The following is a 56,856-nucleotide window of genomic DNA, read 5'->3' as shown; positions in this document are numbered from 1 at the left end:
CGCTTGCTGATGGGGGAATCATCGGTTCTGGTATTGGGCGGACAACGTGCGCTGCCAAAAAGGCTGGAAGAAGCGGGGTTCGCTTTTCGCTGGTACGATTTAGACGAAGCGCTGGCGGATGTTGTTCGCTGATACGCTTTGCCGCGAACATCCGCCAGGTAGCCTCGGGGTTTACTGGATCAGTGACTTTGCGCCAGAAGCTCATCTGGCGAAAGTCGGGTTACCATCAGAACTAACTCTCTGTCTAAACCTCTCTCCAGCATCTCCTGAGCAATACGCAGAGCTTCTTCATGTTTGCCCTGCATTGCGCCCTCTTCACGTAATCTGTCAGCAATAGTCATCAGTTTCTCCTTTTCTTGTGGTGCTCGTTCCGCTATCTCACCAATAAATGCACGGAAACGCTGGGCATCCCCCGTTTGTAAAACGTAATTAAACAGTGCTTGTAGCTGCCTGTCATTAGTGTTCCCTGTAACTAAAAGAGAAACTATTTGCTCCACTAACCCCAATAAGTCGCGCTGGCGAATATGTTTCTGAATTAACTCCAGCAATGCCATTTTACGGTGTTGCATAATCTCGTCATCCGGCACTACAGTAATATCTACCAACGGAAAAGCCGATGAGTAAATTTTGCGGGCAATCGCAGGTTCTGCAAATTCATCAAGCCAGCAGAGAGAATAAGGATAAGGACTTCTGCAACAATGATAAAACAGCATTGGGATCACCAAAGGAAGCTCTTTATAGCCCGCATCCAGATGGTTTTGCATCGCCGCGATGGAATAACGCATCATGCGAAAAGCCATTAATTCTTCCGCCTTACTTTGGTGTTCAATGACGACATAAATATACCCCATCCCCTCCTGTGTTTTCACTGACCACAAGACGTCGGAGTAATATTGTCGCAGGTTTTCATCAATAAAACTGTTTGGTTCCAGTTTTAACGTTGTTAAATCACACAGATTGCGCAGCGGTGCTGGAAGATGAATATCAATAAAATCTCGTGCTGTATCTGGATGGCGTAAAAAGGATTTAAATACCGCATCATGCGGCGTGGAAGTGGTCGATATTGTCATGGCGTTCCGTCACCCATCAAATTTAAGAGGACGAGACAATAACTACCCTTTATAACCAATGCAGTAGGCAGTTTTTATATTTGGACAACGAATTCAGAAGTATTTTAAGTGGGCTGAAATATATACATTTCAATGGAAGCTAACTCGCAAATTAGCCTTGAAAATACTCCGGCAGCATTAGCCGCCGGAGAGGCAATTATTTCAGTGATCCTTTAAGGAACTGTTGCAGACGCGGGCTTTGCGGGTTGCCAAATAACTGTTCCGGCGTCCCCTCTTCTTCTATTTTCCCCTGATGGAGAAAAATGACGTGGGTAGAGACATGGCGAGCAAAGCCCATTTCATGAGTCACCACCACCATGGTTTTCCCCTCTTCCGCCAGTTGCTGCATAATGCGCAGAACTTCGCCTACCAGCTCTGGATCGAGCGCTGAGGTAGGTTCATCAAACAGCAAAACTTCCGGTTCCATTGCCAGCGCCCGTGCAATGGAAACACGCTGTTGCTGACCACCGGAAAGATGCACCGGGTATTTCCCCTGCGCACGTTCGTCTATGCCAACTTTCGCCAGATATTTCACCGCCCGCTCGCGTGCTTCCTGCTTGCTCAGCCCCAACACCTGAAGCGGCGCTTCCATGACGTTTTCCAGCACCGTCATATGGCTCCAGAGATTGAAGTGCTGAAACACCATCGTCAGGCGCGTGCGCAGTAAACGTAGCTGATTTTTATCGGCAACTTTGAGTTGGCCGTCTTTATCGCGCACCAGATTGATGTTCTGCCCGTTAACCACGATCGCGCCTTCGCTCGGTTTTTCGAGGAAGTTAATACAGCGCAGAAAGGTACTTTTCCCCGATCCCGACGATCCGATGATACTGATCACATCCCCGGCGTTCGCTTGCAGTGAAACGCCTTTCAGCACTTCGTGTTCGCCGTAGCGTTTGTGCAAATCGATAACGTTTAATTTATTCTCGGACATCGTATTCTCAGTGCGTTGAAGAAGGTTTCACATGCTGCAACCAGCGTTTTTCCGCTTTGCGAAAGAGACTGATCAGGACATAAGAGATGATTAAATAGAGCACCGCGGCAATGCCAAAGGCAGTAAAAGGTTGATACGTGGCGGCGTTGATATCGCGGGCAATTTTCAGCAGATCCGGCACCGTGGCAGTAAACGCCAGCGCAGTAGAGTGCAGCATCAGAATCACTTCGTTGCTGTAGGCCGGTAATGCAATACGCAGTGCCGACGGCAAAATAATGCAGCGATACATTTTAAAGGTTGAGAAACCATAGGCTCTGGCAGCTTCAATTTCCCCATGCGGCACCGACCGGATCGCCCCGGCAAAAATCTCAGTGGTGTAAGCACAGGTGTTGAGCGTCAATGCCAGCACGGTACAGTTCAGGCCACTGCGGAAAAAGGCGTTAAGGAACTCGGTGCCTTTAACAATCTCCAGCGTGTACATGCCGGAATAGAACACCAGCAACTGAACATACAGCGGCGTACCGCGAAAAATATAAGTAAATAACCAGATGGGAAACTGAATGTATTTATTACTTGAGACGCGCCCAATCGCCAGAAACAGCGCCAGAATCCCCCCCATCACCACCGACAGAATCAGCAACCAGAGAGTGATCGCCACACCGGTAAAGCGATAACCGTCAGTCCACAGCAGCGGTTTCCAGTATTCATGTAAGATTTCGATCACAGGTCAGCCCTCTTCACACCCACGGAGTAGCGGCGCTCAAGGAACAGCAGCACACCATTGGAAACGGTGGTAAAAACCAGATAAATCACGCCACAGACGATGGCGAAATAGAATGGTTCCCAGGTACTTTTGCCTGCCAGTTGAGTGGCTTTCACCACATCTTCCAGTCCGAGTAACGAAACGAGAGCCGTTGATTTAAGAATGACCTGCCAGTTGTTGCCAATCCCCGGTAGGGCGTAACGCATCATCGCCGGGAACATAATCCTCCGAAACACTTGCCCACGGGTAAAGCCGAATGCTGTTGCCGCCTCAATATGCCCTTTCGGCACCGCCATAAACGCGCCGCGGAACGTTTCGGTGAAGTAAGCGCCGTAGATAAACCCCAGGGTTATAATACCGGCGACCATCGGGTCGATATCAACCTGTCCGACGCCCATCGCCTCCGTCACCGTGTTTAGCGCGATCTGCAAACCGTAGAATATCAGCAGCATTAACACTAAATCCGGCACACCGCGTATCAGCGTGGTATAGCCTTCAAAAATCAGTCCCGATAACCGATTTTGCGAAAGCTTACCGCCAGCGCCAATAAGACCGATAATTACAGCGAGCACTACAGAGCTGATAGCCAGCTCCAGCGTGACGAGCGCCCCCTGTAAAATTACACCTGAAAACCCATACAACATGCTGCCTGTCCTGTTGTGTGTGGTGAATTTACCGCCTCTTATCTCCCTCCGGTGCCTCGAAGGGAGCGGGCTTTCTTTCACCGATGGCGATTAGCCACCATAAACATCAAAATCGAAGTACTTTTTCGCTAATTTCTCGTAAGTACCGTCAGCGCGCATTTCAGCAAAGGCTTTGTTCAGTGCCTCGCGCAGTTCGTTATCTTCTTTACGCAGCCCCATGCCGGTGCCTACGCCAAACAGTTTTTCATCTTTAACAGACGGACCACCGAATTTGTAATCTTTACCGACTGGCTGTTTGAGGAAACCTTCACTGGCGGCAACTTCATCCTGGAACGCGGCATCAATACGTCCGGCAGTCAGGTCTGAGTAAATATTGTCCTGCCCCTGATAAGAGACGATTTCAATGCCTTTGGGAGCCCAGTGTTCGTTACCAAATGTCTCCTGGGTGGTGCCCTGCAATACCCCTACCCGCTTGCCTTTCAGCGATTCTACTGTCGGCTGGATGTCAGAATTTTTCGCCACCACCAGACGAGAATCGGCAGCATACAGTTTGTCGGTGAAGGCAATTTCCTGCTGACGTTTTTCCGTGATGGAAAGTGATGACATGATGGCGTCAATCTTCTTCGCTTTTAATGACGGAATTAACGCATCCAGCGGATTCTCAACAAAGGTACATTGCGTATTGATGCGTTTGCACAACTCCTTCGCCAGATCAATATCAAAGCCAACCAGTTCGCCTTGTGAATTTTTTGATTCAAATGGTGCATAGGTTGGATCGGTGCCGATACGGATATTTTGCGGAATAGCAGCAAACGCAGCGGTTGCGCTGGAGAAGGCCAGAACCAGAGAGAGCGATAGCACCAGTTTTTTCATAATGTCCTCAACTGACAGTCTTTTTATAGGGAATATTTACAGGTTTGTTACAGTTATCGTGCCATAAAATTGACCAACAAGGCAAAATATCCAGGCCAGTTAGTCGTATTATTTTTCATTAAAATTGCTTAAGTATGCATTTTAATGCACCACGATAGTGCAACAAACCTGGAATGCACCATGATGATTCCCCATCAGGCGCTACTTCCCTGCGACGTATCAGCCACCATAGACATTAAAGTCGAAATACTTTTTTGCCATCTTGTCGTAAGTGCCATCCTGACGCAGTTCGCCAAGCGCCTTATCAAAGGCGGCTTTCAGTTCGGCATCATCTTTACGTAGCCCTACACCTGTACCATCACCGAAGTATTTTTTGTCTTTCACTGATGAACCAGCAAAGGCGAACTCTTTACCGGCGGGTTGCTTGAGGAAACCTTCGCTGGCAGCGACTTCATCCTGCAGAGCGGCATCCAGACGACCTGCATCCAGATCGGAATAGACCAAATCCTGGTTAGCATAGGCCACCACATCGACGCCTTTACTGCGCCAGTTGTCATTGGCGTACGCTTCCTGGGTGGAGCCTTGCAGCACACCAACATGTTTACCTTTCAGCGAATCCAGCGTTGGTTGGATCGGTGAACCTTTAGCTGCAATCAAACGAGAATCCGCGGCATACAGCTTGTCGGAGAAGGCAATCTCCTGCTGACGTTTATCAGTAATAGAGAGCGATGAAATAATGGCATCGATTTTTTTCGCTTTCAGTGACGGGATCAGCGCATCAAAGTCACTGGCAACCCAGGTACATTTAACCTGCATGCGTTTGCACATCTCGTTACCCAGATCGATATCAAAGCCAACAAAGTCACCTTTGGCATCTTTCGATGAGAACGGCGCATAGGTGGTATCCGTTCCGATACGTACCGTCTCCGGCAGTGCCGCAGAGCTGGAAGCTGCTGCGGACAGACCGACTAACAAAGACAGAGCAAGAATCGACTTCTTCATACATAACCCTCAAGTGAAATGGCTTTTTTATGTTGTGTATTGTGTTGTGTGTTTGCAGGCTCGTTCATGCAGGTCTTATGCCATCTTGACAACAGCTCAAACATCTAACGTTAAATATGTTAATAAGACGTTGCATTATTGTCCTAAAGTTGAAGATAGCAGGTATGCCGGTTGAATCGCAGCGTTTCGATTCAATGGCAGGAACAAAATGTCGAGGATTTGATCACGGTTGCAAAATTGCCCCGAAACAGGGCAACAGCAAAGTTATGCGCCCTGCCAGCGGGCAAAGAGATCTTCGGGAAGGGTTATCGTAAACTGATCAAGTACACGGTTAACCGTTTGATTTATCACATCATCAAGCGATTGCGGACGATGATAAAACGCCGGAACGGGAGGCATAATTACCGCACCAATTTCCGCAGCCTGAGTCATTAAACGCAAGTGTCCTAAGTGCAGCGGCGTTTCACGCACGCAGAGCACCAGTGGGCGACGCTCTTTCAGTACCACATCTGCTGCTCTGGTCAGTAAACCATCGGTATAGCTATGGGCAATGCCGGAAAGGGTTTTGATTGAACAGGGTAAAATCACCATCCCCAACGTCTGGAAAGACCCGGAAGAGATGCTGGCGGCAATATCGCGCGCATCATGGGTGACATCGGCTAATGCCTGAACTTCGCGCAGGGAAAAATCCGTTTCGAGGGATAAAGTCTGGCGCGCTGCCTGGCTCATCACCAGATGCGTTTCAACATCTGCGACATCACGCAGAACCTGTAATAAACGTACGCCATAAATCGCGCCGCTGGCACCGCTGATGCCTACAATGAGTCGTTTCATAGATAATTGCCCTGTCAGACTTGCAGGCAGACTTTGCAGGATTTCGGCGGGAGTTGCAAGTCAGGGTGCCAGACCGGCACCCTGAACGAAGGTATTATCCTTCGTTATGCATTTCCAGGTTTTCAACTTCGTTCTGACGTTGCACTGCTTTAGCGTCGTCATTACGTAAAGTATCGAGGAAATCGAGGTAGCCTTGATCAACGTCTTTGGTGACATAGACGCCATTAAACACCGAGCATTCGAACTGCTGAATATCCGGATTTTCAGCGCGAACGGCTTCGATCAGATCGTTTAGATCCTGGAAGATAAGCCCATCAGCACCGATGATCTGGCGGATTTCATCCACTTCACGACCGTGTGCGATCAGTTCCGTGGCGCTCGGCATATCAATACCATAAACGTTCGGGAAACGAATTTCCGGCGCGGCAGAGGCGAGATACACTTTCTTCGCTCCGGCTTCACGCGCCATCTCGATAATCTGCTCAGAGGTGGTGCCGCGGACGATGGAGTCATCGACCAGCAGAACGTTTTTATCGCGGAACTCAGCGCGGTTGGCGTTCAGTTTACGACGAACAGACTTACGGCGCAGTTGCTGGCCCGGCATGATAAAGGTACGGCCAACGTAGCGGTTTTTCACGAAGCCCTGGCGGTACGGTTTACCCAGAATGCGAGCGATTTCCAGTGCGATATCGCAGGAGGTTTCCGGAATCGGGATCACCACGTCAATATCCAGATCTTCCCATTCACGGGCAATTTTTTCGCCAAGCTTGGTGCCCATATTAACGCGGGCGCTATAAACGGAAATTTTGTCGATGAACGAATCCGGGCGGGCAAAGTAAACATACTCGAACAGGCACGGATTGCTGACCGGATTGTCGGCACACTGACGGGTAAACAACTGCCCTTCTTCAGTGATGTAAATCGCTTCGCCCGGTGCGACGTCACGCAGGAACTCAAAGCCCAGGGTATCGAGCGCAACGCTTTCAGAGGCAACCATATATTCTGTGCGATTGTCATCAACATCGCGTTTTCCCAACACCAGCGGACGAATGCCGTTAGGATCGCGGAAAGCAACCATACCGTGGCCGATAATCATCGCCACACAGGCATATGCGCCACGGATCAGACGGTTAGTGGCGGCAATGGCGGCGAAAATGTTATCGGCTTCCAGCGGATAGTGGCGGAAGTTATCCAGTTCGCTGGCGAAGATATTAAGCAAAATTTCCGAGTCAGAAGTGGTGTTGATGTGGCGGCGTTTTTCTTCAAACAACTTTTTACGCAACTCGTGAGCGTTAGTCAGATTGCCATTATGGGCAAGCGTGATGCCATATGGAGAGTTAACGTAAAATGGCTGCGCTTCAGAAGCGCTGGAGCTGCCAGCCGTAGGGTAACGCACATGACCAATGCCCATATTGCCCTGCAAACGCTGCATGTGGCGAGCTTCAAATATATCGCTCACCAGACCGTTCGCTTTACGCAAACGAAAGCAGTTATTGGCATCAATGGTGATGATGCCTGCGGCATCCTGACCGCGATGCTGAAGCACCGTTAAGGCATCATAAATCGACTGGTTAACCGGCATAACACCGGCGATACCGACAATACCGCACATACGTCTTTTTCCTCGTTAAGCCACATCTCAGAGCACTTACGCTCTGGGCAAGAAACTTGACGAGCTTTGCAGATAATCAAAAAACCATCTGATGATAAAACTGAACTGTGGGATCAGCTGTGATTTGCTCCAGTCTTCGCTTTTCGACACTCCGGTAAAGGAGTCGAGAAAGAAAAGAATAGCGGCAACAATCAATACGCCGCGCAACGCACCGAAACAGACGCCCAGCACCCGATCGGTGCCTGACAACCCCGTTTTCTCCACCAACTGACCTATCACGAAGTTCACGATAGCGCCAACGATAAGCGTAGCGATAAACAGTACCGCGATGGCAATCCCATTTCGAACCAGTTCGTCTTCAAAGCCCGTAAACCAGGCTGACAGGTAAGTGTAGTAATGACTGGCGACAAAGAACGCACAACCCCATGTCACCAGCGATAATGCTTCACGAACAAAGCCGCGGATCAGGCTAACCAGAGAAGAAAAAGCAATCACCGCGATTATGGCGTAATCAATCCAGACCATATGTGTCCCACGATTTTACGCCCTGTCATCCTGTTCGGGGCGCATTCTAACAGAAAAAGAAAACGTTTGCGTAGGGATTTCCTTCCCGCGCATCAATAAAAATGGCGCTGAAAAAATATTCAACGCCATCGACTTTTTGTGCCTTTGCGGCACCGGCTATACGTGTCGGATGCGGCGTGAACGCCTTATCCGACCTGGGGTTATGCTCCCGCGTAGACCTGATAAGACGCGTTAGCGTCGCATCAGGCAAACCGTATTAATTCGGCGTATAGCCCATCACCACGCCGCTCAAGCCAGAAAGCTGCCTCAACTCACCCAGCGAACCTTTCAGCTTCTCTTTAGAAGCATCCGGCCCAACCAGAATGCGGGTGATTTTACCCTGCACTGGCGTCGACGGCGACGTATAAACGCGATATCCCGCGCCACGCAGCTTAGCAACAATCTCATTCACTTTATCGGCATTTTTCAGCGCGCCCAGTTGCACTACATACGCTTTACCCGTCGGTGCCGCTTTTTCTTCGACGGCAGGTTTTGGTTCTGGCTTCGGCGCTGGTGGCGTTTCCACCTTCGGCTTCGGCGGTTCCACAGGTTTCGGCTTCGGTGGAGCAACCGGTGCAGGTTCCGGTTCAAACTCAGTATTATTGGCTGCAATGATTGCCGGATCGAGTGACGGTGCCGCTGCATCTCCCGCACGCACCTCCTCTGCAGCCCCTTCAGGCGGCTGTGTCGGCAATGCCTGGGTGGCGGCAGGCATCATATCAGGCTCATCGCGATCGCCTGGTTTTGGCACCAGAGGGATCGCTGCAAACTCATCCTGATAATGTTTTTTCTGCCCATCGAGCAGCCCTGGAAGCACAATCACCCCCAGCGCCACCAGCACTATTGTGCCAACTAACCGATTCTGAAACTTACTCGCCACCGCTTCTCCTCGCGTCAATCACTTCCATGACATGTGCGACCGTATGGAATGAACCACACACCAGCACGGTATCTTCCGGTTTAGCGTCCGCCATCGCGGCATCCCATGCCTGCGCAACGCTGTCAAATGGTTTGCCATTACCCAGATGTTCCAGCAGTTGCTCTGCTGTAGCACCGCGCGGCCCTTCCAGTGGCGCACAATACCAGTCATCAACTACGCTTTTCAACCAGGCCAGAGTTCCGGCAATATCTTTATCATGTAGCATACCGATAACCGCCAGCACGCGCCCGCTTTTCGGTAACGCTTGCATACGTCCGGTGAGATATTCTGCCGCATGTGGATTATGGGCGACATCAAAAATGACGCGTGGCAACTCACTCACAATCTGGAAACGCCCCGGTAAAATTGCACTGGCAATGCCCTCGCGAATTGCCTGTTCACTGACCTCCAGGCCGCTGGCGCGAAGTGCTGCCAGCGCCGTTGCGGCATTTGGTTGTGGGACAAGCGGCAACGGCAGGTTTTCTAGCGTACCGTGAGCATCGGTAAACGACCAGTCATGGTCTGTGACAGAATAATTCCACTCAACACCGCGACGTTGCAGCAATGCACCTTTTTCCTGCGCCACATCGGCAATGGTGTACGGCATTTCCGGTTCACCGACAATCGCCGGTTTTTCACTGCGGAAGATCCCCGCTTTCTCGCGACCAATGCTTTCGCGATCTGGCCCCAGCCAGTCGGTATGATCAAGCGCAATGCTGGTCACTACCGCGACATCAGCATCAACAATATTGGTGGCATCCAGACGACCGCCCAGCCCGACTTCCAGAATCACCACGTCAAGTTGTGCCTGTTTGAACAGCCACAACGCCGACAGCGTACCGTATTCGAAATAGGTCAGAGAAATATCACCGCGTGCCGATTCAATCTCAGCAAAAGAGGCAGTATGGGCCGATTCCGGTAATTCCTGACCCTGCACACGAACGCGCTCGGTATAACGCACCAGATGCGGCGAACTGTAGACCCCCACTTTGTACCCTGCCGCCATCAGAATCGACTCCAGCGTGCGACAGGTTGTGCCTTTTCCATTAGTACCCGCGACAGTAAACACAAACGGTGCTGGTTTCAGAACGCCGAGACGCGCTGCCACCTGGCTTATGCGCTCAAGGCCGAGATCGATAGTCTTACTGTGCAGGTTTTCCAGATAAGAAAGCCACGAAGCCAAAGGCGACGCGGCTTGAGGTGTGCGTTTGATAATCATGGTATCCGCTGATTCATTACGGGGATAATAGCAAAAGGGCAGAGCCAGCGGCCCTGCCCTTATCAGTTATCAGGCCTCTGGTTCCTGATCCGGTGCTGGTGGCACCACTTCGCCTTCGCGTGGCGCTTCAGGATTTGGCGCTGGCAGATTCATCAGCTTCGCCAGGATGCTCGCCAGTTTCAGGCGCATTTCCGGGCGGCGGACAATCATGTCGATCGCGCCTTTCTCGATCAGGAACTCACTGCGCTGGAATCCCGGCGGCAGTTTTTCGCGAACGGTCTGTTCAATAACACGCGGACCGGCAAAACCGATTAACGCTTTCGGTTCAGCAATGTTGAGATCGCCCAGCATCGCGAAACTCGCAGAAACACCGCCCATGGTTGGGTCAGTCAGCACGGAGATGTACGGCAGACCGCGCTCCTGCATTTTCGCCAGCGCCGCAGAGGTTTTCGCCATCTGCATCAGCGACATTAGCGCTTCCTGCATACGTGCGCCACCGGAAGCGGAGAAGCAGATCAGCGGGCAGTTGTCTTCCAGCGCCTGCTCAACGGCACGCACGAAACGCGCACCCACCACAGATCCCATTGAACCGCCCATAAAGGCAAATTCGAATGCCGCAGCAACGACCGGCATTCCATACAAGGTGCCTTTCATTACTACCAGCGCGTCTTTTTCGCCGGTTTCTTTCTGTGCAGATGCCAGACGGTCTTTATACTTTTTGGAGTCACGGAACTTCAGCACATCTTTTGGCTCAAGCTCGCTACCCAGCTCCACAAGGCTTCCTTCATCCAACAGGCTATGCAGGCGATTACGCGCCGTCATACGCATGTGATGGTCACACTTCGGACAGACCTCAAGATTACGTTCCAGCTCAGCACGGTATAAAACCTGACCGCAGCTATCACACTTAGTCCACACGCCTTCAGGAATGCTCGCCTTGCGGGTGGGAGTAATGTTGCTTTTAATTCGTTCAATCCAGCTCATTAGGGACCTTTCTGTCTGAACCTGGTTCGATGCCAGCTTTATCTTTGGGGACGCATAATGCCATTTTTGCCCCCAACAGACCATGAATGTTGCACATTAAAACATAACAGCCCGAAACTTTGGATAAAAAAGTGGTCGAACCGCGGAGTTACTTTTTATTTTGCGGCGCGTGCCGCAGCGCGTTTGTGACGGATAATTTCGATGACGCCCGGCAGAATGGAAACCACAATAATCCCGACGATCAGCAGCTTAAGGTTATCCTGAACCATTGGGATTGTACCGAAGAAATAGCCTGCGTAGGTAAAAAGTAGAACCCACAACAGCGCGCCGATCACGTTATAAGCGGCGAAATGACGGTATGACATGTGGCCCATCCCCGCAACGAACGGGGCGAACGTTCTGACAATTGGCACAAAACGGGCGAGAATAATGGTTTTGCCGCCATGTTTCTCATAAAACTGATGGGTTTTGTCGAGATAACTGCGACGGAAAATTTTCGAGTTCGGATTGCTGAATAATTTCTCACCGAACAACCGCCCAATAGTGTAGTTAACGGCATCGCCAACAATCGCGGCAACCAGCATCAGTACTACCATCATATGGACATTGAGATCGTTAGTTCCCAGCGAGGCCAGCGCCCCGGCAACAAACAGCAGCGAATCTCCCGGCAGAAACGGTGTCACTACCAAACCAGTTTCACAGAACAAAATCACAAACAAAATGGCATAAACCCAGACGCCATACTGCGCGACCAGTTCCGCCAAATGCACGTCAATGTGCAGGATAAAATCGATGAGGAAATAAATCAGGTCCATATTTGCCTATGCCTTGTACGACTAAAATTAGTCCGCCAGAAAGAGCGGGCCCATTGGCGGCTTTGGAAGATCGAATCTGTCCGGGTAATCCACCGCGACCAGATACAACCCTTCCGCTTTCGCCGTTGCTGCCGCCTGCGTCCTGTCCTTAGCCGCCAACAGCTCTGCTATCCAGCTCTCCGGCTGGTTGTGGGCACCCACTTCCATCAGGCTGCCGACAATATTCCTCACCATATGATGTACAAAGGCATTCGCTTTGATATCTACCACCACATAGGGACCGTGACGCGTGACGTTGATATGCATAACGTTACGCCACGGCGTTCGGGACTGACACTGCACCGCGCGGAACGAGGTGAAATCATTCTCGCCCAACAGGCATTGTGCCGCCCGATGCATCCGTTCGGCATCCAGCGGTTCGTAAAAGTGGGTAACACCTTTACTCAGTACCGCCGGACGCAGTCGATGATTGTAGATGATGTAGCGATAACGGCGAGCCGTAGCGCTAAATCGGGCGTGAAAATCATCGGGTACAGCTTTAACCCAACGCACGGCGATGTCACCAGGTAAATTCGCATTTACGCCTAACGTCCACGCAGCGTCTTTGCGTAACGCGGTGGTTTCAAAATGCACTACCTGCCCGGTGCCGTGTACCCCTGCGTCGGTTCGCCCGGCACAGAACACGGTGATGGGTTCGTTCGCTACCTGCGAGAGCGCCTTTTCCAGCTTTTCCTGCACACTGCGGACTTCATTCTGCCGTTGCCAGCCGTAATATCTGCTGCCGTCGTACTCAATACCCAGCGCAATTTTATAAACTGGCGGTTGTTGCTGGTCGGACATTAGTACAGGTACTCCTGCACCAGTTTTTCAGCGATCTTCACCGCCATCAGTGCCCCCCCAAAACGGACATTGTCGGCCACCGACCAGAACTGGATTTGCTCTGGCATACCATAGTCATTACGAACACAGCCGACAGAAAGATGCGGAGAACCAGACGCATCGCCCACCTGCGTTGGGAATTCATTCTCTTCAGAAAGCACAATATCTTCGCTTTGGGAAAACGCATCACGCGCTTCTTCTGCCGCCAGCGGACGTAATGCTTCGAAGTTGACCATCTGAGCATGACCGTAAAATACCGGTGCCTGAACGACACTAGCCGAAATCATCAGCCCTTCGTCCTGCATAATTTTGCGCACTTCATCGACAATACGGCGCTCTTCGCGTACGTTACCTTCGCGATCCGGTAGCAAGGGCAGCATATTAAACGCCAACTGACGACCAAAGAAATCATCTTCATCAATCGGAATACCGTTGAGCAATTTCGCGCTCTGCCCGGCTAATGCATCCACCGCTTTTTTGCCCTGAGCGGAGGCAGAAATCAGGCTGGTAACGCTGATGCGCGACAAACCGCCCTGATCGATTAACGGTTTCAGTGCAGCCAGTAACTGGCTGGTCAGGCTATCAGGAACAGCAATAACGTTACGGTTACGGTAGTCCGCCAGTACAAACGGATTCACGTCCGGCACCACCAGCGGAACATCAGGTTCGAGAGCAAACAGGCCGCTGCTATCAATGACCAGACATCCCGCGTTAGTGGCTTCTTCAACCCAGGCGGCGGTAGCTTCTTTACCTGCAACAAAAAACGCCAGTTGCGCCTGCGTCCAGTCAAAATCGGCAGCATCCTGCACGGTGATTGTCTTACCACCAAAACGCAGATGTTCACCTGCGCTTTCGTTACGTGCCAGTGCATAAATTTCCCCAACCGGGAACTGACGTTCAGCCAGCGTTTCAATCAGGGCTTCGCCCACAGCGCCAGTTGCGCCCAGGACAGCAATGTTCCAGCCTTCAGACATGGTGGTTTACTCCAGAAATAGCAAAACTCCCTGCCGATATTACAGCAGAGAGCATGAAGAAGAGATTAACGTGCCGGATGATGAACGGCGTTAAAACCCAATTTACACAGTAATGCCGCCGCGTTGGCGTCATCGCAAATCACATACAGAGACGACCATTCACGGCGTTCAAGGTAATTTTTGCGCAGTTTATCGAACTCACCCGGTATCCCGGCGACTTTACGCAGCGGTGCGTCATCGCGGCGCACATCATACACCAAATGCACCAGCCTTTTTAGCGTTGGCTGATCGAGCGAGCCATGCAGCGTAATACGGCCAAATTCTGGTGTTGGCAATAAGGTATCCAGCGCGATGTGCTGTTCACGACCAATAAACTTGCTATAAGCCTCAAACACTTGCGTGGTGCCACGCGCTTTACCTTCGAGGGTATAGCCCGCGATATGCGGCGTGCCGATATCCACTTTTTGCAGCAGCTCGACGTTGAGTTCTGGCTCGCCCTCCCAGACGTCCAGCACCACGCTTAACTTCTGGCCTTCATTCAGACAGGTCAGCAGTGCGGTATTATCGACGACTGCGCCACGGCAAGCGTTAATCAGAATCGTCCCCGGCTTCAGGCTGCGGATCAGTTTTTCATCCGCCAGATGCCGCGTTTTGTACGGACCATCTTTAAAGAGTGGCGTATGGAACGTCAGAATATCCGCGTGCTGAACCAGCTCATCAAGAGAACGGAAATCTCCCTCATCCCCACGATCGGCGCGTGGCGGATCGCAAAGCAAGGTTTTAATTCCCAACGCCTCCAGCCGCGCCTGTAATCGACGACCAACGTTACCAACTCCCACGATCCCCACGGTACGGTCATGCAGTGAAAATCCATCGCGTTCGGCAAGCATTAGCAACGACGAGAAAACATATTCCACTACCGCAATCGCATTGCAGCCAGGTGCGGCAGAAAAACCGATCCCTGCCTGCTGCAACCATGCCTCATCAACATGGTCGGTCCCCGCAGTGGCGGTGCCAACAAATTTTACTGATTTCCCCGTCAGCAGCGACGCGTTCACTTTCGTGACCGAACGCACCATCAACGCATCCGCGCCATCCAGTTCTGCGACTGGAATTGGACGCCCCGGAACCGCTTTCACCTCACCCAAACGGCTAAATAATTCGCGGGCATAAGGCATATTTTCATCAACAAGGATTTTTAACCCTTTTTCAGTCTCTGACAATCTAAGGCTCCTTTATTAACAAACGCCCATTTGCAAACTGCTGTTTAATCTGAAAAAACATTCATAATCATACAGATAACAACATAACCATTTAGACGGGCAATACTGAAAAATTGTTATTCAGTATCGCCCTTTAAGCCATTTCAGGCTATATAAAATTAATCCCCCGTGGACACTGCGTGGACACTCACGCCACCTTTCAGCGGATTAAGGGCCACCGCATCCTGCAGGTAATCCGGTGCAAAATGTGCATATGCCATTGTTTGCTGAATGGTTGCGTGGCCAAGAATCTTCTGAAGCGCAATAATGTTTCCTCCGTTCATCACAAAATGGCTGGCGAACGTATGCCACAGCACATGTGCAGCCTGGCCTTTTGGCAAATCGGGCTTAACTCTTTTCAGCGCCAAGCAGAATTCCCGGTACTTCACCTCAAACAAGCCGCCTGTTTCTCTGGTTTTGATCGCCTCACAAACTGCCTGCGAAATTGGCACTGTTCTCTTTCGGCCATTTTTGGTTTCAAGAAACGTTACACGGTTATGAACTATCTGTTCACCACGAAGCTTACAGGCTTCACTCCAGCGCGCCCCTGTGCTTAAACACAAAAGCGCAACACGCCAGTAATCGCCCTCCAGTGTATCGAGCAATAACGCCACTTCCTTCTGGGACAGGAAAGCCATTTCTCGTGGAGATACATAAAGAATAGAAATTCCCCTTACCGGATGTTCTGCATCCCAGAGGCCTATTTTCTTCAGTACGGTAAACATTCCGGATAACCGATTCATGTATCTGTTAGCAGATGACGGTTTCAATCCATCAGCTATCTTTTGAGAACGCCACGCGATAATTTTTAGCTTATCAAGATCCACAGCCTGCATATCAGCGCCAAGCTCATTGATTATGTTGCGCAGTTGTTTTCGGTCTTCTTCCGCCTTACGCCTTACGCCTGTGCTGGCCGTGATACATCCACCACAACTCAAGCAAATCATTTAGCGTTCGACGATCACGGTAGCCCTGTATATATTCCCGCTTTTCAGCGTTCGCCATGATGTAGCGTTCAGTGGCCACCGCTACCGATTTTTTGTCAAATACCTTACGCACGCGCTTTCCCTTGCGTCCGTTCGGCCTGATGTCCAGCAAATAACGACCATCTTCGAGCTTCTTAATCGACATTGCGAAGCCCTCCAATGAACCGCTCTACAATTTCTCCAGCCTCTTTCCAGCAATAATCAGACCAGACAAAAAGCAGGTCTAACCAGTTTTCTGGCCTCAGCGGGATAATTTTTGGATTGTTTCGGTTGAAACACGATCTCCCTCCGAATTGCAGGAACCATCAAGAGAGAGAGCCGGAGAAATTTGCCCAACCTCCGGCATCGTTTCATCTGTTGATAACCAATAAGCATATTTCTTAAATTTAGGGTGTTTCGTAACCTTAAGTAAGGCACCCTCTGTTACTTGCTTCCCCCTCACCTCATAGTTAGTTACCGTCCCATAAGGCAACCCAACACAATCCGCAAACTCCTGGCGGGTCATACCTTCTGCTTCACGAATCAGGCGAAATTTTTCACCCATGCTTGATAAAGATGCCATATCGGGCATATCCTCCATCACAACATGCCACATCGGGCACAAACATAAAAACACTCAAATAAGCCGATATAAGCCATTTTGAGCCATTCGAACGAATTAGGGAGATTACCACAATGAGCGAATCAGAGCTTGGGGGCTTCATTCAGGTAGCACCATATCCACTTGAAGCGGTGCCATATCAACTATTCGCCAAGATGATCGGCCGCAAGGAATCCACAGTCAGAACCATGATTGACGCAGCAAAGCTACCGACAATTGACTTTGTGAAACCAGGTTCAGTAAAGACGCGTGCATCAGAAAACTGGGTATATCTGCCAGCATTTAACGAAGGCATGCGCAAAGCGTTTTTTGAGCAACCGAAAGAACGCCGCGATGCATGGTTGTTGTGGCTGGGGCTTTAGTCATAAATGACCAGCCATATCATCAGCGCCATTCTGACCCTTGTTTTTATTGAGATAGGCGTAATAGCGATCTATTTGTTTCGTAAGTTAACGGGACATGAAGAACGCTTTATTGAACTCAGCATTGAATATATCGCCGCTTATACCAAAGGGCTTTTCCCGGCAGCTATTGGGGCGATGTTTATAGCGTTTGTTATCTGGTTTATCGGGTGAGAAACCTGATAAACCACAACTACTGCAATGAGGGTAATTATGTGTGGCATGGACAAATTGGACCTTATGTTAATTGTAATACTATCAATTAACTTCGGTTACCTCTTAAGCGGCGTAATTCTCATGTGCGGAGGCAAACGAAAATGAACCAGCAGTCCGCAAAACGTGAAAACAATGCGATGCGATTTAATCGCAAATATTTTGAGTTCGGCCGCTATGCCGGAATAATTAAATCTGTACAGAGTCTTTAACATGAAACAACAACGTAATTCACGCTTTCGTAATGGTGCTGAACGTCACGCTAACCGTTTCACTACCAGTGCATCACGCAGCAACATCCGCTACAGCCTGAGTGATACACACGCAACGCCGGATGGCTACCCAGTAAAACAAATCGGCGAGCATGCCTGGCTGATTGAGAAAGCTGGAATCGTGGTCCACAAATGCCCACGCAATCCGTTTACTGGAAACCGCATTTTTGCTCTAAGCAGCGGCGACAATCAGTTCGGGCAGGATTTCACATTATACGAAGCACTACGCACGGTTGATCGTCTGCTTCGCGGACAAAGTTTTATTAAACAGGCTGATTTATAACAGGTGCTTTATGACCAAAGACCATGCACAAGGTGTATTTATCCGTTTTATTGATTTTCGCGGTGAACTGTTATTACGCACATCCGCTATTGATGGAGTGGCTCCGGCGGGTAAAAACGGAGCCGACGAAGCCACTTACGTTTATCTGAACGGCACGCGACTGCTTGTGGAACTTCCGTACCAGACCGTACGAGAAATCATTAGCAAAGCTGAAAAAGCGCGCCAGGCTAATGGCGATGAACCCTATATCGAAATTATTTGTATGGATTCAGAAGTTGAAATTAAGAAAGCAGATTAAAGGGCGTTGTGATGGGCAAAGAATATAAAACTCTCATTAACAAAGCACTTGAGCGTTTTTATTTTCGCTTAAGCGCATCAGGCGCTCATGCTGAACGTGCAGCCCGTGACTCATTGACCAGGGCAATCCGGAGTCTGTATGACGTGGCTTTTTACGCTGATGCTCTGGATGCACTTAACGAACTTTCCGAGCTGATCTGTGCCGCAGAATGCGGGGAACATATTGAACCGTATAAGCTGGGGAATATCGCATGAGTATATTTATCTCATGGCTTGTTCTGATTATTTCGGTGGCCTGCGCCATTGGGATTATGCGAATTATTCATTCAATAAAAAAGATTGAACGCTTTTTCACTGGCGAATAACAGAGCAAATAAAACCACAGGTTAAATAAGAAAATGTAAAAACAATCCGCATTCGCGGAGGTATTCGCACACGCCAAGGAGGCGTAATGGCAATTAAGCATTTTCCTGTCGTTCGTTTTACCTCCAGAGGGCGTGAATACGAAGTCGACGAACGCCTGATTACCACAATCGACAAACACCGTTCAGAAAAGGATGCACATCACATCTATCTCACTGACGGCACTTACTTCTGCGCCACGAATGTGGTGCGGGTGAACCTTATCCGACAGGTACAGGAGTCACGCAGATGACCATTCTGGACTATATCGCCGCCAATCCGGGGTGTAGCGGTGGAGAAATCGCCGCAGCACTGAATACCCCAACCACAGCCATTAATGCGGAGTTACGCCGACTCTGGCGCAGCGGTTCAGTCATAAGAAAAGAGCGCAAAACAGGCGGTCGCTTTTCTTACCAGATAAACCCGATGCCGTTCGGGTGCGGCAATCCACTTACCAACATGTTTAACCAGCTACTGAAGGAAGCCAGAGCATGAGCGCCATCAACCACCAGGAATTACGCGAACTGGCGACTGACCTGCAACGAATGGCAACGCCTCAAAAATTACTGGCGTTTCGCGCAATGCTCTCGCCGTCTGCTGTGCTGGCGCTGCTGGATGAGCTGGAGCACGCCAGAACCACACCTCTCGCCATTCGCCTGACGCTCCGTCATGAAATCGAGGATTTCTGCGCGACGTTGGAGGCGCCAAGCGAACCGGAAACGCCGGAAGCAATACAGCAAGAGCTGCTGCAACGCATTGACAAGGTTTTTGATTTTTTTCTGAACCACTAAGAAACCAGAACATGCACACACAAAAAAACCGCTTGCCATGCCGCAATCAGTCAGGTTACATTTCCGCTGCACCTCACAAAACGGGTGCCGGGTTTCGCAGCCTGCTGACTACACAAGCGCACAACCGCGCCAGCGGTTTTTTTGTGCGTACTGTATTGCCACGTTTTTTTCGCGTCAGAATTATGGCGGGGCGTACGGGGCCGATTTCGGTCGGGCCGGGTTCTTGTGTAGCCGGTACTGCGAACCTCGTACGTCTCGCCACCCACAGTTTCGCAGCTCTGGATGGTGAGTTTTCACAACTTACTACACAAGGGGCCACACCATGGCAAACCGCAAACAGCACCGCGCTATCGCGGAGCGTCGTCACATCCAGACTGAAATCAACCGCAGACTTTCCCGCGCATCACGCGTCGCGCAAATCATGCACATCAATATGCTGCATGAGCGCAGCCACGCACTATCAAACATTTATTCCGCCTCTGTTTTCAGCTATCTGGCGGATGATCTGCACGAGCTTCAACAGCTCATCCAGCAGCAAAACAAACTCCATTAATTCCTGTTCCGGGCCTTTCCTGCACCTTGCGGCGGGAGGCCTTCGCACATCTGTAGTAAAGAGAATTGCAGCATGATTGACGCTCATGACTTCACAAGATGGGTGCGCACACAGGACACCCGTCTGGCTCCCGTTCTCCAGGGATTATTTGATCTCTACATTCGTGGTCGTGACAACAGAGCACGCACCACAAAACCGGAGAATACGGATACCCTTTATTTCACAGTAGACGACTGCTACCGCGTGGACTTCACACCACACGGACTGGCGTTGCACTGCCTGACACCGCATGGAGAATCACTGCTGGCGTATTACGACTCCCCGGCCTCCGTATTTGCGGCAATACTGGCGCATCGTACTGCTGGCGGGTGTGCCTCGCTGAGTGAATACACCGCTGAATTTAACCGCCTTTCCGCCCTCTTCTCGCAGGAGTGGCAGCGCGTGACGGGATACCAGCCATGAGTGAGTTTGCATGGAGCTGGAATGAACCACGGCCAGCCATTGATCCGGCCAGATTTACGGAACGCAGGCAGGAAACTGAAACCGACCTGCAACGAGCCATCCGTTACTACCTTGAGGCGGACAAAAAGGCACAGGAAGAACAGGAAGCGAAGGAAGAAGCCTTTTTCGCACAATCCGCCATGGGTAAAAAACTCATGGCATCCCTTGAGGAAGCCGGACAGCGTGAAAAGCTGGCATAGAACATCATCAGTAAGCGCCGGGTAACAGAAAAAGACCCGGTGGCCCGTGCATTTGTCACACTAAAGGCACTACCTGTTTATCTGCGTGAACCCCTGAGCCGCCGCCTCTCTTTTTTACGTAAGAAGCAGGAATCTGACCGCCAGAAAGGCAAAAAGAGTCGACCAGCAGAGGGCTACGCGCGCGGAACCCTGCGCAAAATATTCGAACGTCTGGACCGCACCGACAGCCGCTGGCTGACACCGGGTTATCGCGCCCTTGCCGGACGCGAACGCCTGGACGATTTGCTTTACCTGCCGCAGCTTAACAAGCACCAGATACAGACGCTGGCCACCATGACGGCGGCGATGTTCAGCAGCACCTTCGAAAAACTCTGCGATGGCTTTGGCGCGACCGATGGCGAGCTGACCATGGATGTAACCCTGAAGGCGTATCAGATGCTGGCCCGCATGGCGTTACACCTGCACGCCATGCCTCCACATTATGACGCACTGACAACAGATAAAGACCGGAGGAACGAACCGGACACGGAGCTGCTGCCGGGCGCAATCCTTCGCCTGACCTGTGCGGAATGGTGGAAACGCAAACTGTGGCTGTTACGTTGCGAGTGGAGAGAAGAACAACTCCGCGCCGCCTGTCTGGTTTCCAGAAAAACATCGCCCTATCTGAGCCAGGACGCGTTAAGCGAGTTTCGCGCACAGCGCGAGAAAACACGCGATTTCCTGAAAAGTTTCATGCTGGAAAATAAAGACGGGTTCACGATTGATCTCGAGACGGTGTATTACGCGGGAGTAAGTAACCCGGTCCACCGTAAAGCAGAAATGATGGCCACCACAAAGGGGCTGGAACTTCTGGCCGAAGCCCGCGGTGACAAAGCGGTGTTTCTGACTGTCACCACCCCTTCGAAGTACCACGCCACAACGGATAACGGTCATCCGAACCCGAAGTGGAACGGGGCCACCATGCGTGATTCCAGCGATTACCTGGTTAACACGTTCTTTGCCGCAGTCCGCAAAAAACTGAACCGCGAAGGCCTGCGCTGGTACGGTATCCGCACGGCGGAGCCTCACCATGACGGCACCGTGCACTGGCATATGCTGGTCTTTGCACATCCTGATGAAATCGACACCATTGTGTCCCACGTCCGCGATATTGCCATTCAGGAAGACCGCCACGAGCTGGGCAGCGATATCACCCCTCGCTTTAAGGCGGAGTATATCGACGGCTCAAAAGGCACGCCGACCGGCTACATCGCGACCTACATCGGAAAAAACCTGGACAGCCGCGCCGTGGATGGCATCGACCCGAAAACAGGCAAACCGCGCATCGACGACGAATCAGGAAAGACGATGGCAGAAAGCGTGGAACGCGCCATCGGCTGGGCGCGCCTTCACCGGGTCCGCCAGTTCCAGTTCTTTGGCATCCCTTCCCGTCAGGTATGGCGTGAACTGCGCCGCCTTGCCTGTCAGATGGCCCGCAACCCACAGGGACCGCAACGTCTGGAGAACGAGGCAATGGATGCGGTACTCGCTGCCGCTGATGCCGGGTGTTTTGCCTCCTACATTGAAAAACAGGGTGGCGTACTTGTTCCACGCAAGGACTACCTGATTCGCACCGCCTACGACCTCGCCGATGAGCTGAACGATTACGGCGAACAGGGCGTACAGATTTACGGGATCTGGTCGCCGCTCATCGGGGAGTCTTCCCGTGTGTGCACGCATCCGGATAACTGGAAGCTGGTAAGACGTAAACCGGAAACGGAAGACAGCGCCCGCGAAAAGGATTTTGACCTTCAGGGCGGCCCTGCCGCCCCTTGGACTCGTGGCAATAACTGTCCCCGTACACAAAACGAAAACAAAGAAACCACGAAATCACAACAGCCTGATGAGGCCACGGCACCGCGTCCGTGGCCGGAAATGCCACCGAATGTCAGTGTCACTGACTGGCTGAGGTCACTGAAACAGCACGAACGCCGGGCGCTGATGCGTTCGCTTTGTGACAAACAGGCAAAAAACAGCAGTGATGACATGCAGAACCGGACACAGAGCCGCAAACAGCCGCGGCCTTTGCCTGATAACCACGAGTTACTCGCTAAAGAATGGCGGGAGTCTGCCGAATCTCTCGGCCTGCATATCGGTGAACAGCAGATGCAGCACCTGTTACGGGGCGGCAGCCTGTACGTTGACGGCAGCATCATTGCACCGCAGGGATTTGAAATTGTACGCAAACCGGATACCCGCCCGGACAGCCGGATTACGCAGCTCTGGCAGCGCCTGAGCCGTAATCACGGCGTAAGCAGCACGGAGATCCGCCAGAACCCGGTTACCGTTTACCTGAAGCAGCTCGGGGAAGCAGACCCGGCAGCCGCCGCACGTCTGGGCGCAGTACTCCGGCGGGAGCAGACAGGCACAAAACCACCCGTCACCGTGCTGTCTGACATGCTGCGCGCCATCCGTGACGCAGAGCACGCACAGCAAATCAGCGCCGGCACGGAACGCGCCCACAGCCGTGCCGGGCTGCTGCGGGGTGGTTTAATCAGCGAAAACAAAAAATAACCAAAAACGGGATTTGCAAACCCCGTAAATGAGCAAAAAACGCGCCGCGATATATGAGATGCGCACAAAACAGGCAAAACCGGGGTTTCTGAATCCCGAAAACGTTTAATTAACCAACATAAGGAAAATCAACATGAAAATCTGCATCGACGACGGCTCCACCAACATCAAGCTGGCATGGACTGAGAACGGCGAACGCCGCAACGCCATCAGCCCGAACAGCTTCAAGTCGGAATGGTCTGCGCCGTTCGGTGGCACGCAGCCCGCGAACTACATGCTTGATGGCGTGCGCTATGGTTTTGATCCGGTCAGCGATCGCTTTGTCCAGACGACCGACACGCAATACCAGTACAGCGATGTGAATGTCATTGCCATTCATCACGCGCTGGTCAAATCAGGCATCACGCCACAGGAGGTGGATGTTGTTGTCACCCTGCCACTGAGCGAGTATTTCGACACAAACGCACAGCCGGATATGACCAACATCAACCGCAAAAAAGCGAACGTTATGCGCCCGGTGGAGTACCAGAACGGTGAGGCATTCACTATCCGTAATGTACGGGTTATGCCTGAATCCATTCCGGCTGGCTTTCAAGCCCTGGCTGACATGAGTCCGTTTGAGTCCCTGCTGATTGTGGATTTGGGCGGAACCACGCTGGATGTGGCAAAGGTTCAGGGACAACTGGCAGGTATCAGCCAGGTATTTTGCGATCCACACGTAGGCGTTTCTCTGATGGCCGATGCCGTACTGTCGGTGATGGCCACTAACGGTATGCGTACCAGTCACCACATCGCCAGTACCATTATCGAACATCGCCATGATGAAGCCTGGCTGCGCCAGCACATCCACAATGACGCGCATTACGCCAGCCTGATGGCGGTTATTCGTGAAAAGGAAGAAACACTGAAACAACGCGTGATCCGCGCGCTGGCGGGTTTTTCGGGTTACGGGCGGGTGATGGTTGTCGGTGGCGGGGCGGAGATTGTGGCACCCGCTATCCGCGAAGCCTGCGGAGTTAATGCGACTTTCATCGCGGACGGGGTGCCACAGTTTGCTCTGGTTAATGGGCTGTACGCAATGGACAAGGAGTAAACCAATGACGACATCAACCAGGCGGATAAGTTTCTACCTGAAGCCCGCTATCGTCAAGCGTGAGCAACAGGCGTGTGATTATCTCGACAGCCTGCCAGCCTCCGAACGCAGCCGCGCGCAACGCGCGGCCTTTCTGGCCGGGCTGGCACTCATCAAAAACAACCCCGCACTGGCGTACTCGCTGGCAGAATGGTCAGACGATGAAATCCGGTTACCTTCACTGCCACCTCAGCCAGAAAAACCGGCACAACCGACAACGAAGAGCGACAACGCCGTACAGCAGATGAAAAAGAACATTCAGGCTTTTTTTCCTGAGTAGCAAAAAGATAAACTCAACGAGGCGACACGAATTCGCCTTGTTGAGTTTGTTCACTGAAAAGGTTGTAAATAATGAAAGAACTGAATAAAGACAAAATTATATCCATTATTTCTGAAATGGAAGACATTATTAATCGTGAAAATATGACATCAGAACAATTACTGAGTTGCGCAATTATTATTGACGAGCGTAATAAAAGAATTCAAAGACTGGCATCAGGACGCGCCCTGCGTCTGAACGAGCCATGATCCTACCCACGTAATGTGGACACGGCCCTAAGCGAGATTATGGTTTTCAAATTGTTCCGGGCTGAGACCGCCACAGGCACTGTGACGACGCCAGCGATTGTAATCACACTCGATATAATTAAACACCGTTGCCCGCATTATTTCCCGGCTGCTAAAGCGTTCCCCGTGGATACATTCCACCTTCAGCGAATGAAAGAAGCTTTCCACACAGGCATTGTCATAACAGTTGCCTTTCGCACTCATCCTGCCACGCAGGTTGTGTCGCTTCAGCAGCGCCTGATAATCCCCTGAACAGTATTGACCACCACGGTCCGTATGAACAATGCCGCTTTCCGGGCGTCTTCTCCGCCACAACGCCATTTGCAGTGCATCACAGGCCAGTTGTGCTGTCATTCGCGGTGACATCGCCCAGCCAATAACGGCGCGTGACCACAGGTCGATGACTACTGCGAGATACAACCAGCCCTCATCGGTACGCAAGTACGTGATGTCACCCGCCCACTTCTGGTTCGGGCCGCTGGCGCTGAAGTCCTGCTCCAGCAGATTCTCCAATACGGGCAGGCCATGTGCACGGTAGCTGACCGGGCTGAACTTCCGGCCGGCTTTCGCCCGCAGCCCCTGACGACGCAGGCTGGCGGCAATGGTTTTAATATTGAACTCCGGCAGTTCGTCAGCAAGGCGGGGAGCACCGTATCGCTGCTTTGCCTCAAAGAATGCCTTATGAACAGCGGTATCGCAGGTGAGCCGAAACTGTTGGCGCAGGCTCATCTGGTGACGACGCCTGAGCCAGACATCCCAGCCGCTGCGGGCAACCCGAAGTACACGACACATCGCTTTGATGCTGAACTCCGCCCGATGATTTTCGATGAAGACATACTTCATTTCAGGCGCTTCGCGAAGTATGTCGCGGCCTTTTGGAGGAGGGCCAGTTCCTCAGCCTGCTCCGCCAGTTGTCGTTTAAGGCGGACATTTTCAGCGGCCAGTTCGCTTTCGCGCTCTGACGAACTCCTTTGTTGCTGCTGTTTACTGCGCCAGGCATAAAGCTGAGATTCATACAGGCTGAGTTCACGGGCTGCGGCGGCCACACCGATGCGTTCAGCGAGGTTCAGGGCTTCGTTACGAAATTCAGGCGTATGTTGTTTACGGGGCTTCTTGCTGATTGATACTGGTTTTGTCATGAGTCACCTCTGGTTGAGAGTTTACTCACTTAGTCCTGTGTCCACTATTGGTGGGTAAGATCATGATGGCTGGAGGGAATACCTGAAGGCCGGATGTGGAAAGGCCCCGGAAAACATTTTTGTTTAACCGAGGCCCTAACCATCTACCCTAGACAAGTGATAGGTTAGCGCCTCACCGAAAAAGGAGCAAGCGCTATGTCGCAAAAATCGCTTACGGTCATTACGTTCTGCGTAACGGCAATCCTCATCATCTGGATGCTACACGGTTCGCTGTGTGAGATACGGATGAGCTTCTGGGGAGCGGAGTTTGCGGCGTTCTTACAGTGTAAACAGTAAGGAAACCGCGACGGGGGAAGAGATTCCCCCGTCAATCGGTTGTCAGGGCAAGACTGATAAGGCACCCTATACACATCCCAAAGCAGAAACCCGCAGCGTAAAAACTGCGGGTTTTCTTTTTGGTGCCCTCACAAGTGAGGGTACCAGTTAAAGATTACAATAATACTAATTCAGTCTCGTCTATTTATTTTGTTAATCTTCGATTTTCTTTAAAGGAAAAATATCTGGAGTAAATACATCCTTAACAGGAATATTTAGCTGTTTACTAATAAACTGCTTCAATTTCTTTTCTTCCTTTAAATCCAAAATCCCATCATTACCCGCAAACTTTTTCTTATACTCATTCCACAAGGATATAGATTGAAGTTGCGATTTCGTTAATATTACGTCACTAGACAATATAGTCCATTTGGTGGTGACTCCAATTAGTAGAACATATATTTTTCGATAAAGGCACCGATGACTTTTTCATGAAGTTCTACAGAGCGCGAGAAACAGATAGTTCTGCGGGCCAGACGTTTGATTCGGGTTCTCAGGGTCAGATTGTTGCGCTCAATGCGCTGAGTAAAAATCTTACCAGTCAGATGCTTCTCCTTCGGTAACTCTCTGGTGTAACTACCCCATTCGTCAGTGGTCAACATACCGATGGTAAAAGGGGCAAGCAGCGCCAGCAATTCACGACAGGTTTCATCAGTCCGGGGGCCAAAAGTGTAGGCCAGAACGCCACCAGTTTTCGTGTTGTACGCGTACCAGAGCCAGTACTGTCGCGCTTTACTGCCGACAAAACTCCATTGCTCATCAAGTTCGCAGATGAGTGCCATATCAGCATGAGCGACCGGGGATGACGTTATTCTTCGTGGCGAGAGTTTTTTAAAGTCCGGATGACTGTATTAATGCCGATTTTCAGCGTACGGGCAGTATCGCGAACTCCGGCACCGTTGAAAGCCATTTCAGTGATTTGGTCTTTAACTCCCGGTTTACGGGCCTCGTAACGGTAAGTGAGCTGAAACACTCGATGACAGTCACGGCAGCGAAATCGATCATGTCCTTTTGGGTTCTTCCCGTGACGGTAAACCTGAACGGACTGGCAACGGGGGCAATGAAGGTTAACTGTGACCATGAAAGAACCTTAAAAGTGACTATTATACCCCTAATTCAACTAATTGGAGGCATTACCAACTTTAGATCATTGAGTTCCAGTAGAAAAGTTTTTTATTGAACAACACAAAACCTTCGGTTTTATATTAACCATGCCGATATAACCTACTGAAAGAGTAACGTTTTCTTGTTTCACGATGAAATCCCTGTTTTTATGATATGGTGCTTCCAGCACTCAAAAATGTTATTTTAAGTACCATATGAGTTGTTGTATGCTATGAAAACAAGGAAAGTTAACTATAAATTTTTTAATTAAATATAAATCCCTTATGTCATTTATAAATGATAGCTTAACCAAAACAGGCTATTTTTAAATACCATCCAGTCAACAAACCATCAGTAAAGGTGCATCATGAAAGTAACAGGTAATTATGTCGCTCCTCTCACCCAAAGTAATGCAACAGAACCAAGTACAACCACCCAGCAAAAAAGCATTCCAGCTAAAAGAGTTGTAAATACCAATGAGCAAATTCCAGCAAAGAAAACTCGCCTTCTAAATAAAGAACAGGCTTCTAATATTATAACAAAGAATTTCAGAAAAATGATTTCTGATAAATCGTATGCGCATATGTTTTCTGAAGGGGAGATTTGGAAAGAAAGCATTAATAATGCAAAGGGGTTTGCTACCATGCAAAAAATATCATCAGAAAATATAAGTATGTTATCTAAAGAGCTTGCACCATTAAGTGAAAAAGAAATAGTATTTTTTGATAGAATTTCCAGATTAGGATTTACAGCAACACATGCTACGAATGGTAATATTATAAATCAAAAAAACACATTAACCTTATTTTCAAAGAAAAAACTGGAAGAACGCAATACAGCCTTGCCTTGGGGATCTCATGCAGCCAGTCCAGATATAAAAACACTGGGTAATGATGATTTTATTTTTTTTGCTATAGAGCCAGGAACAGGGGGATTAAAAAAGAGCAGTCGCTTCGGTAAAACCATGTATGCCATAAATTTTAATATGCCAGTTTTCTCTCAAGTGTCATGGATTAGTCTTCAGGAACAAATATTTAGTGAAACTGGAAACACAAAAAACCATATCAGTAATATAAGTGAAGAAGCACACAACATCTTGTCATTTAAGGAACTCTCATTAAAAGAAAATATGTTTCTGGTAAAAGATTTTAAAACAGGCCTTGCTCTATCATTAATTAAAAAATTCCGCGAATTACCATTGAAAGACCAGGATAATTTGTTGTCTGCTAATGACAACGACTCTTTCAATAGTATTATTAATGGTATTTATCGTCCTGAACTAAAAGTTCCAAGGCACATATTTATAAAAGATGGTGATTATAACATTAATAACATTAAAATGAATGTCGGCGGTATTGGAGAATACGTGCCAACATCAGAGCTAGATAACTACGATTTTATTTACTCCAACGTTATCAAGGATGCCCGTGTATTGTATTATGCTTCTGAGCGGTTGAAAAACGATTTCAGCATTGTAAGTCGTGCTTTGATGAATGACAGTGATGCTATATTCTATATAGAGGATCAACTAGAAAAAAACTTATCGCTTGCTAAGCAAATAATAGCTTTTTCCCCTGTCTGTCTTAAGAACTTCCCTAAATCACTAACTGATAATGAAGAAATTATTCGTCACGCAATACAACAGGATGCAACCACACTCCAATATGCCTCAGAAAGATTACGTGATAATGATAACATCGTATCCGAGGCAATTAGTAAAAAACCTGAGGTTTTAAAATATGCCTCAGAAAGAATCCAAAAGGAAAATGACTTAAAATAATTACAGATATGTTTTTATAAGAAATTTCAGGGGCTTATTGTAATTCAAGTAACATCTGCCCTATGCAACAAGCCCTTTACTTCATGAAAAACAATCTGTGTAATATATAAGACATTCATGATTACTTGGCTTTTAAAAACTACCTTCTTTACTCCACCACCTTGATATATCTTGAAAGGCATTGATGCATTTGGCGTTTTTACGATGAAGGCTCCATATGTGGTTATATTTATTGACATTTTTTCATGAGATTTTCTGGCCATATATTCAAACTGGAGATCATCAGATATACTCCCCGTTTTTATCGAAGGGATTCTGATGACTCAGGTTAATCTAAAATGTCCGCATTGTAAGCAAACTACCACGGTGAAAGAACATGGCCTGGGCTGGGCTGTTCCCAAACCATAGCAACATTAATCATATCCAGGATAAATAGATACAATGAGATAGCAACAGACATTAAGACTACTAATCTGCATCCTTACCGCAACCTTTCACAGAAATACATCGTATTGCAATCACTCTAATGATGAAGAATCGGATAAGGAATTTTTAATAAAACAAAGCCCGCAATATTGCGGGCGTTCGCCACCTCTCGAAAATGTGGTCACTGCGTGGACACTCGATGATATAAACGCTGTTATATCAATAAATTAAATTATCATTTATTTCATCAACAAGGATTTTCACGTTTGTGCTACCTGTATGAGAACGAGAGTTAACCGGACAAGTGTGCCATAATCTCGCGGCCAGGCATACTTGCGATGATTTCAGGTATAAGGATACGTAATGATACAACCTCTTTCAGGCCCTCCTCCTGCGCAACCACCAGGTCAAGGGGATAACCTGTCGTCTGGCGCAGGCAATCAGCCTTTATCCAGCTTGCAACGTACCGCGTTGGAAAGTTTGATGATCAAAGTGACTTCGCTGACGCAACAGCAGAGCGCAGAGTTGTGGGCCAATATAAAGCACGACATCGGTCTGCCGGGTGATTCACCTTTGCTTTCACGCCATTTCCCGGCAGCAGAACAAAACCTTGCGCAACGTTTGCTGTCTGCGCAAAAAAGTTATTCTGTCCGCCAACTTTTGGCCCAATTGGGGGAGTATTTACGTCTGGGAAATAATCGTCAGGCCGTCACGGATTATATCCGGCATAACTTTGGTCAGACGCCGCTAAATCAACTCTCACCAGAGCAATTAAAAACCGTCCTGACGCTACTACAGGAAGGGAAGATGGTTATCCCGCAGCCGCAACAGCGCCAGGCGACCGACCGACCTTTATTACCAGCGGAACACAATACGCTCAAGCAACTGGTCACCAAACTCGCGGCGGCAACAGGGGAACCCAGCAAACAGATTTGGCAATCGATGCTGGAACTTTCAGGGGTGAAAGATGGCGAGTTGATTCCGGCGAAACTGTTTAACCATCTGGTCACCTGGTTACAGGCTCGTCAGGCGTTAAGTCAGCAACACACTCCGACGCTGGAGTCACTCCAGATGGCGCTAAAGCAGCCACTGGATGCAAGCGAGTTGACGGTATTATCGACGTATGTTGAGCAAAAGTATGGGCTTTCAACACAATCAGCCCTGACGTCTGCACAGGCCGAAGATATCCTTAACCAGCTCTATCAGCGGCGGGTGAAAGGCATTGAACCGCGTGATATTCAACCGCTGCTCAATCCCTTTACCCCATTAATTGACACGATGAAAGAAATGTCAATGCGCCCCAGCCTGTGGATATTATTCGTCGTCATCATTGTGATGTTGATCTGGCTAGTGGGTTAACCCCGGCGAAACGACAGTATCGTCACAATAATCCCCAGCACCGCCGATATCGCCCCGGCAAGAAATACCGAAGAGTAGCCAAACGAGGTCGCCAGAACACCCGCCAGCGGCCCGGAAACACCGAGGGCGATATCCTGAAACGCGGCATAGCCACCGAGCGCTGTGCCGCGCACCTGGGAAGGAACGCGTTTAACCACTTCCACACCCAGGGCCGGGAATATAAGCGAACACCCAGCCCCGGTTAACGCCGCGCCCGCTAATGCGACCCACGCTCCCGGTGCCTGCCAGAGCATCAACAAGCCGGCCGTTTCTACCAGCAGAGAGACTATCGCCACTTTTACGCCACCAAAACGGTCTGGCATCCAGCCAAACATTACGCGCATTACGACAAATGCGCCGCCAAAGGCGGTGAGCGTAAAACCCGCCATCGCCCATCCTTTGCTGGCAAAGTAAAGCGAAACGAAGGTCCCGATAACCGCAAAGCCCACGCCCTGAAGCGCCAGGCCCAGCCCAGGCTTCCAGATAAGACCGACGACACTCCACAGCGAGGGGCGTTCTCCCGCCAGAGCTGGTACTTTGCGCACCGTGCCATTGCAGGCCCACGCCAGCAACGGCAGTATCATTGTCGTAAGTGCCAGGACGGCAAAACCGTAATGACTATGGATCAGTAAGCCAAGCGGTGCGCCGACAGCCAGTGCGCCGTAAATCGCCATCCCATTCCACGACATCACTTTTCCGGAGTGTTTTGGCCCGACGATGCCTAATCCCCAGGTCAGAGCACCAGTCAGCAACTGACTTTCACCAAAGCCAAGGATCAAACGCCCGACGACCAGCAGGGCAAATTTAATCGGCGCAGAAACAGGTAAAAGCGCAGCCAGCAATAAAGCACCACCGGCCAGGCCACAGGATAACATGCCCTGAAGTGCTGAACGTTTTGCCCCATATTGATCGGCCAGCCGTCCGGCATAACCTCGTGTTAATACCGTAGCCAGAAACTGAATGCCAACGGCAATTCCGACCATGGTGTTGCCATAGCCTAGCTCATGATGGACAAAAAGTGGGATCACCGGCAAAGGTAACCCTACGGTCATGTAGGTCAAAAAAACCGCAAAAGCGATGCGAAAAAGCGAAAAATTGGCAGAAGATCGTGTTTCTGTTTGGCTTACAGCAGTCATGCATTACTCCAGAATGCAGCGCAAGGCGAAGAATTTCCCCGTCTTATCTCTCTGGTTTTCAGGGTTACAGTGCGTTGGAAGGGTTTAACGCGTACGTATTTTCAGCAGGAAATCGACAAAGCAAGAAGTTTGCCTGGAACAAACAGCGATTGTCAATGATGTGAAAAAGGGAACCATCAGGCTCCCTTTTGCGTTACTGCCGAATGCGGAGCTGGCGCGTAATGTCGGATGCGACGCTTACGCGTCTTATCCGACCTGCTCCAACCGACTCCGACATGTCGCAGAATTAATCTTTCAGCTTACGCATTACCAGCGTGGCGTTGGTGCCGCCGAAGCCGAAGCTGTTAGACATAACGGTGGTCAGCTCGCGATCGGTCGTTTCGGTTACGATGTTCAGTCCCGCAGCCTGCTCGTCCAGCTCTTCAATGTTAATACTTGGGGCGATAAAGCCGTGTTCCAGCATCAGCAGAGAGTAGATTGCTTCCTGCACACCCGCAGCGCCCAGTGAGTGACCGGTCATCGCTTTAGTTGCAGAAATCGCCGGGCTATTATCACCGAACACTTCCCGGATAGCTGCCAACTCTTTCACATCGCCAACCGGAGTCGAAGTACCGTGAGAGTTCAGGTAGTCGATTGGGGTATCAACGCCGTGCATCGCCATCTTCATGCAGCGAACCGCGCCCTCGCCAGACGGAGCAACCATGTCTGCGCCATCAGACGTTGCGCCGTAGCCAACGATTTCAGCGTAGATGTGAGCACCACGAGCCAGCGCGTGTTCCAGCTCTTCAACCACCACCATACCGCCGCCGCCAGCGATAACAAAACCATCGCGGTGAGCGTCATAAGTACGGGAGGCTTTTTCCGGGGTGTCATTGTATTTGGTAGACAGCGCGCCCATCGCGTCAAATTCGCACGCCATTTCCCAGCACAACTCTTCGCCACCACCAGCAAACACGATGTCTTGTTTGCCCAGTTGGATCTGCTCGACTGCGTTACCGATACAGTGTGCGGAAGTCGCACAAGCGGAGCTGATGGAGTAGTTAACACCGTGGATTTTAAACGGTGTGGCGAGGCAGGCAGAAACGCCAGATGCCATCGCTTTGGTGACCACATACGGGCCAACCGCTTTCAGGCCACGCGGGCCGCGCATTGCGTCAGCACCGAACACCTGGAAACGCGGGGAACCGCCGCCAGAACCTGCAATCAGGCCAACGCGCGGGTTATTCTGGTAAGCTTCCGGGGAGAGGCCAGCATCTGCGATTGCCTGCTCCATAGAAAGGAATGCATAGATGGATGCGTCGCTCATAAAGCGCACAACTTTGCGGTCAATGAGGCCAGTGGTATCCAGTTTTACGTTGCCCCAGACGTGGCTACGCATGCCGGAATCCTTCAGCTCCTGAGAGAAAGTGATCCCTGAACGTCCTTCACGCAGAGATGCCAGGACTTCCTGCTGGTTATTACCGATGCTGGAAACAATGCCCAGGCCAGTAATCACTGCACGTTTCATTCAATACCTCTGTAAGTCGCACATAGAGTAAGTTTCGAATGCACAATAGCGTACACTTGTACGCCGAACAAGTCCGATCAGACAATTTATAGAGAAATTTGCGCAGCCTGACACACATCGCTAAGATCGAGCCACCGCCTGTAAGACGAGTAACTTACGTGAAACACTACGCTATACAACCTGCCAACCTCGAATTTAATGCTGAGGGTACACCTGTTTCCCGAGATTTTGACGATGTCTATTTTTCCAACGATAACGGACTGGAAGAGACGCGTTATGTTTTTCTGGGGGGTAACCAATTAGAGGCACGTTTTCCCACACATCCACATCCTCTGTTTGTGGTAGCAGAGAGCGGCTTCGGCACCGGATTAAACTTCCTGACGCTATGGCAGGCATTTGATCAGTTTCGCGAAGCGCATCCACAGGCACAATTGCAGCGATTGCACTTCATTAGTTTTGAGAAATTTCCCCTCACCCAGGCTGATTTATCGTTAGCACATCAACACTGGCCAGAACTGGCACCGTGGGCGAAACAGCTTCAGGCGCAGTGGCCTTTACCCTTGCCCGGTTGTCATCGTTTATTGCTCGATGAAGGCCGCGTAACGCTGGATTTATGGTTTGGCGATATTAACGAACTCACCAGCCAACTGGACAATTCACTAAATCAAAAAGTGGATGCCTGGTTTCTGGACGGCTTTGCGCCAGCGAAAAACCCGGATATGTGGACGCAAAATCTGTTTAACGCCATGGCGCGTCTGGCACGTCCTGGCTGCACGCTGGCGACCTTCACGTCTGCCGGTTTTGTCCGCCGGGGCTTGCAGGAAGCTGGATTCACGATGCAAAAGCGTAAGGGTTTTGGGCGGAAACGGGAGATGCTTTGCGGCGTGATGGAACAGACATTATCACTGCCCTCTTCCGCACCGTGGTTTAATCGCACAGGTAGCAACAAACGGGAAGTGGCGATTATTGGCGGCGGTATCGCCAGCGCGTTGTTGTCACTGGCGCTGTTGCGGCGCGGCTGGCAGGTAACGCTTTACTGCGCGGATAACGCTCCCGCGCTTGGTGCTTCTGGTAATCGTCAGGGAGCGCTGTATCCGTTATTAAGCAAACACGATGAGGCGCTGAACCGCTTTTTCTCTAATGCATTTACTTTTGCCCGTCGGCTTTACGGTCAATTACCCGTTAAATTTAATCATGACTGGTGCGGCGTAACGCAGCTAGCCTGGGATGAGAAAAGCCAGCACAAAATCGCGCAGATATTATCGATGGATTTACCCGCAGATCTGGCGATGGCGGTCAACGCAAATGAGGTTGAAAACATTACAGGTGTTGCGACAAATTGTGGCGGTATTACTTATCCGCAAGGCGGCTGGCTATGTCCGGCAGAACTTACCCGTAATGTACTGGAACAGGCGGAACAGCAAGGTTTGCAGATTCGTTATCAACATCAGTTGCAGGATTTATTGCGTAAGGATGACGGGTGGCAACTGACATTTGCAGATCATCAGCAGGTGATGCATAGCGTGGTGGTACTGGCGAACGGGCATCAAATCAGCCGATTCAGCCAGACGTCACCTCTACCGATGTATTCGGTTGCCGGGCAGGTCAGTCATATTCCGACAACGCCGGAACTGGCGAAACTGAAACAGGTGCTGTGCTATGACGGTTATCTCACACCACAAAATCCGGCGAATCAGCACCATTGTATTGGTGCCAGTTATCACCGCGGTAGTGAAGATACGACCTACAGTGAGGACGATCAGCAGCAGAATCGCCAACGGTTGATTGATTGCTTCCCGCAGGCGCAGTGGACGAAAGAAGTTGATGTCAGTGATAAAGAGGCTCGTTGTGGTGTACGTTGTGCCACGCGCGATCATCTGCCCATGGTGGGAAATGTCCCCGATTATGACGCCACGCTCGCGGAATATACCTCGCTGGCGGAACAGAAAGATGAAGCGGTAAGCGCACCAGTCTATGACGATCTCTTTATGCTTGCTGCTTTGGGTTCGCGCGGTTTGTGCTCTGCCCCGCTGTGCGCCGAGATTCTGGCGGCACAGATGAGTGAAGAACCTGTTCCGATGGATGCCAGTACGCTGGCGGCATTAAATCCAAATCGGTTATGGGTACGGAAGTTATTGAAGGGTAAAGCGGTTAAGGTAGGGTAATCTGCTTTGGCATTGTTTGCCGGATGCGGCGTGAACGCCTTATCCGACCTACGTGTGACCTGTAAGCCTGATAAGACGCGGTAAGCGTCGCATCAGGCATGGTGCTCCCAAGGTCGGATGCGGCGTGAACGCCTTATCCGACCTACGTATGACCTGTAGGCCTGATAAGACGCGGTAAGCGTCGCATCAGGCATGGTGCTCCCAAGGTCGGATGCGGCGTGAACGCCTTATCCGACCCACGTGTGACCTGTAGGCCTGATAAGACGCGATAAGCGTCGCATCAGGCATGGTGCTCCCAAGGTCGGATGCGGCGTGAACGCCTTATCCGACCTACGTGTGACCTGTAGGCCTGATAAGACGCGGTAAGCGTCGCATCAGGCATGGTGCTCCAGACGCCACAACTTACTGCTGTGAAGCCTGCTGAAACAGGTGTTCCCACATATCGGTCACCAGCGCCTGATCGCGTGGCGACAATTCACCCGCACCAATCGCTTTCTCCAGACTCTGGCTAACGGTTGTATGCACCGCCTGGGCGGAGTGGTCATCACCACTTTCCAGTTCTGCGATGGCTAACGTCAGGTGGCCACGCAAATACCCACTGGCAAACAACTCATCATCACTGGCATGGTCAACCATACCGTCGATTAATGCCAGAATGCGTGATTCAAACTCCGCGATCATCTTCTTTCCTCATTGTAAACGTGGCGCTGGCTTCAGTTGAGCACTTCCGGCCACGGAAACTGTTCCGCCGTAAGTTCCGGCGTGTGATAATAATTTCGTAATGCTTTTATGAAGCGTGCCGGACGTTCAGGAATACCGTTCGCCAGATAATCCATCACCTGCGCATGAACCCGTCGTTGGAATACCACACGATCCGGTTCGACGTCGCCTTCCAGGTTGTCGCAACTGACGTTAAACGGATATCCCGCCGCCACGCAGAACAACCAGTCAAGCGCCTGCGGCTTAACTTCAACATCTTCAAACTGGCTTTGCGTCCGGGCATCGCGTCCGTCAGGGCAATACCAGTAACCAAAATCAACCAGTTCACGGCGCGCTTTCCCGGCAATACACCAGTGCGAAATCTCGTGGATAGCACTGGCGTAAAAGCCATGAGCAAAGACGATTCGGTTATATGGAACTTCCGCATCAGCAGGAAGATAGATCGGTTCGTCGTCGCCTTTAATCAGACGGGTATTAAATTCATCGGCAAAGCAGCTATTAAAAATTTCAATCAACTGCTTGTAGTGGTGTGTACTGTTCATTAGTTCATCCCCAACCAGTGGAGGATCTCCTGTCCATGGCTATCATAAAGTAATTTGGCACTCATCACCGCCGAGACGATAACGATCATCGGGCGGATCAGTTTTTGTCCTTTGCTCAACACCAGTCTTGAACCCATACGCGCGCCGAGGAACTGCCCCACCAGCATCACGAATCCTGTCGCCCAAATCACTTTGCCGCCGAGAATAAACAGCAGCAGACCGCCGATGTTTGACGTTGCGTTAAGTAATTTGGCATGGGCGGTGGCTTTGGCGAGGTTAAAGCCGCACAGCGTAACGAAGGCCAGTGCGTAAAACGATCCGGCTGCCGGGCCAAAGAATCCGTCGTAAAAACCAACGCAGCCCCCTGCGACCAGCGCAAATGGCAGCCCATACATCCGACGCTGGCGATCTTCTTCTCCCAGTTTGGGCATCAGTAAGAAATAAAGACCGATACAAATCACCAGAATCGGTAAAATTTGCCGCAGCACATCAGCTTTAACGTACTGCACCAGCAGTGCGCCGCTCATCGAGCCGACAAAGGTCATGGCGATATTGAGTTTCTGATCGCTTAAGCTGACGACTTTGCGGCGAATAAAGTAGATGGTGGCGGAAATAGAGCCACCGCAGGCTTGCAGTTTGTTAGTTGCCAGCGCGTTAGCCGGAGACATCCCCGCCGCCATCAATGCCGGAATAGTGAGTAACCCACCACCACCGGCAATCGAGTCGATAAATCCCGCCAGTATCGCGACAAAAAAGAGAACTCCCAGCAACAGCGGGGAAACCATAAACAGGCTATTAAACGTTTCCATTAGATCACGTGCTCATCCAGTAGCGCCTGGCAGGAAGGCGGCAACGGAGGCGGTGTCTTCTTCTCAGGCTTTGTTGTTCCCGGTTTTGGTGGTTCAAACCAGCTTTGCAGTTCTGCCCCGCAACCATCGCCCGGCGGTGGTAAAGGTTGGTCTTCACACTCCAGGCTATCGGCAGGACAACGTAATCGTACATGCATATGTGCGCGATGCTGGAACCAGGGTCGCACTTTCCGCAACCAGTCACGATCGGTGCCTGCATCAAGGCAAAGTTGTTGTTTAATCGCCGGATTAACAAAAATGCGCGTCACGTCTTTGTCCTGCGCAGCAAGTTTGATCAGACTGAAAATTTCCGGCTTCCACAGCGTTGGGACGACATGCTTGCCATCACGGGAAACCAAATCCAGCGCCTGCGGACGCAAAAGTTGCGCGGCGGTCCAGCGAGTTTTCGGCAGTTGCAGGAAGATATCGACATCCAGTCCGGTCTGGTGGCTGGCGTGGCCGCCGTTGAAACGCCCACCAGCGGGCATCCCCATATCGCCAATCAGCACCGTCCCCATACCCAGATTGTTCACCTGGCTACTCAGACGCTGGATAAACATCACCAGATCCGGATGACCGAAATAGCGACGCTGATCGGTACGCATCACCTGATAATGTTCGGACTGTATCGGCAGCGTGTCAGCGCCGACGATACAGCCATTGGAAAAACTGCCTATCGATTGTGCGCTACCCGGCACAGGTTGGGTAATTTTTTGCCACGGCGTTGCTGCCAGGCTGGTGCTACTGGCAAGCAGGGCCAGCAGCGCAATCGCAGTTTTGTTCATTTTTTACCAGCGTGGAATATCAGTCTTCACATCGGCATTTTGCGCCCGTTGTCGTAACAGGTGATCCATCAAAACGATTGCCAGCATCGCTTCAGCGATCGGCACCGCGCGGATCCCGACACAAGGATCGTGACGGCCTTTGGTGATCATCTCAACTTCTTCGCCAAAGCGGTTAATTGTACGCCCAGGCACGGTAATGCTGGAGGTCGGTTTTAGCGCCATATGGGCAATGATTTGCTGCCCGCTGCTGATACCACCGAGAATACCGCCCGCATGGTCGCTCTGAAAACCTTCTTTGGTGATTTCGTCACGGTTTTGGCTGCCACGCAGCGCCACCACGTCAAAACCGTCGCCAATTTCCACGCCTTTCACCGCATTAATGCTCATCAACGCGTGGGCGATGTCAGCATCCAGGCGATCAAATACCGGTTCGCCAAGTCCGGCGGGTACGCCACTGGCAACAACAGTCACTTTCGCACCGATGGAGTCGCCCTCTTTTTTCAGCGCGCGCATCAACTCATCTAACGCGTCGATTTTATCCGGGTCCGGGCAGAAGAACGGATTTTGTTCAACTTGCGACCAGTCTTTGATTTCCAGTGGAATGTCGCCCATCTGGCTCAGGCAGCCGCGAATTTCGATGCCAAATTTTCCGGCGAGATATTTTTTAGCAATTGCTCCAGCCGCAACGCGCATGGCGGTTTCACGGGCGGAAGAACGTCCGCCGCCGCGATAATCGCGCAGGCCGTATTTTTGTTCGTAGGTGTAATCGGCATGACCCGGACGGAAAACGTCTTTAATTGCGCTGTAATCTTGAGAGCGCTGGTCGGTGTTTTCGATCAACAAGCCAATACTGGTGCCGCTGGTGACACCTTCAAAAACGCCGGAAAGAATTTTGACCTGATCCGGTTCACGACGCTGGGTGGTATAGCGCGATGTCCCCGGGCGACGCCGGTCGAGATCGTGTTGCAGGTCTGCTTCCGTCAGCGGGATGCCTGGCGGAACACCATCGACGATGCAACCGAGCGCAAGCCCGTGCGATTCACCGAAGGTGGTTACGCGAAAGAGTTGTCCAATTGTGTTTCCAGCCATCACGGCTCCGTTATTGTTGTGTTTGCATTTTTTACTCTAAATAATTCAAGTTGCAGGAAGGCGACAAGTGAGTGAATCCCCAGGAGCTTACAGAAGTAAGTGACTGGGGTGAACGACAAATCCGCATGGAGCGGATTTGAACGCTACTTGCAGCGGCCCCGTAAGGGGGGAGGCCCATGGATGAACCGAATAACCCGCAGACGCAGCACATGCAACTTGAAGAATGACGAGTAAATTTAATCTTTATAAATACCAAAATGTTCTCGTGCCGCAATAAGCTGCGCTTTGGTGAGCATAAACACACCATCGCCACCGTTATCAAACTCCAGCCAGGTGAACGGAACATCCGGATATTGTTCCATCAGATGTACCATGCTGTTGCCGACTTCACAAATCAGTACACCATCATCAGCAAGATAATCCGCCGCGTTGCCGAGAATGCGACGTGTCAGTTTCAGGCCATCAGTGCCAGACGCCAGCCCCAGCTCCGGCTCGTGACGGTATTCGTTTGGCAGGTCGGACATATCTTCCGCATCGACATACGGCGGGTTGGTGACGATCAGGTCGTACTGCACTTTCGGCAAATCACGGAACAGATCGGAACGAATCGGTATGACGTTGTGGATCAGACCATGTTCTTCAATGTTCTGTTCGGCTACCGCCAGCGCGTCGGGAGAGATGTCCACCGCGTCGACTTCCGCTTCCGGGAAGGCATAAGCGCAGGCAATAGCAATGCAGCCACTACCGGTACACATATCCAGAATATGTTGCGGTTGCTTGCTGATAAGTCCGGCAAATTTATTGTTGATCAGTTCACCAATCGGTGAACGCGGCACCAGCACGCGTTCATCGACGTAAAATTCATGGCCGCAGAACCAGGCTTTGTTGGTCAGATAGGCAACCGGAACGCGCTCGTTGACGCGGCGGATCACGCGCTCAACAATACGGTGTTTTTCGCTGGAGGTCAGACGGGCGTTGCGCATATCTTCCGGAATATCCAGCGGCAGGTAGAGCGACGGCAATACCAGTTGCACCGCTTCGTCCCACGGGTTGTCGGTGCCATGACCGTACCAGATATTTGCCGCGCTGAAGCGGCTAACCGACCAGCGCAACATGTCCTGAATGGTTTGCAGTTCATTTACTGCTTCATCAACGAAAATTTTATCCACGTATTCCTCCAGGGCATGGTCGCATTAATTTCGGCGGCTAGTTTGCCATGAAGATGACGATAAATCAGCATTCATGCGGCAATGACGCAGGAAAATTATGTTTTGGCCGATCGATTGCGCTACGAGTCGGGTAAACTGTAGGAAAAATAAAATAGAGATGCATAGATGAAAAAGAAAACAACTCTCAGCGAGGAGGATCAGGCCCTGTTTCGCCAGTTGATGGCGGGTACTCGCAAGATTAAGCAGGACACGATTGTCCATCGACCACAACGAAAAAAAGTCAGCGAAGTGCCGGTCAAGCGGTTGATTCAGGAGCAGGCTGATGCCAGCCATTATTTCTCTGATGAATTTCAGCCGTTATTAAATACCGAAGGCCCGGTTAAATATGTCCGCCCGGATGTCAGTCATTTTGAGGCGAAGAAACTGCGACGCGGTGATTATTCGCCGGAGTTGTTTCTTGATTTGCACGGCCTGACGCAGCTACAAGCCAAACAGGAACTGGGCGCATTAATTGCCGCCTGTCGCCGTGAACATGTGTTTTGCGCCTGTGTGATGCATGGGCACGGTAAGCATATTTTGAAGCAACAAACACCACTGTGGCTGGCACAGCATCCGCATGTGATGGCATTTCACCAGGCACCAAAAGAGTACGGCGGCGACGCGGCGTTATTGGTATTGATTGAAGTGGAAGAGTGGCTGCCGCCAGAACTTCCCTGACATTCAATACAACAAGAGCCACTTAAGTGGCTCTCTGAAAGTTGATATGCGATATAAACGTTGCGTAATTATATCGCTTTTGCCATTTTCAAATTACACGGGCTCATCTGCCAGTTAAATTCGCCTTTTCCGCTTTCATCAAGCGTTACGCTGGCAATAGCTGAAGTGGTAAACATAGGCGGCGTTTCGCCCGGACATAACTCGGCTACCAGATAACCGACTAAGGGTAAGTGAGAGATAACCAGTACCGACCCGACTCCCTCGTTGGTCAATGCCTGAAGATAAGCACTAACCAGACCGACATCGCCGCAGGGCGTCAATTCTGGCAGAACTTCGACACTGGATGGCAGTTCCATACAATCACCTACGACATCCAGAGTTTGCTCGGCTCGCAGGAACGGGCTCACCAGAACACGTTCGACTTCCACTTTTTGACCTTTCAGCCAGTTCGCCATCAGGCGAGATTCGTCACAACCGTTAGTGGTCAGAGGACGAACCGAATCACTGGCGGCATCGAGGGCTGCGTCGCCGTGACGCATGATAAAAACTTGCATATTGCACCGCTTTTGTTAACCAGATTCACCCGTCTTCTTTCATCTGAAACCAGAGAAAGAAGACGGTGGCCGGCATTGTGCCTTATCCATTCACCGAATGAAACGCTGTTTTTTACCTCAATGGCGTAAGTATAGTCAATATGCGTTTACATTTTAACCAAGGCTCCACCATTCAGCGCGGATTCATATAGCTTTGACCTTCTTATTGCAGGTCAGTTGCAGTTGTTTTCCAAAAACTTTCCCCATGCTCACTCATCTCAAGTAAACGCTCGCAAGGGGTAAAACGGGAACCATATTGCGCGGCCAGTCGTTGCATTATTGCAACCACTTCGCCCGCGCCGAGAGAATCGATATAGCGGAACGGACCACCGAGAAATGGCGGAAAACCAATTCCAAATACTGCGCCAATATCCCCGTCTCGCACGCTACGGATAACCTGCTCGTCCAGACAACGTACTGCTTCATTCAGCATCAACATCACACACCGTTCAGCAACCTGCGGTGCGGACAGTCGCCCCTGCCCTTGCGCGCCAATCAACGGGTAAATGGCGGGATCAACCTGTTTTTTGCTTTTACGCCCTTTTTGGCGGTAAAGATAGAAACCCCGGCCATTTTTTCTACCTTTACGATCGTCGTTCAAAATTGAAGAAACAACATTTGCAGGCGCACTAAAACGTTCTCCATAAGTTGCTTCCAGTACAGGAATAATTTTAGTCCCTGTGTCGATTCCTACCTCATCCAAAAGTTGGATTGGTCCCACCGGAAAACCAAATTTAACCAGTGCGGCATCAATGTGCTCAACACGCTCACCTTCGGTCAACATGCGGATAGCTTCATTAATGTAAGGTGCCAGAATGCGATTAACGTAAAATCCGGCTTTATCCTGCACCACGATTGGCGTTTTGCCCTGTTTTTTCGCCAGTTTTACCGTGGTGGCGAGGGTTTGCGCCGATGTCCCGGCGTGAGGAATGATTTCTACCAGCGGCATTTTTTCTACCGGGCTGAAGAAATGCAGGCCGATAACCTGCCCTGGTCGTGAGGCGTGAGCGGCAATATCGCTAATCTGTAAAGATGAGGTATTGGAGGCAAAAATTGTATGAGGGGCGCAGTTTTGCTCCACTTCCGCCACCATCTGTTGTTTTAATTCGAGATTTTCAAACACTGCTTCAATAATCAGATCGCGATGGGAAAAACCGTGATAATCCATAGAACCTGAAATCAGCGCCAATTGTTTGTCGCGTTCACTGGCTTTGATATGCCGGCGGCGCACTTTCCCCTCCAACTGATCCCAACTGTATTTCAAAGCATGATTTATGCCCTGGGCGTTGATATCTTTAATTCTTACAGGTAGCCCCGCTTTACCGGCTGTAACGTAAGCAATACCACCGCCCATCAAGCCACCACCTAATATCCCCACGCTATTTAATGGGGCGGGGGCAACATCGCTGCCAGGATCTTTCTTCACGTCGGTACTGGCAAAAAAGATATTACGCAGAGCCTGTGATTGCGATGTCATTGCCAGTTCGCCAAAGGCCCGTGCTTCAGCGTCATAACCGCTACTGGAGCCCTGCGCTAATCCTGTTTCGATAACCTCAAGAATGCGTTCTGTCGCCGGGTAGTTGCCCTGGGTTTTCTGTTCTGTTTTCTTGCCTGCCATTTTGAATAACAGCGCACGACCTAATGGCCCGGCCATCACTCGTTCACGAATCGGGAGAGTCCGAGAAACTGTACGCTCCTGCTTCGCCAGCTCTACAGCGGCTTCCAGTAAAATAGAATGCGGAACGACGTCATCCACCAGCCCCAGCTTTAACGCCTGCTTTGCCCGTAGTTGCTTGCCAGTGAGGATCATCTCTAGTGCTGTGCTGACGCCGATCAGGCGCGGTAAACGCTGGGTGCCGCCTGAACCAGGTAACAACCCAAGTTGTACTTCCGGCAAGCCGAGCACGGTTTTAGAGTCGTCTGTACAGATACGACCGTGGCACGCCAGTGCCAGCTCCAGACCACCGCCCAGGCAAGCGCCGTGAATGGCGGCAATAACAGGAACTGGCAAAGCATGAATTTCCGCCATCAACTGTTGGCCCTGCCGCGCCAGTGCTTCCGCTTCTTGCGCGGTTTTGCAGTTGCCAATCATGTTGATGTCTGCACCGGCAATAAAGTTGTCCGGTTTAGCGGAGATAAACACTACGCCTCGAAGTTCTTTATTTTCGCGGAGTTGTTTAATAATGGCGCGCACCTGCGAGGCAAACTCTGCCTTCAGGGTATTCATTCTTTCGCCGGGAACGTCAATGGTGATGACGGCAATATTGTCCAGACGTACATTTAGGGTAAAAGCCGATACCATTTCCATTATTCCGCCTCCAGAACCATTGCCGCACCAAGTCCACCTGCGGCACAGGCGGTCACTAAACCAAATCCACCGCCGCGACGGCGAAGTTCGTGTAATGTCTGGGTAATCATCCGCGCGCCGGTTGCCGCGAAGGGATGACCATAAGCAATGGAACCGCCAAGCACGTTAAATTTGCTATCGTCCACTTCGCCAGTGGCATGTGCACGCCCCAGCACATCGCGGGCAAAACGTTCGCTACCCAGCAACTGAATATTTGCCAGCGTCTGGGCGGCAAATGCTTCATGCATATCAATCAATGTCAGATCGGCCATCGTCAGGCCTGCTCTCTCCAGCGCCAGCGGCGTTGACCAGGCCGGACCGAGCAACATGTCCTGCCAGACATCAATAGCGGTAAACGCGTAACTGCGCAGATATCCCAGCGGCACCAGCCCTAATTCTTTCGCTCGCGATTCGGTCATCAGGATCACTGCCGCCGCGCCATCGGTCAGAGGCGTACTGTTCGCCGCAGTTACCGTTCCGTGTTTACGGTCAAATGCCGGACGCAGTTTTGCGTAATCAGCAAGCGTGGAATTACCGCGAATATTGTTGTCTTCCGCGAGGGGTTGTTTATAAGGAGGGATAAAGGCGGTCATCACCTCTTCTTTGAGTTTGCCTTCTGACCATGCCTGGGCAGCACGCTGGTGCGAACGGTGCGCCAGTGCATCTTGCTGTTCGCGGGTGATACCGTAGGTTTTCGCCATTTGTTCGGCGGTATCGCCCATTCGCAAACCGGTGGAATATTCCGCTACCGCAGGCGGAACAGGCATTAAGTCACGCAAACGCAAGCTGGAGAAGAGTTTAAGACGCTGGCTCAGCGTGCGGGCTTTGTTGACATCAACCAACACGCGCGCCAGTTTTTTACTGACGCCAATTGGCAATACCGAAGAGGAATCGGCCCCGCCAGCAATACCGGCGCGGATGGTTCCCGCCATCAGGCTTTCGGCCACGTTCGCAACCGCCTGGAAACTGGTAGCGCAAGCTCGGCTGACGCTGTATGCGTCGGTATGGACGTTCATTCCAGTGCCAAGAACAATTTCACGCGCAATATTGGGAGCCTCTGGCATTTGCACAACCCGACCAAAGACCAGTTGTTCAATCACTTCGGCGGGGATCTCACTACGTGCCAGCAGCTCACCGACGACCATCTTCCCCAAATCAACAGCGGGAATGCCATGAAAAGCCGTTGCCTGGCGAGCAAAAGGCGTACGTAACCCGCTAACGATGGCGATGCGATCGCCCTGGCGGGTAACCAGCGGTAAAACCTGACCCATAACACTCCCCTGTAAAAAAAGACATAAAGTGGTCTGACCTGATCATAGTCTTAACTATTTTTTACATTTAGCCAAGTGGAGAAAAGGGAAAGTGGGAGCTATGACACAGAGAGAAAAGAAGAAGAGAAAATAAAACGCCCCTGCCAACAACCTGGCAGGGGCGTATGTACCCGAGAGGAATTAACGCAGACCCAACTGGAAAATCAGCATTTCAGCTTCGCAGGCAAAAGTGAAATCAATATCCAGGCGAACACCGTCAGACTCTTCAGTGAAAGTCGGGGTGATTTTGCATGGTTCGGATTCTACGCTACGGGCTTTTTCAGTCAGCGCCGCCAGCGTTTGTTCTGCTTCTGCGCGGTTTGCAAACACGCGGCTGTAAGACGCGGTGCAATCGGAGTTGTCCATAATGGTGCCAACATCCATACAGCAGCAAACCGGGGTTTCATCAGCACTACATTTACTCATCGTTGATTTCCTCTGTATGTGCACCCAAGGTGCCAGATAAACGTTACGGATATTTTACGCTTCTGAAAAGTGCTGCTCCAGTTGTTAATTCTGCAAAATCAGATAAGTGACCGAAATCACACTTAAAAATGATCTAAAACAAAATTCACCTGGATGAATGAGTGCGCCACCTCCAAATTTTGCCAACTGGATCGCGTTTCTTAGATCATATTTGAAAAAATATAGAAACATACTTGCAACATTCCATCTGGTCAGACCTATACTCTCGCCACTGGTCTGATTTCTAAGATGTACATCAGCCCCTACACTTCGCGCTCCTGTTACAGCACGTAACATAGTTTGTATAAAAATAAATTATTGAGGTTATGGTCATGAGCCAGAAAACCCTGTTTACAAAGTCTGCTCTCGCAGTCGCAGTGGCACTTATCTCCACCCAGGCCTGGTCGGCAGGCTTTCAGTTAAACGAATTTTCTTCCTCTGGCCTGGGTCGGGCTTATTCAGGGGAAGGCGCTATTGCCGATGATGCTGGTAATGTCAGCCGTAACCCCGCGTTGATTACCATGTTTGACCGCCCGACTTTTTCTGCGGGTGCGGTTTATATTGATCCGGATGTGAATATCAGCGGAACTTCTCCGTCTGGTCGTAGCCTCGACGCGGATAACATCGCACCTACAGCATGGGTTCCGAACGCACACTTTGTTGCGCCGATTAACGACCAATTTGGTTGGGGGGCTTCCATTACCTCTAACTATGGTCTGGCGACAGAGTTTAATGACACTTATGCAGGCGGTTCTGTCGGTGGTACAACCGACCTCGAAACCGTGAATATGAATTTAAGCGGTGCCTACCGCTTAAACAACGCCTGGAGTTTCGGTCTTGGTCTTAACGCCGTCTATGCTCGTGCAAAAATTGAACGTTTTGCAGGTGATCTGGGGCAACTGGTTGCTGGTCAGATTATGCAATCTCCCGCCGGACGGACACCACAGGGACAAGCGCTGGCTGCAGCCGCTAATGATATTGAAAGTAACACCAAAATTGCTCATCTGAACGGCAACCAGTGGGGCTTTGGCTGGAACGCCGGGATCCTGTATGAACTGGATAAAAACAACCGCTACGCGTTGACCTACCGTTCTGAGGTAAAAATTGACTTCAAAGGTAACTACAGCAGCGACTTGCCAATTGGCCTGAATAACTACAATCTCGGTTTGCCTGGTGCTACAGGTGGCGCAACGCAGTCGGGTTATCTGACGCTGAACCTGCCTGAAATGTGGGAAGTGTCTGGTTATAACCGTGTTGATCCGCAGTGGGCGATTCACTATAGCCTGGCTTACACCAGTTGGAGTCAGTTCCAACAACTGAAAGCAACCTCAACCGGTGGCGACACGCTGTTCCAGAAACATGAAGGCTTTAAAGATGCTTACCGCATCGCGTTGGGTACAACTTATTACTACGATGATAACTGGACCTTCCGTACCGGCATTGCCTTCGATGACAGCCCAGTTCCGGCACAGAACCGTTCTATCTCCATTCCGGATCAGGACCGTTTCTGGCTGAGCGCAGGTACTACTTACGCATTTAATAAAGATGCTTCTGTAGATGTCGGCGTCTCTTATATGCACGGTCAGAGCGTGAAGATCAACGAAGGTCCATATCAATTCGAGTCTGAAGGTAAAGCCTGGCTGTTCGGGACTAACTTTAACTACGCGTTCTAATAACACGTTAGCTTAATAAGAAAAAAGGTGAGTTTTACGACTCACCTTTTTTATTTGCATCTTATTCAGAATCGATATCTTTTAAATCATCCTGAATCGCTTGCGCGTTCGGGTTTTCCTGCGGTTTGAGTTCGCCGCCATTGGCGATGAAATCATGACGCTGGAAGTAAGCCTCGCGAACCATAATATAAGGATCGGACGACTGACGAAGCAGACCGTCGGAATCCAGTAACTGCGCACGGGTTTCGATCCCTTCAAGCGTCCATTTACCCACAGACATCGGCCAGGTCAACCAGGAAAGTACCGGGTAAAGAGCATCTGCCATATCACCGCCGTCATCACGCAGCGTGAAACTACCGTAGAACGGTAACTGAACATACGGCCCATAGCCCACGCCATAGTGACCGAGCGTACTACCAAAACGGTGAGGTTCAGTACGTTGCAGTTTCGGATTCGCCATCCCCGCAACATCAATAAAGCCGCCCATCCCCAAAATGGTGTTCAGGAAAAAGCGGGTAAAGTGAACCATCCCCTGATAAGGGTCGCCCTGCAGGAAATAGTTAACCATCACCGCAGGTTCTTCAAGGTTGCCGGTAAAATTGCTCAAACCGTTACGCGCCGGTTGCGGAACATAATCACGCCAGGCGACAGCTACCGGTCGAACCACATACGGGTCTAACACATTGAAGTTAAAATTGTACATGGTGCGGTTGAACCCTTCTAACGGGTCTGAACGCCCTTGCTGATCTGTACCGGAACTCGCACACCCCACCAGAAGCGTAGTTCCCAGAGCAAGCGCCGACAGGCGAAGCTTCATAAATGTCTCCCTGTTTTTTATGGCTTTTTATGGCTTATGCAGTTTGCCATCCATGACGGAACGATACCGTATCCGCCTGTTTAGGTGTGGGCGATTGTAGCAGCACGTCAACTGATGTCCAGACGCCCTGAAATGCTGATTTGATCATAGCCTGGTAATCGCCGCCCTGTAGGCTACTTGATTCCGTAGAAACAGAAAAAGGCAAACGCGGCCTTTTATACATTTTCAGAGTAACTCCCGCCAGTTGCGAGCAAAAAAGCCGCTACGCTTTAGCTATGCGTGCTAATTCAAGAGACGACACCATGGATAACGACAAAATAGATAAACACAGCGACGAACTTGAAGTAGAGAGTGAAGAAAAAGAACGCGGGAAAAAAATAGAAATAGATGAAGACCGACTCCCCTCCAGAGCGATGGCTATTCACGAGCATATCCGCCAGGACGGCGAAAAAGAGCTGGAACGCGACGCAATGGCGCTACTGTGGTCAGCTATTGCTGCGGGCCTGTCGATGGGCGCTTCGCTACTGGCAAAAGGTATATTTCATGTCGAACTGGAAGGTGTACCGGGGAGTTTTTTGCTGGAGAATCTGGGTTATACCTTTGGTTTTATTATCGTCATTATGGCACGCCAGCAATTATTTACTGAGAATACCGTAACTGCGGTACTGCCGGTAATGCAAAAACCGACTATCGGCAACATCGGCTTACTGATGCGGTTATGGGGCGTCGTGTTGCTGGGTAATATTCTTGGAACAGGTATTGCGGCGTGGGCGTTTGAGTATATGCCTATCTTTAATGAAGAAACCCGCGATGCGTTTGTCAAAATCGGCATGGATGTAATGAAAAACACCCCCAGCGAGATGTTTGCCAACGCGATTATCTCCGGCTGGCTGATAGCCACAATGGTATGGATGTTCCCTGCGGCAGGAGCGGCAAAGATTGTGGTAATTATATTAATGACGTGGCTTATCGCCCTGGGTGACACCACTCACATCGTCGTGGGTTCTGTAGAGATCCTCTATCTGGTATTTAACGGCACGCTGCACTGGAGCGATTTCATCTGGCCATTTGCGCTACCTACTCTGGCGGGGAATATTTGCGGCGGCACTTTCATCTTCGCGTTAATGAGCCATGCACAGATCCGCAACGATATGAGTAACAAGCGTAAAGAAGAGGCCCGCCAGAAAGCAGAATGTGCGGAAACTATTAAGAAAAATGATAAAAACCCGGTGTAAGTGGCGAGGGTTTAAGCAATCGAGTGGCGGTGTACTTACTCCGCTGTTTAATAGCGGTTATACTCATGCCGCATTGTCCTCTTAGTTAAATGGATATAACGAGCCCCTCCTAAGGGCTAATTGCAGGTTCGATTCCTGCAGGGGACACCATTTATCAGTTCGCTCCCATCCGTACCAGTCCGCAAAATCCCCTGAATATCAAGCCTTCCGTAGATTCACAGTTCGTAATGGTTCGCGTCAGATCGTTGACAGCCGCACTCCATGACGGGTAAAAAGTGGATAAAATAATTTTACCCACCGGATTTTTACCCATGCTCACCGTTAAGCAGATTGAAGCAGCAAAGCCGAAAGAAAAACCATACCGCCTTCTCGATGGTAATGGCCTGTACCTTTATGTCCCTGTGTCAGGGAAAAAGGTATGGCAGCTTCGCTACAAGATTGACGGTAAGGAGAAAATCCTGACCGTCGGAAAATATCCGCTTATGACTTTGCAAGAGGCAAGGGATAAAGCATGGACTGCGAGGAAAGACATCTCGGTTGGCATCGATCCGGTAAAGGCGAAAAAGGCTTCGTCTAACAACAATTCCTTTAGCGCCATTTACAAGGAATGGTACGAGCACAAGAAGCAAGTCTGGTCTGTAGGGTATACGACTGAACTTGCCAAAATGTTTGATGACGACATTTTACCCATCATCGGCGGTCTTGAAATTCAGGATATTGAGCCGATGCAACTTCTTGAAGTAATCCGCAGGTTTGAAGATCGCGGTGCAATGGAACGAGCCAACAAAGCACGCAGAAGATGCGGCGAGGTTTTCCGTTACGCTATTGTCACCGGAAGGGCTAAATATAACCCGGCACCTGATCTTGCTGACGCCATGAAGGGATACCGCAAGAAGAACTTCCCGTTTCTTCCTGCAGACCAGATCCCGACATTCAACAAAGCACTGGCAACATTTTCAGGAAGTATCGTATCGCTCATTGCGACCAAAGTTTTACGCTACACAGCCCTAAGAACGAAAGAGCTTCGTTCTATGCTATGGAAGAACGTCGATTTTGAAAACAGGATTATCACTATCGACGCCAGTGTGATGAAGGGACGCAAGATTCATGTGGTCCCGATGTCGGACCAAGTGGTTGAACTTCTCACTACGTTAAGCTCCATCACCAAACCAGTATCAGAGTTTGTTTTTGCCGGGCGTAATGATAAGAAGAAGCCAATCTGCGAGAACGCGGTATTACTTGTGATCAAACAAATCGGCTATGAGGGTCTGGAAAGCGGTCACGGATTCAGGCATGAATTCAGTACGATTATGAACGAGCACGAATGGCCTGCTGATGCTATTGAAGTGCAACTGGCACATGCCAATGGCGGATCTGTGCGTGGAATTTACAACCATGCTCAGTATCTCGATAAGCGCAGGGAGATGATGCAGTGGTGGGCGGATTGGCTTGATGAAAAGGTGGGCTAACCAACGCTATATCTCTGACAGCACTAAGCCTTGCAATTCAGTGCAAAGCTTTTTGTGTCTCATTTCTGTCTCACATCACCGGGCAATCATCAAACTCACCCGTCCGCGCATCGTTGATGATGTAGGTGATTACGCCAAATATCGCATCAGGGCTCGTTCCGTCATCGTGCAGAGGTATAGCCTCCCTTCTTCCTGTCTGCAAATCTTCCAGGTGAACCTTGGGTGATTTGCGGTATCGCTTAATCCTCAGCTCACCTTCCATTCTGCAAACAAGTAATGAGCCGTCGCATGGTGATAGCGAAGCATCCACAACCAGCAGCGCGCCATTCAGGATACCTTCCCGGTAGTGCGTCGCACCCGCTCGCATGAAGTACGTTGCCGCTGGCCTGCTTATGATGCACTTGTCGAGCGATATGCGCTCTTCAACGTAGTCTTGTGCTGGACTCGGGAATCCCATAACTCACCTCCGATGGATACTGTATATTAATACAGTATTACTGATCGGCGGTGTCGATCAATAGCGTTTGTGGTGCTAAACTTCAGACCTTTCAGAAGCTACTGATACTTATCAAAAAACTATTATAGGTGTATTTTGGAAATCGATAACAGTCCACCAAGAAAGAATAACCTTCAGTATATACAGGCGCTTAGGGCTATTGCAGCTATGCTTGTCGTACTTTGCCATGCAAGGGATTTTTTGAAAGGAACAGAATATGAATGGCTGGCTCAGCGATTATTTTGGCCTGGTGCATTCGGAGTTGATTTATTTTTCATCATTAGTGGTTTTATCATAATTTATACGTCTCATAGCTACCAAAGCAATGATTTGATAAAGTTTATTAAAAAACGTTTCTTAAGAGTTTGGCCTCTATATTTCATCATGACTATTGCATATATAGTCATTGTTAAAAATGTTGATTTATCTTTAATGCATGGGTTTTCATATAACCAATCATCTAGCTCATTTGAATTAACAAACATAATCAAAGGTTTGCTTTTCATTCCACTAAACACTGAGTCACCTATATACTTTGGGCCTCCATCATTGTTCGTTGGATGGACCCTCAATTATGAAATATATTTTTATTTAGTTTGCGCCATTGGAATAGCGCTGGGGAAGTTTAGGTATACATTTTATATATTATGGTTTTTCATTACACTGTTAGCTTTGCCATCTATTGCGGGTGTATTCGACAGACCAAAAATTGAAGGTTTAGGATATATAAATTTAACCATGCAAAGCCTGATTTGGGAGTTTGTCTTCGGTGCGATTATTGCTATCCTATACAAAAGTGGTAACTTTTCAATTAGAGACAAAAGGATTGCAATACCATTAATTTCGATTGGAATCATAATCCCTGTATGGGCTTACATAACACAGTTTGATGCTGGGCATGGGATTTTTCATTCAGGGAAATATTTTTGCATAATGTTTGCATGCTTTACTGCATGCTCTGACTACATACAAGACAACATCAAAATACCACGTATTTTCATCATGATTGGTGATGCTTCATACTCTTTGTATTTAGTTCATCCAATTACGTTTATATTATGCTTTAAGATGATAGATTGGCTTGGGATGGCTGATTTATCAAAAAGCTTCTCGTTTATTTTTATTGTATTTATAACATCTGTAGCTTTTGCACTACTAAGCTATAAATATATCGAGAAAAATATTCCAAGATAATTTTGAAGCGGCATGTTTGAAGCATGCCGCTATTGGTTAGGCAGAAATATTCACAATCCCCCATGTACTTCCATTCCACACCCATTGGACAGTAGGGTCGGAAGGATATGTTGCTGGAGATGTTCTGTAGGACACCAAGCCGATTGGGAAAGAACCTGTGTTCTCTGTCACAGTAGGCTTTACGCTAGATCTCATTTTTACTTTCTCCCATCCGCAGAATACTGGAAGAAAGGTTCCGTTATACTGGCTAAAATACGCTCCTCCAACATAAGCGCTCATTCCGGATTCAACTGTAATCCTTAATCTGTATGCTTTACTTTTGTCGTTGGTTGGCGCTGAAACTTTGTATAACTTCCACCCTCCAACACCCATATCGTAGAACATATTAACTGGCATATAGATGGTATTAGTACCATCTTGAGCTTCTATAGCTATCTCAAGCGGTGTGTCGCCTTTAAAGTAAAAAGCTCCACGAATGAAACCTGACTGTGTTTTAGTTAAATTTAGGGTTATTCTGCAACGTTGAGATGCGTTAGTGACTCCAAACCATCTACCGCAGCCAGATGGTTCATTAGGGTCAGAACCAACCTTTCGTTCGTTCGGTATAGTTAAAAGGGAAAAGTCAATCGGTGCTCCGTAGACTCCTTCAATAACCGACCAATCTCCAGAAGGGCAAAGATTAGAACCGGAGACACTGAACGTCTCTCCTCCCTGTGAGCCTGCTGTAGGGTCTGTCCCTAATATGGTATTCATGGGGCTCATGGTTGAGGCCCAGCCCCCAAATTGCGCACGCGCGCCAAGTATGGTCCACGGCCCACGTATTTTCCCATTGCCCGTAACCTCGCCATACAAACCTATCACAACATTATGCTGATTTGGGGTGCTATTGTTATAGAGCAAATAATCGCCGCTTCCCGATGTGTCAAGACCTATAAATGTGTTTGCGTTCCCCTCATACGGAGCACCGGTCTGGCGACTAAAACCTGATCCAGTTATGATCAGACCACCACCGCAAAGCTGCTCAAATGTATTTTGATTTATAGATCCATCAGAGATGTCAATTATGAATCTGCCACCACCTGCCGCAGTACCTGTTTTGATGCGTACAAAATGATTCCAATAACTCCCGCCACCCCATACAACCAACCCAGGCAGAGTGTATGCGTCTGATGAAAAAAATCTTATATCGCCGGTCGTATCAATGTTCGAGATAATAGAAAACTGTAGCCCTCTAATGTATAACGATTTACATGAAAGGCCAGTTACATTTATAGATTTACTATGAAGGATTAGGAAATCCCCGTTAGGGATTCGGCCAACACAATCAACGTTACAGCGGATCACAAAGCGACCAGCAGAAGCATGAATGCCAGTCAGCTTGGTCATATCAACGACATAATCGCCTGGAGGGATATGCAATGATTTTCTGTTTTTCCCATACTCAACTAATTGTGAATAATCACCGTTAGCATAATCCAATGCCTCACACAGTTTAGCAGTAACATCTGTACCATCCGGGAATACTCCCCATCCACGCACGTCTAAATCATCACGCCAGCGAGAAATCTGCAATGCGGGATATTTGGTTGCCCCATCAGGGTCTTCAATCTGCTGCCTTAACTGATCCGGGTCGTACTTCAGCACATTAGGAAAATAGAACTGCTGCGCACCATATGCATCATAAACAGCCATAGAGTGGCCTTGCACAGTTACGAACTTGGCAATCTGTCCGTTATATACCGGATATCCAGCAGCGTTAATGATGATTGGTTGTGAAACAGGAACGTGAGAACCATCCTCATTCTCCACATAAACCTGAATCTGGTTTTCAGGATTTACCGGGTCAGTGTCAATTTTTCCTATATAAATTTTGCCATTGGCTACGGCTTTAAAAGAACGTGCCATAGTGAAGAGTTGCGAAGGCATCGATACAATCACATTGGCTGTAATGTCTGTCATTTAATTTGCTCCAGATACAAGGAATCGCCGCAGCATGGCTACGGTGAATTTTGGGCATAAAAAAACCCAGCCGAAGCTGGGTCGTTGCGTTGGTTATCTGTCAGTAGTTATGTACTGAAGGAGGTAATTCTTTATTCTTAAGTCTCATCCATGCGGAAAGATTCGTTGGTCCGTCTGGCTCATTGATATCAACATCTCGTGTGTGGTTTATTAAAACGTCTCTTGCCATTCCGATAACATACGAGAACTCATGACCATAGTCGTAGCATCTGCCGGAATAGTTCGATTGAATTTGTTTCAGCGCCGGATACAGTTTGCGGAATAATGCCTGTGAGCGGTTGGCATAATCCCATAACCATACAAGGCTGTTTGCTTCTTTTGCAGAAAGCTCGTTGACTTTCCTCTCTTGTTTGCCGATGAACTCACCTTCAAGCACCACCCTGTGGATGTACTCTACAGCTTGCGGGATTTGTTCAATTGAAAGTTCATCAATGCTGTCAATACCAAAACGCTGATGAACCATATTGTATGCATCGTCATAGCGAAGTCCTTTCTTTCCTACCAGCATGTTTACTGCATCTCGTAGCGGTGTGCGTTCAGCTACTGAAGTTTTACCTCCAATAGCCTTCCTATCTTGTGTGGCAGTAACCATTGCGTCATATGCACGGATAACCTTCAGCGCAAAGGATGCACTAATCCACATGGCGTAGGAGTAAACAAGCTCCTTGCACACGTAGGTTCCACCATATCGACCTTTCTTAGAAAGGACGGGATTCTTATTCTGCATATCCGCAGAATTAAAAATTTCATTAATCAATTCAATAGTTTCATTTCTACGCATGAAGAAAGCTGGCTGATGTTTTTCCTCCTTCCCAGACGCTACATGAAGGTCATTAAGCGAGTAACGCCCCTCTGAATCCATATGAATCTTGACGTCAGAAATGATGATGCTATTAGTGCAATTTACAGTTGACTTTGCTAAGCTTGACATATCAATAATACCTCGTAAGTTTTGTTGATACCGAAGCCCTGACTGTTCCAGCAGTTGGGGCTTCAACTTTACGCACCAATGCGCCCTTCCTTCTTAAAGCTTTCCATTACTCGCTGATAAATCTCAGAATTAACAGACCGACCATTCTCTTCCGCCACCTTGCGTACCAAATCCAATACTTCTTTAGGCCACCGCAAATTGAACTGCGGCATTTTGCTCATTCCTTTCATGTTCACCTCACAATATAGGTCCACGGTGGACCTATTGAGAA

Annotated in this window: 62 protein-coding genes, 1 tRNA gene and 2 pseudogenes (1 of these 65 only partly in view); 27 read left to right on the top strand and 38 right to left on the bottom strand. The window is 49.8% G+C overall.

Annotation, left to right across the window (positions count from 1 at the left end; all coding sequences use genetic code 11):
* A protein-coding gene (locus tag C1192_RS00345) for a TIGR01777 family oxidoreductase (protein WP_001028302.1) crosses the window boundary here: on the top strand, positions 1-132 show its 3' portion. The gene continues 762 nt to the left of window position 1, outside the view; only the last 132 of its 894 coding nucleotides appear in the window; its start codon lies off the left edge, out of view; the stop codon is at positions 130-132.
* Positions 133-179: 47 nt separating this feature from the next.
* Here C1192_RS00345 and rpnB read toward each other — a convergent pair whose 3' ends face one another.
* From rpnB to C1192_RS00255, 18 genes and pseudogenes are all read right to left on the bottom strand, one after another.
* Positions 180-1,070 (bottom strand): recombination-promoting nuclease RpnB, encoded by an 891-nt coding sequence (gene rpnB, locus C1192_RS00340; protein ID WP_038354601.1) that lies wholly within the window; start codon positions 1,068-1,070, stop codon positions 180-182.
* A 196-nt stretch (positions 1,071-1,266) separates the two neighbouring features.
* Entirely contained in the window at positions 1,267-2,040 is a 774-nt protein-coding gene (hisP, locus tag C1192_RS00335; RefSeq protein WP_038354600.1) for a histidine ABC transporter ATP-binding protein HisP, read from the bottom strand.
* A 7-nt stretch (positions 2,041-2,047) separates the two neighbouring features.
* Positions 2,048-2,764, bottom strand: coding sequence for an ABC transporter permease (locus tag C1192_RS00330; protein WP_000569965.1), 717 nt, complete (start codon positions 2,762-2,764; stop codon positions 2,048-2,050).
* The gene (gene hisQ / locus C1192_RS00325) at positions 2,761-3,447 is read right to left on the bottom strand and encodes a histidine ABC transporter permease HisQ (protein WP_016249019.1); all 687 of its coding nucleotides are present in this window, start codon (positions 3,445-3,447) and stop codon (positions 2,761-2,763) included. The genes C1192_RS00330 and hisQ overlap by 4 nt, the downstream gene beginning before the upstream one ends.
* Positions 3,448-3,537: 90 nt before the next feature.
* The gene (hisJ, locus tag C1192_RS00320) at positions 3,538-4,320 is read right to left on the bottom strand and encodes a histidine ABC transporter substrate-binding protein HisJ (protein ID WP_000737621.1); all 783 of its coding nucleotides are present in this window, start codon (positions 4,318-4,320) and stop codon (positions 3,538-3,540) included.
* A 219-nt stretch (positions 4,321-4,539) separates the two neighbouring features.
* Positions 4,540-5,322, bottom strand: a complete 783-nt coding sequence (gene argT / locus C1192_RS00315; RefSeq protein ID WP_000748242.1) for a lysine/arginine/ornithine ABC transporter substrate-binding protein ArgT — start codon at positions 5,320-5,322, stop codon at positions 4,540-4,542.
* A 264-nt stretch (positions 5,323-5,586) separates the two neighbouring features.
* Positions 5,587-6,156: a flavin prenyltransferase UbiX gene (ubiX, locus tag C1192_RS00310; protein ID WP_038354599.1), complete on the bottom strand. Its 570-nt coding sequence runs from the start codon at positions 6,154-6,156 to the stop codon at positions 5,587-5,589.
* A 94-nt stretch (positions 6,157-6,250) separates the two neighbouring features.
* Positions 6,251-7,768, bottom strand: a complete 1,518-nt coding sequence (purF, locus tag C1192_RS00305) for an amidophosphoribosyltransferase (protein WP_000334207.1) — start codon at positions 7,766-7,768, stop codon at positions 6,251-6,253.
* A 36-nt stretch (positions 7,769-7,804) separates the two neighbouring features.
* Positions 7,805-8,293 (bottom strand): colicin V production protein, encoded by a 489-nt coding sequence (gene cvpA, locus C1192_RS00300; RefSeq protein WP_000262105.1) that lies wholly within the window; start codon positions 8,291-8,293, stop codon positions 7,805-7,807.
* A gap of 256 nt (positions 8,294-8,549) precedes the next feature.
* Positions 8,550-9,212 (bottom strand): cell division protein DedD, encoded by a 663-nt coding sequence (gene dedD, locus C1192_RS00295; protein WP_038354598.1) that lies wholly within the window; start codon positions 9,210-9,212, stop codon positions 8,550-8,552.
* Positions 9,202-10,470, bottom strand: coding sequence for a bifunctional tetrahydrofolate synthase/dihydrofolate synthase (gene folC / locus C1192_RS00290; RefSeq protein ID WP_038354597.1), 1,269 nt, complete (start codon positions 10,468-10,470; stop codon positions 9,202-9,204). The genes dedD and folC overlap by 11 nt, the downstream gene beginning before the upstream one ends.
* 69 nt (positions 10,471-10,539) lie before the next feature.
* On the bottom strand, positions 10,540-11,454 hold the full coding sequence (accD, locus tag C1192_RS00285) for an acetyl-CoA carboxylase, carboxyltransferase subunit beta (protein ID WP_000118402.1): 915 nt from the start codon (positions 11,452-11,454) through the stop codon (positions 10,540-10,542).
* Between the two features lie 155 nt (positions 11,455-11,609).
* Complete coding sequence (locus tag C1192_RS00280; RefSeq protein ID WP_000364342.1) at positions 11,610-12,269, bottom strand: DedA family protein; 660 nt, start codon at positions 12,267-12,269, stop codon at positions 11,610-11,612.
* A 27-nt stretch (positions 12,270-12,296) separates the two neighbouring features.
* Positions 12,297-13,109, bottom strand: coding sequence for a tRNA pseudouridine(38-40) synthase TruA (truA, locus tag C1192_RS00275; RefSeq protein WP_038354596.1), 813 nt, complete (start codon positions 13,107-13,109; stop codon positions 12,297-12,299).
* Entirely contained in the window at positions 13,109-14,122 is a 1,014-nt protein-coding gene (locus tag C1192_RS00270; protein WP_001289148.1) for an aspartate-semialdehyde dehydrogenase, read from the bottom strand. The genes truA and C1192_RS00270 overlap by 1 nt, the downstream gene beginning before the upstream one ends.
* A 65-nt stretch (positions 14,123-14,187) precedes the next feature.
* Positions 14,188-15,300, bottom strand: a complete 1,113-nt coding sequence (gene pdxB, locus C1192_RS00265) for a 4-phosphoerythronate dehydrogenase PdxB (RefSeq protein ID WP_038354607.1) — start codon at positions 15,298-15,300, stop codon at positions 14,188-14,190.
* A gap of 203 nt (positions 15,301-15,503) precedes the next feature.
* Positions 15,504-16,515: pseudogene (locus C1192_RS00260) on the bottom strand (phage integrase).
* Between the two features lie 96 nt (positions 16,516-16,611).
* On the bottom strand, positions 16,612-16,932 hold the full coding sequence (locus tag C1192_RS00255) for a helix-turn-helix domain-containing protein (protein ID WP_001390705.1): 321 nt from the start codon (positions 16,930-16,932) through the stop codon (positions 16,612-16,614).
* 113 nt (positions 16,933-17,045) lie between these two features.
* Between C1192_RS00255 and C1192_RS00250 the strand changes: the two genes are divergently transcribed.
* The 16 genes and pseudogenes from C1192_RS00250 to C1192_RS25010 all read left to right on the top strand — a co-directional run bounded on the left by C1192_RS00250 (position 17,046) and on the right by C1192_RS25010 (position 25,097).
* Entirely contained in the window at positions 17,046-17,333 is a 288-nt protein-coding gene (locus C1192_RS00250) for a Cox family DNA-binding protein (RefSeq protein WP_000004249.1), read from the top strand.
* 6 nt (positions 17,334-17,339) lie between these two features.
* Positions 17,340-17,546: a hypothetical protein gene (locus C1192_RS00245; protein WP_000200501.1), complete on the top strand. Its 207-nt coding sequence runs from the start codon at positions 17,340-17,342 to the stop codon at positions 17,544-17,546.
* 252 nt (positions 17,547-17,798) lie between these two features.
* Entirely contained in the window at positions 17,799-18,140 is a 342-nt protein-coding gene (locus C1192_RS00240) for a DUF4761 family protein (RefSeq protein ID WP_038354595.1), read from the top strand.
* A gap of 10 nt (positions 18,141-18,150) precedes the next feature.
* The gene (locus C1192_RS00235) at positions 18,151-18,438 is read left to right on the top strand and encodes a hypothetical protein (protein ID WP_038354594.1); all 288 of its coding nucleotides are present in this window, start codon (positions 18,151-18,153) and stop codon (positions 18,436-18,438) included.
* Positions 18,439-18,449: 11 nt separating this feature from the next.
* Complete coding sequence (locus C1192_RS00230) at positions 18,450-18,692, top strand: DUF4754 family protein (RefSeq protein ID WP_038354593.1); 243 nt, start codon at positions 18,450-18,452, stop codon at positions 18,690-18,692.
* A complete protein-coding gene (locus tag C1192_RS25020) occupies positions 18,689-18,802 on the top strand; it encodes a hypothetical protein (RefSeq protein WP_000021652.1) in 114 nt (37 codons plus the stop codon). Before C1192_RS00230 ends, C1192_RS25020 begins: the two co-directional genes overlap by 4 nt.
* An 86-nt stretch (positions 18,803-18,888) precedes the next feature.
* Positions 18,889-19,092, top strand: a complete 204-nt coding sequence (locus C1192_RS00225) for a hypothetical protein (RefSeq protein WP_000985161.1) — start codon at positions 18,889-18,891, stop codon at positions 19,090-19,092.
* Positions 19,089-19,334 (top strand): MarR family transcriptional regulator, encoded by a 246-nt coding sequence (locus tag C1192_RS00220; protein WP_000153674.1) that lies wholly within the window; start codon positions 19,089-19,091, stop codon positions 19,332-19,334. The genes C1192_RS00225 and C1192_RS00220 overlap by 4 nt, the downstream gene beginning before the upstream one ends.
* Positions 19,331-19,630, top strand: a complete 300-nt coding sequence (locus C1192_RS00215) for a hypothetical protein (RefSeq protein WP_038354592.1) — start codon at positions 19,331-19,333, stop codon at positions 19,628-19,630. Before C1192_RS00220 ends, C1192_RS00215 begins: the two co-directional genes overlap by 4 nt.
* A 322-nt stretch (positions 19,631-19,952) precedes the next feature.
* Positions 19,953-20,183 carry a derepression protein gene (locus C1192_RS25545; RefSeq protein ID WP_000013455.1) on the top strand — a complete coding sequence of 77 codons (231 nt, stop codon included), beginning with the start codon at positions 19,953-19,955 and terminating at the stop codon, positions 20,181-20,183.
* A gap of 72 nt (positions 20,184-20,255) precedes the next feature.
* The gene (locus tag C1192_RS00200) at positions 20,256-20,645 is read left to right on the top strand and encodes a hypothetical protein (protein ID WP_038354591.1); all 390 of its coding nucleotides are present in this window, start codon (positions 20,256-20,258) and stop codon (positions 20,643-20,645) included.
* Entirely contained in the window at positions 20,642-20,884 is a 243-nt protein-coding gene (locus C1192_RS25990) for a hypothetical protein (RefSeq protein WP_101958033.1), read from the top strand. The genes C1192_RS00200 and C1192_RS25990 overlap by 4 nt, the downstream gene beginning before the upstream one ends.
* Before the next feature lie 60 nt (positions 20,885-20,944).
* Positions 20,945-23,437: pseudogene (locus tag C1192_RS00190) on the top strand (replication endonuclease); the annotation flags it as partial.
* Positions 23,438-23,570: 133 nt separating this feature from the next.
* Positions 23,571-24,530: a plasmid segregation protein ParM gene (locus C1192_RS00185; protein WP_038354590.1), complete on the top strand. Its 960-nt coding sequence runs from the start codon at positions 23,571-23,573 to the stop codon at positions 24,528-24,530.
* A 4-nt stretch (positions 24,531-24,534) separates the two neighbouring features.
* On the top strand, positions 24,535-24,849 hold the full coding sequence (locus C1192_RS00180; RefSeq protein ID WP_038354589.1) for a plasmid partitioning/stability family protein: 315 nt from the start codon (positions 24,535-24,537) through the stop codon (positions 24,847-24,849).
* Between the two features lie 71 nt (positions 24,850-24,920).
* On the top strand, positions 24,921-25,097 hold the full coding sequence (locus C1192_RS25010; RefSeq protein ID WP_154663954.1) for a hypothetical protein: 177 nt from the start codon (positions 24,921-24,923) through the stop codon (positions 25,095-25,097).
* A gap of 27 nt (positions 25,098-25,124) precedes the next feature.
* On the opposite strand, the gene C1192_RS00175 is transcribed toward C1192_RS25010, so the two are convergent.
* A protein-coding gene (locus C1192_RS00175) for an IS3 family transposase (protein WP_103194759.1) occupies positions 25,125-26,275 on the bottom strand; the annotation gives its coding sequence in 2 pieces (ribosomal slippage) (positions 25,125-26,014 and positions 26,014-26,275; 1,152 coding nt in all).
* 195 nt (positions 26,276-26,470) lie between these two features.
* On the opposite strand from C1192_RS00175, the gene C1192_RS00170 reads away from it, so the two are divergent.
* Complete coding sequence (locus C1192_RS00170; RefSeq protein WP_038354889.1) at positions 26,471-26,611, top strand: Hok/Gef family protein; 141 nt, start codon at positions 26,471-26,473, stop codon at positions 26,609-26,611.
* A gap of 192 nt (positions 26,612-26,803) precedes the next feature.
* Here C1192_RS00170 and C1192_RS00165 read toward each other — a convergent pair whose 3' ends face one another.
* Together C1192_RS00165 and C1192_RS00160 are read right to left on the bottom strand one after the other, a co-directional pair.
* Complete coding sequence (locus C1192_RS00165; RefSeq protein ID WP_038354888.1) at positions 26,804-27,010, bottom strand: DUF4875 domain-containing protein; 207 nt, start codon at positions 27,008-27,010, stop codon at positions 26,804-26,806.
* Between the two features lie 26 nt (positions 27,011-27,036).
* Positions 27,037-27,731, bottom strand: a protein-coding gene (locus C1192_RS00160; RefSeq protein WP_103194758.1) for an IS1 family transposase whose coding sequence is annotated in 2 segments (ribosomal slippage) — positions 27,037-27,485 and positions 27,485-27,731 — 696 coding nt in all. Because the reading frame shifts where the segments join, the coding sequence is not laid out codon by codon here.
* A gap of 390 nt (positions 27,732-28,121) precedes the next feature.
* Here C1192_RS00160 and C1192_RS00150 point away from each other — a divergent pair.
* Together C1192_RS00150 and flk are read left to right on the top strand one after the other, a co-directional pair.
* Positions 28,122-29,534 carry a DUF4116 domain-containing protein gene (locus tag C1192_RS00150; protein ID WP_072041620.1) on the top strand — a complete coding sequence of 471 codons (1,413 nt, stop codon included), beginning with the start codon at positions 28,122-28,124 and terminating at the stop codon, positions 29,532-29,534.
* Positions 29,535-30,323: 789 nt separating this feature from the next.
* Positions 30,324-31,319, top strand: coding sequence for a flagella biosynthesis regulator Flk (gene flk, locus C1192_RS00135; protein ID WP_000615850.1), 996 nt, complete (start codon positions 30,324-30,326; stop codon positions 31,317-31,319).
* On the opposite strand, the gene C1192_RS00130 is transcribed toward flk, so the two are convergent.
* Positions 31,316-32,494 (bottom strand): MFS transporter, encoded by a 1,179-nt coding sequence (locus tag C1192_RS00130; protein ID WP_000127795.1) that lies wholly within the window; start codon positions 32,492-32,494, stop codon positions 31,316-31,318. The two genes, flk and C1192_RS00130, sit on opposite strands and share 4 nt — an antisense overlap.
* A 286-nt stretch (positions 32,495-32,780) precedes the next feature.
* Complete coding sequence (fabB, locus tag C1192_RS00125; RefSeq protein WP_000817180.1) at positions 32,781-34,001, bottom strand: beta-ketoacyl-ACP synthase I; 1,221 nt, start codon at positions 33,999-34,001, stop codon at positions 32,781-32,783.
* Positions 34,002-34,159: 158 nt separating this feature from the next.
* Between fabB and mnmC the strand changes: the two genes are divergently transcribed.
* Entirely contained in the window at positions 34,160-36,166 is a 2,007-nt protein-coding gene (gene mnmC, locus C1192_RS00120; protein ID WP_038355940.1) for a bifunctional tRNA (5-methylaminomethyl-2-thiouridine)(34)-methyltransferase MnmC2/FAD-dependent 5-carboxymethylaminomethyl-2-thiouridine(34) oxidoreductase MnmC1, read from the top strand.
* 402 nt (positions 36,167-36,568) lie between these two features.
* Here the strand turns inward: mnmC and C1192_RS00115 are convergent, their stop codons facing one another.
* The 6 genes from C1192_RS00115 to prmB all read right to left on the bottom strand — a co-directional run bounded on the left by C1192_RS00115 (position 36,569) and on the right by prmB (position 41,319).
* A complete protein-coding gene (locus C1192_RS00115; protein WP_000559761.1) occupies positions 36,569-36,847 on the bottom strand; it encodes a YfcL family protein in 279 nt (92 codons plus the stop codon).
* A 32-nt stretch (positions 36,848-36,879) separates the two neighbouring features.
* Positions 36,880-37,428, bottom strand: coding sequence for an elongation factor P hydroxylase (gene epmC, locus C1192_RS00110; protein WP_016262190.1), 549 nt, complete (start codon positions 37,426-37,428; stop codon positions 36,880-36,882).
* On the bottom strand, positions 37,428-38,237 hold the full coding sequence (locus C1192_RS00105; protein WP_000447350.1) for a sulfite exporter TauE/SafE family protein: 810 nt from the start codon (positions 38,235-38,237) through the stop codon (positions 37,428-37,430). The genes epmC and C1192_RS00105 overlap by 1 nt, the downstream gene beginning before the upstream one ends.
* Entirely contained in the window at positions 38,237-39,061 is an 825-nt protein-coding gene (gene mepA / locus C1192_RS00100) for a penicillin-insensitive murein endopeptidase (RefSeq protein ID WP_001043833.1), read from the bottom strand. Before mepA ends, C1192_RS00105 begins: the two co-directional genes overlap by 1 nt.
* A 3-nt stretch (positions 39,062-39,064) precedes the next feature.
* Positions 39,065-40,150, bottom strand: coding sequence for a chorismate synthase (gene aroC / locus C1192_RS00095; protein WP_038355939.1), 1,086 nt, complete (start codon positions 40,148-40,150; stop codon positions 39,065-39,067).
* 236 nt (positions 40,151-40,386) lie between these two features.
* On the bottom strand, positions 40,387-41,319 hold the full coding sequence (prmB, locus tag C1192_RS00090; protein WP_001516801.1) for a 50S ribosomal protein L3 N(5)-glutamine methyltransferase: 933 nt from the start codon (positions 41,317-41,319) through the stop codon (positions 40,387-40,389).
* 165 nt (positions 41,320-41,484) lie between these two features.
* Between prmB and smrB the strand changes: the two genes are divergently transcribed.
* Positions 41,485-42,036 (top strand): endonuclease SmrB, encoded by a 552-nt coding sequence (smrB, locus tag C1192_RS00085; RefSeq protein ID WP_000730816.1) that lies wholly within the window; start codon positions 41,485-41,487, stop codon positions 42,034-42,036.
* A gap of 68 nt (positions 42,037-42,104) precedes the next feature.
* Here the strand turns inward: smrB and sixA are convergent, their stop codons facing one another.
* The 4 genes from sixA to C1192_RS00065 all read right to left on the bottom strand — a co-directional run bounded on the left by sixA (position 42,105) and on the right by C1192_RS00065 (position 46,712).
* Entirely contained in the window at positions 42,105-42,590 is a 486-nt protein-coding gene (gene sixA / locus C1192_RS00080) for a phosphohistidine phosphatase SixA (protein ID WP_001195823.1), read from the bottom strand.
* A gap of 202 nt (positions 42,591-42,792) precedes the next feature.
* A complete protein-coding gene (fadJ, locus tag C1192_RS00075; RefSeq protein WP_038355938.1) occupies positions 42,793-44,937 on the bottom strand; it encodes a fatty acid oxidation complex subunit alpha FadJ in 2,145 nt (714 codons plus the stop codon).
* The gene (gene fadI / locus C1192_RS00070; RefSeq protein WP_038355937.1) at positions 44,937-46,247 is read right to left on the bottom strand and encodes an acetyl-CoA C-acyltransferase FadI; all 1,311 of its coding nucleotides are present in this window, start codon (positions 46,245-46,247) and stop codon (positions 44,937-44,939) included. Before fadI ends, fadJ begins: the two co-directional genes overlap by 1 nt.
* A gap of 180 nt (positions 46,248-46,427) precedes the next feature.
* Positions 46,428-46,712: a YfcZ/YiiS family protein gene (locus C1192_RS00065; protein ID WP_001296261.1), complete on the bottom strand. Its 285-nt coding sequence runs from the start codon at positions 46,710-46,712 to the stop codon at positions 46,428-46,430.
* Positions 46,713-47,083: 371 nt separating this feature from the next.
* Between C1192_RS00065 and fadL the strand changes: the two genes are divergently transcribed.
* Complete coding sequence (fadL, locus tag C1192_RS00055) at positions 47,084-48,424, top strand: long-chain fatty acid transporter FadL (protein WP_001516804.1); 1,341 nt, start codon at positions 47,084-47,086, stop codon at positions 48,422-48,424.
* Between the two features lie 61 nt (positions 48,425-48,485).
* Here the strand turns inward: fadL and mlaA are convergent, their stop codons facing one another.
* Positions 48,486-49,241, bottom strand: coding sequence for a phospholipid-binding lipoprotein MlaA (gene mlaA / locus C1192_RS00050; RefSeq protein WP_000776778.1), 756 nt, complete (start codon positions 49,239-49,241; stop codon positions 48,486-48,488).
* Positions 49,242-49,543: 302 nt separating this feature from the next.
* Here mlaA and C1192_RS00040 point away from each other — a divergent pair, with 302 nt between their 5' ends.
* The 3 genes from C1192_RS00040 (at position 49,544) to intS (ending at position 51,945) form a co-directional block, all read left to right on the top strand.
* Positions 49,544-50,476 carry a formate/nitrite transporter family protein gene (locus C1192_RS00040; protein ID WP_000368110.1) on the top strand — a complete coding sequence of 311 codons (933 nt, stop codon included), beginning with the start codon at positions 49,544-49,546 and terminating at the stop codon, positions 50,474-50,476.
* 75 nt (positions 50,477-50,551) lie between these two features.
* Positions 50,552-50,626, top strand: a tRNA-Arg gene (locus C1192_RS00035).
* A gap of 161 nt (positions 50,627-50,787) precedes the next feature.
* Entirely contained in the window at positions 50,788-51,945 is a 1,158-nt protein-coding gene (intS, locus tag C1192_RS00030; RefSeq protein WP_038354833.1) for a prophage integrase IntS, read from the top strand.
* Positions 51,946-52,015: 70 nt separating this feature from the next.
* On the opposite strand, the gene C1192_RS00025 is transcribed toward intS, so the two are convergent.
* Positions 52,016-52,402 (bottom strand): HumD family translesion DNA polymerase, encoded by a 387-nt coding sequence (locus C1192_RS00025; protein WP_038354832.1) that lies wholly within the window; start codon positions 52,400-52,402, stop codon positions 52,016-52,018.
* Positions 52,403-52,537: 135 nt separating this feature from the next.
* On the opposite strand from C1192_RS00025, the gene C1192_RS00020 reads away from it, so the two are divergent.
* Positions 52,538-53,635: an acyltransferase family protein gene (locus tag C1192_RS00020; RefSeq protein ID WP_072006442.1), complete on the top strand. Its 1,098-nt coding sequence runs from the start codon at positions 52,538-52,540 to the stop codon at positions 53,633-53,635.
* A 36-nt stretch (positions 53,636-53,671) separates the two neighbouring features.
* Here the strand turns inward: C1192_RS00020 and C1192_RS25540 are convergent, their stop codons facing one another.
* From C1192_RS25540 to C1192_RS00005, 3 genes are all read right to left on the bottom strand, one after another.
* The gene (locus C1192_RS25540) at positions 53,672-55,594 is read right to left on the bottom strand and encodes a phage head-binding domain-containing protein (RefSeq protein WP_052463014.1); all 1,923 of its coding nucleotides are present in this window, start codon (positions 55,592-55,594) and stop codon (positions 53,672-53,674) included.
* Positions 55,595-55,694: 100 nt separating this feature from the next.
* Positions 55,695-56,585: a P22AR C-terminal domain-containing protein gene (locus C1192_RS00010; protein WP_038354834.1), complete on the bottom strand. Its 891-nt coding sequence runs from the start codon at positions 56,583-56,585 to the stop codon at positions 55,695-55,697.
* Between the two features lie 68 nt (positions 56,586-56,653).
* Positions 56,654-56,815 carry an Arc family DNA-binding protein gene (locus C1192_RS00005; RefSeq protein ID WP_000677939.1) on the bottom strand — a complete coding sequence of 54 codons (162 nt, stop codon included), beginning with the start codon at positions 56,813-56,815 and terminating at the stop codon, positions 56,654-56,656.
* Between the last annotated feature and the right edge of the window lie 41 nt (positions 56,816-56,856).

The sequence above is a fragment of the Escherichia marmotae genome, from assembly GCF_002900365.1.
Taxonomy (GTDB): Bacteria; Pseudomonadota; Gammaproteobacteria; order Enterobacterales; family Enterobacteriaceae; genus Escherichia; species Escherichia marmotae.
This window is presented reverse-complemented; position numbering and strand designations above follow the sequence as displayed.

Excerpts from the sequence above, each read along its gene's own strand:
- C1192_RS00185 (WP_038354590.1), top strand. The coding sequence starts at position 23,571 with ATGAAAATCTGCATCGACGACGGCTCCACCAACATCAAGCTGGCATGG.
- C1192_RS00010 (WP_038354834.1), bottom strand. The coding sequence starts at position 56,585 with ATGTCAAGCTTAGCAAAGTCAACTGTAAATTGCACTAATAGCATCATC.
- C1192_RS00130 (WP_000127795.1), bottom strand. The coding sequence starts at position 32,494 with ATGACTGCTGTAAGCCAAACAGAAACACGATCTTCTGCCAATTTTTCG.
- hisQ (WP_016249019.1), bottom strand. The coding sequence starts at position 3,447 with ATGTTGTATGGGTTTTCAGGTGTAATTTTACAGGGGGCGCTCGTCACG.
- folC (WP_038354597.1), bottom strand. The coding sequence starts at position 10,470 with ATGATTATCAAACGCACACCTCAAGCCGCGTCGCCTTTGGCTTCGTGG.
- C1192_RS00235 (WP_038354594.1), top strand. The coding sequence starts at position 18,151 with ATGACCAAAGACCATGCACAAGGTGTATTTATCCGTTTTATTGATTTT.
- sixA (WP_001195823.1), bottom strand. The coding sequence starts at position 42,590 with ATGCAAGTTTTTATCATGCGTCACGGCGACGCAGCCCTCGATGCCGCC.
- purF (WP_000334207.1), bottom strand. The coding sequence starts at position 7,768 with ATGTGCGGTATTGTCGGTATCGCCGGTGTTATGCCGGTTAACCAGTCG.
- C1192_RS00065 (WP_001296261.1), bottom strand. The coding sequence starts at position 46,712 with ATGAGTAAATGTAGTGCTGATGAAACCCCGGTTTGCTGCTGTATGGAT.
- C1192_RS00040 (WP_000368110.1), top strand. The coding sequence starts at position 49,544 with ATGGATAACGACAAAATAGATAAACACAGCGACGAACTTGAAGTAGAG.
- C1192_RS00150 (WP_072041620.1), top strand. The coding sequence starts at position 28,122 with ATGAAAGTAACAGGTAATTATGTCGCTCCTCTCACCCAAAGTAATGCA.
- ubiX (WP_038354599.1), bottom strand. The coding sequence starts at position 6,156 with ATGAAACGACTCATTGTAGGCATCAGCGGTGCCAGCGGCGCGATTTAT.
- C1192_RS00170 (WP_038354889.1), top strand. The coding sequence starts at position 26,471 with ATGTCGCAAAAATCGCTTACGGTCATTACGTTCTGCGTAACGGCAATC.
- C1192_RS00180 (WP_038354589.1), top strand. The coding sequence starts at position 24,535 with ATGACGACATCAACCAGGCGGATAAGTTTCTACCTGAAGCCCGCTATC.
- C1192_RS00250 (WP_000004249.1), top strand. The coding sequence starts at position 17,046 with ATGAGCGAATCAGAGCTTGGGGGCTTCATTCAGGTAGCACCATATCCA.
- C1192_RS00280 (WP_000364342.1), bottom strand. The coding sequence starts at position 12,269 with ATGGACCTGATTTATTTCCTCATCGATTTTATCCTGCACATTGACGTG.
- aroC (WP_038355939.1), bottom strand. The coding sequence starts at position 40,150 with ATGGCTGGAAACACAATTGGACAACTCTTTCGCGTAACCACCTTCGGT.
- C1192_RS00270 (WP_001289148.1), bottom strand. The coding sequence starts at position 14,122 with ATGTCTGAAGGCTGGAACATTGCTGTCCTGGGCGCAACTGGCGCTGTG.
- hisJ (WP_000737621.1), bottom strand. The coding sequence starts at position 4,320 with ATGAAAAAACTGGTGCTATCGCTCTCTCTGGTTCTGGCCTTCTCCAGC.
- epmC (WP_016262190.1), bottom strand. The coding sequence starts at position 37,428 with ATGAACAGTACACACCACTACAAGCAGTTGATTGAAATTTTTAATAGC.
- truA (WP_038354596.1), bottom strand. The coding sequence starts at position 13,109 with ATGTCCGACCAGCAACAACCGCCAGTTTATAAAATTGCGCTGGGTATT.
- fadJ (WP_038355938.1), bottom strand. The coding sequence starts at position 44,937 with ATGGAAATGGTATCGGCTTTTACCCTAAATGTACGTCTGGACAATATT.
- C1192_RS25545 (WP_000013455.1), top strand. The coding sequence starts at position 19,953 with ATGGCAAACCGCAAACAGCACCGCGCTATCGCGGAGCGTCGTCACATC.
- C1192_RS00200 (WP_038354591.1), top strand. The coding sequence starts at position 20,256 with ATGATTGACGCTCATGACTTCACAAGATGGGTGCGCACACAGGACACC.
- C1192_RS25020 (WP_000021652.1), top strand. The coding sequence starts at position 18,689 with ATGAGTATATTTATCTCATGGCTTGTTCTGATTATTTCGGTGGCCTGC.
- cvpA (WP_000262105.1), bottom strand. The coding sequence starts at position 8,293 with ATGGTCTGGATTGATTACGCCATAATCGCGGTGATTGCTTTTTCTTCT.
- C1192_RS00225 (WP_000985161.1), top strand. The coding sequence starts at position 18,889 with ATGGCAATTAAGCATTTTCCTGTCGTTCGTTTTACCTCCAGAGGGCGT.
- C1192_RS25010 (WP_154663954.1), top strand. The coding sequence starts at position 24,921 with ATGAAAGAACTGAATAAAGACAAAATTATATCCATTATTTCTGAAATG.
- C1192_RS00025 (WP_038354832.1), bottom strand. The coding sequence starts at position 52,402 with ATGGGATTCCCGAGTCCAGCACAAGACTACGTTGAAGAGCGCATATCG.
- argT (WP_000748242.1), bottom strand. The coding sequence starts at position 5,322 with ATGAAGAAGTCGATTCTTGCTCTGTCTTTGTTAGTCGGTCTGTCCGCA.
- fabB (WP_000817180.1), bottom strand. The coding sequence starts at position 34,001 with ATGAAACGTGCAGTGATTACTGGCCTGGGCATTGTTTCCAGCATCGGT.
- smrB (WP_000730816.1), top strand. The coding sequence starts at position 41,485 with ATGAAAAAGAAAACAACTCTCAGCGAGGAGGATCAGGCCCTGTTTCGC.
- intS (WP_038354833.1), top strand. The coding sequence starts at position 50,788 with ATGCTCACCGTTAAGCAGATTGAAGCAGCAAAGCCGAAAGAAAAACCA.
- mlaA (WP_000776778.1), bottom strand. The coding sequence starts at position 49,241 with ATGAAGCTTCGCCTGTCGGCGCTTGCTCTGGGAACTACGCTTCTGGTG.
- pdxB (WP_038354607.1), bottom strand. The coding sequence starts at position 15,300 with ATGCCTTATGCCCGCGAATTATTTAGCCGTTTGGGTGAGGTGAAAGCG.
- C1192_RS00220 (WP_000153674.1), top strand. The coding sequence starts at position 19,089 with ATGACCATTCTGGACTATATCGCCGCCAATCCGGGGTGTAGCGGTGGA.
- C1192_RS00230 (WP_038354593.1), top strand. The coding sequence starts at position 18,450 with ATGGGCAAAGAATATAAAACTCTCATTAACAAAGCACTTGAGCGTTTT.
- fadI (WP_038355937.1), bottom strand. The coding sequence starts at position 46,247 with ATGGGTCAGGTTTTACCGCTGGTTACCCGCCAGGGCGATCGCATCGCC.
- mepA (WP_001043833.1), bottom strand. The coding sequence starts at position 39,061 with ATGAACAAAACTGCGATTGCGCTGCTGGCCCTGCTTGCCAGTAGCACC.
- C1192_RS00215 (WP_038354592.1), top strand. The coding sequence starts at position 19,331 with ATGAGCGCCATCAACCACCAGGAATTACGCGAACTGGCGACTGACCTG.
- C1192_RS00255 (WP_001390705.1), bottom strand. The coding sequence starts at position 16,932 with ATGGCATCTTTATCAAGCATGGGTGAAAAATTTCGCCTGATTCGTGAA.
- hisP (WP_038354600.1), bottom strand. The coding sequence starts at position 2,040 with ATGTCCGAGAATAAATTAAACGTTATCGATTTGCACAAACGCTACGGC.
- flk (WP_000615850.1), top strand. The coding sequence starts at position 30,324 with ATGATACAACCTCTTTCAGGCCCTCCTCCTGCGCAACCACCAGGTCAA.
- C1192_RS25540 (WP_052463014.1), bottom strand. The coding sequence starts at position 55,594 with ATGACAGACATTACAGCCAATGTGATTGTATCGATGCCTTCGCAACTC.
- C1192_RS00105 (WP_000447350.1), bottom strand. The coding sequence starts at position 38,237 with ATGGAAACGTTTAATAGCCTGTTTATGGTTTCCCCGCTGTTGCTGGGA.
- C1192_RS25990 (WP_101958033.1), top strand. The coding sequence starts at position 20,642 with ATGAGTGAGTTTGCATGGAGCTGGAATGAACCACGGCCAGCCATTGAT.
- C1192_RS00240 (WP_038354595.1), top strand. The coding sequence starts at position 17,799 with ATGAAACAACAACGTAATTCACGCTTTCGTAATGGTGCTGAACGTCAC.
- C1192_RS00245 (WP_000200501.1), top strand. The coding sequence starts at position 17,340 with ATGACCAGCCATATCATCAGCGCCATTCTGACCCTTGTTTTTATTGAG.
- C1192_RS00115 (WP_000559761.1), bottom strand. The coding sequence starts at position 36,847 with ATGATCGCGGAGTTTGAATCACGCATTCTGGCATTAATCGACGGTATG.
- C1192_RS00005 (WP_000677939.1), bottom strand. The coding sequence starts at position 56,815 with ATGAAAGGAATGAGCAAAATGCCGCAGTTCAATTTGCGGTGGCCTAAA.
- fadL (WP_001516804.1), top strand. The coding sequence starts at position 47,084 with ATGAGCCAGAAAACCCTGTTTACAAAGTCTGCTCTCGCAGTCGCAGTG.
- rpnB (WP_038354601.1), bottom strand. The coding sequence starts at position 1,070 with ATGACAATATCGACCACTTCCACGCCGCATGATGCGGTATTTAAATCC.
- accD (WP_000118402.1), bottom strand. The coding sequence starts at position 11,454 with ATGAGCTGGATTGAACGAATTAAAAGCAACATTACTCCCACCCGCAAG.